Genomic DNA, 55,118 nt, shown 5'->3' on the forward strand with positions numbered 1-55,118 from the left:
GGCGTTGCGTCAACTGAGCCCGCCCCGCAGGCCGCAAGCCAGCGAAGGGCTGGAGCCGCTGTCGATTCGCTTGCAGATCCGCGACGCGGCAGGGGCCAGTGCCTCGGCCACGCTCACCCAGCGCTTTCTCGCCCCCGGCGTGAGCCGCCGGGAAATTCGCGACGAGGGGCTCAGCGCCAGCTTGTTCAGCCCCGCGGCTGCGGGCCCTCATCCTCTGGTCATCGTGCTCAACGGTTCGGGTGGCGGCACGCCGGAACAACGTGCAGCGCTGTATGCCGCACAGGGTTACACAGCATTGGCGCTGGCCTACTTCAAGGCGCCGGGGCTGCCTGAGCAAATTAGCGACACGCCACTGGAGTACTTCGAGCAGGCGCTGAACTGGGCGGCGCGCACGCTGCAGCCGCGACACGGTTTCATCGCCGTCGCCGGGCTGTCGCGCGGCGGTGAGCTGGCGTTGCTGCTGGGCGCCACCTTTCCCGAGCGGGTATCGGCGGTGATCGGCTACGTACCGAGTGCGGTGATTCACGGCACCTTGCGTGCCGGGCGCCCGGAGCAAGCCCGCGACGCCGATGCCTGGACCTGGCGTGGCCAGCCGCTGCGCAATGTCTGGCGGGACAACCCGGCAGCCGACTGGCGGGCCTTCGACCAGCCACCCGAGCCCGGCGCGGCGATTCGCCAGGCGCCGGCGTTCGTGGCGGTGGAGGCACATGCCGCCAGTGTCGAGGCGGCGCGTATCCCGGTTGAGCGTATCGAGGGGCCGGTGTTGCTCATCTCGGGCAGTGACGATGGCTTCTGGCCGTCCAGCGCCTACAGCGAGCGCATGCAGGCCGAACTGCAGGCGGCCGGCCATGCCTGGCCGGTCACCCATGTGCGCGGCGAAGGGGCGGGCCACGCCATCGGCTTTCCGTTTGTGCCGACCACCCAGATCGCTAAGGTTCATCCGGTTGCCGGGGTACTGATCAGCGGCGGCGGCACCCCTGTCGCCAATGCCCGGGCCAACCGCGAAAGCTGGCACGCCGTGCTGGCCTTCCTTGCCGATGCGCTGCGTGCCCGCGAGGCGCAGTCATGAGCGCGGCCCTGACCCTGCAGGACACAGGGCTGACCTACCAGACCCGACGTGGCGAGATCCAGGCCCTGGCCGAGGTGAACCTGCGCATCGAAGACGGCGAGTTCGTGGCCGTGCTCGGGCCTTCGGGCTGCGGCAAGTCCACCATCCTCAAGCTCGCGGCGGGCTTGCTCGAGGCCAGCGCCGGGCAGGTCAGCGTGGCCGGGCAGGGCATCGACGGCCCGAGCCGGCACACCGGCGTGGTATTCCAGAAGCCCAATCTGCTGCCCTGGAAAACCGTGCTGAACAACGTGATGCTGCCGGCACGTACCCTCGGCCTGCCGATCGCCGAGGCGCGTCAGCGGGCACTGGCATTGCTCGAGCTGGTCGGCCTCGCGCCGTTCGCCAACGATTACCCGTTCGAGCTGTCGGGCGGCATGCAGCAGCGGGTCGGCATCGCCCGCATGCTGCTGCACGACCCGCGCCTGCTGCTGATGGACGAGCCGTTCGCGGCCCTCGATGCGCTGTCCCGCGAAGCGCTGACCCTAGAGCTGCAGCACATCTGGAGCCAGCAGCGTAAATCGGTGCTGTTCATTACCCACAGCATTCAGGAGGCGGTGTTCCTGGCCGACCGGGTGCTGGTCATGTCGCCGCGACCTGGTCGCATCATCGACGATGTGGCAATCACGCTGCCGCGGCCCCGTAGCCTGGACACTCTGGTCGATCCAACTTTCACCGCATTTTGCCAACAGCTGAGAAGGCATTTCACCCATGCGTAGACTGCTGCCCGTGCTTTACCCCCTGACCAGCCTGGCGGTATTGATCCTGATCTGGGACCTGTCCGTACGCCTGCTGGACATTCCCGATTATCTGCTGCCCGCCCCAGTGACGGTCTACCAGGCGCTGGCCGGCGGTTTCGCCGATGGCAGCCTGTGGCCACACATCGGCGTCACCCTGGGCGAAACGCTCAGCGGCTATGCCATTGGTTGTCTGCTGGCCATCACCTTGGGCGCCTTGCTGGCCGAGTCAGAAACCTTCGAGCGCTTCGTTTACCCGCTGCTGATCGGCCTGCAGGCAACCCCAAAGGTCGCCCTGGGACCGATCATTCTGGTGTGGTTCGGCTTCGGCATGACCTCCAAGATCGTGCTGGTGGCGCTGGTCTGTTTCTTCCCGCTGTTCGTCAACACGGTAAACGGCATTCGGCGTACCGACCCGGAGCTGCTCGACGCCTGCCGGTCCTTTTCCGCCTCGCGGCTTTACCTGCTGGTTCACGTGAAGTTCCCGGCCGCGGCCGGCGAGGTATTCGCCGGCCTGCAGATCGGTGTGTCGCTGGCGTTGATCGGCGCGGTGGTCGGTGAATTCCTGTCGGCCCAGCGCGGTCTCGGTTACCTAATTGCCTCCAGCTCGGTGAGCATGAGCCTGGCGACCATGTTCGCCGGGGTCATCCTGCTGGCCTTCATCGGCCTGTGCGGGGCACAGGGCGTGCGCTGGCTACAGCGCCGCGTAATCTTCTGGGAGCCGGGCGCCGCCCGGCCCCGTAAACAGTGAAGGAGCGTTTCATGTCGTTCGATTGGCGCAACCCCTACCCGACAACCCGTATTCCGTTGTTCGCCCGCAATGTGGTGTCGACCTCCCATCCCATTGCGGCCCAGGCCGGACTGCGCCTGCTGCTGGCCGGCGGCAACGCCGTGGATGCAGCCATCGCCGCGGCTGCCACCCTGACCGTGGTCGAACCGGTTTCCTGCGGGTTGGGCAGTGATGCCTTCGCCCTGGTGTGGGACGGCGACTCGCTGCACGGGCTCAACGCTTCCGGTACCGCGCCCGGCGCCTGGACACCCGAGTATTTTCGTCGGCGCTATGGAGAGGACGGCCATGGCCATGCGAAACGGCCCGTGCGTGGTTGGGATTCGATCACCATACCCGGCGCGGTAGCCGGTTGGGCCGCGTTGCACGAGCGTTTCGGCAAGCGCCCCTTCGCCGAGGTGCTGGCGCCGGCGGTGGAGGTAGCCGAGCGCGGCATCACCATCGCCCCGATCGTGGCGCACAAGTGGGCGGCAGCGGTTCCCGAACTGCAGGGCCAGCCGGGTTTCGCCGATGCCTTCATGCCCCATGACCGGGCGCCGCAGACTGGCGAGAAATTCGTCTTCGCCGATGCCGCGCGCACCTTGCGGTTGCTGGGCGAGCAGGGCGCACGTGCGTTCTACGAGGGTGAGATCGCCGAGGCTATCATCGGCCACGCCCGGGCCACGGGTGGCAATCTCACCGCCGCTGATCTACAGGGGTATCGCCCTGAGTGGGTCGCACCGATTTCACAGCGTTACCGTGGTTGCGAGGTGCACGAGATCCCGCCGAATGGCCAGGGCATTGCGGCACTCATCGCGCTGGGCATTCTCGAACACTTCGACCTGGCGGCTCTGCCGGTCGACTCGGCGGCGTCCCAGCACCTGCAGATCGAAGCCATGAAGCTGGCCTTCGCCGACGTTTACCGCTACGTCGCCGACCCGCGCAGCATGGAGGTCACCCCCGAGCAGATGCTCGAGCCGGCGTACCTCGCGCAGCGCGCCAGGGCCATCGACCCGCGCAAGGCCAGCCACCCGGGCTTCGGCCTGCCCAGGTCGGGCGGTACCGTGTACCTCAGCGTCGCCGACGAGGACGGCATGATGGTGTCCTTTATCCAGTCCAACTACATGGGCTTCGGCTCCGGCATCGTGGTGCCGGGGTATGGCATCAGCCTGCAGAACCGCGGTGCCGGGTTTTCCAGTGACCCGGCTTCGGCCAACGTGGTGGCGCCCGGCAAGCGGCCGTTCCATACCATCATCCCGGCATTCCTCACCCGTGACGGTGTGGCGCAGATGAGTTTCGGCGTGATGGGTGGCGACATGCAGCCCCAGGGCCATGTACAGACCCTGGTGCGCATGCTTGATTACCAGCAGCAGCCCCAGGCGGCCTGCGATGCGCCACGCTGGAAGGTCAACCGGGATTTCTCGGTGGACCTGGAGGCCAGCATGGATGCCGATGCCATACGCGGGCTGGAGGAATTGGGCAACCGTCTGAAGTCCGTGGAGGACCCATACATGGACTTCGGTTCCGGGCAGTTCATCTGGCGGCTGTCGGATGATCCTGCCCATGGCTATGTGGCTGCCAGCGACAGCCGTCGGGACGGACAGGCAGTAGGTTTTTGAGGTGGGATGGGGCATCTAGCCGCCGAGGTCTTGACAGTTCTCGAATGTACCGGTTGACGGGTTGTAGAGCAGGTCGGCGGCGCCATCGAGCAGCATATCGGTGAAGCCGTCGGCATTTACATCGGCGAAGCGCACCTTCACTTTGGTGCTCAGTTGGCAGAGCGTTCTGCCGCCCATGGTCAGCACGTTGAAGTATTCACTGCCCGCGGACCAGAGCCCCTGCTCGCTGAGGGCATAGTGGTGCTTGTAATAGCTGTGCTGCAGCGTGGGAATTGCTTGCACCACCAGGCCCAGGCACGCCAGCAGGCCGACGAGCCGGTACTGGCGCGTCAGCCAGGTTGGCCCGGGGCTCGCGGCGTAGCATGCCGATCAGGAACAGCACCAGGGACGGCAGCAGCACCAGCAGCGTGCCGGCGACCAGTAGCGCCAGGTAAGCCAGTTCTTCGTTCTCCAGGTAAAAGGCCGAGCGGCTGTCAAGATAGAGAAACACGCTGATCAGCACGTACAGGCCAACCAGCAGCAGGTAATGCGAGCTCCGTTTGAACATGGCTTTCCTTGTCGCTGTCCGCTGCGTTGTCGGGGGAGTGCGGGCAGTTAACACCGGCCGGCGCTATTCACCAAATCTTGTTACCCGATTGCCGATCTGCCGCGACGCAGACAAGTGCGACGCATTGGCGCAGGTGAATCCACAGGCCCATATCGAGTAGCCTTGCGCTTCTGTTTTGCGGCGGTCGGTAGGAGTCGGGCATTGAGTCACAAGAGTAAAGCGATTCTCTGGGGCAGCATGGGGCTCAGCCTGTTGGTGCTGGTCGTTCTGCTGCGGCTGTTTTTCGTCTGGGCGACCACCTTGCCGCTCGATGCACCGGTGCGCCTCGATCAGGGCGAAACCGTCGAGTTTCCGGTCAAGACCCGGACCCTGGAGTTCGACACCCTGGCGGTGGTGTTCTCCACGGGCGAGCTGCCGCTGTTCACGGTGCGCAAGCTGTCCGGCGGGCCGATCTGGGAGAACGAGCAGTGGGTCGAGTACCCGCCGGCGCCGCTGACCCTGGCCTGGAAGCTGCTGACCCCGGCTGGCGACCTGGTGTCCGAAGGGCAGGGGTCGCTGGGCGCCGAGCTGACCAGCTATGGCAGCGACGAAATCACCCGCGCCGTGGCGCAGATTCCCATGCAGCCCGGTGATTACCGGCTGCAGGTGCGGGTGCTCGACCCGGATGCGCGCTTTGGCGAAGTGGCCACCCGCCTGGCGTTCGTGGCACCCGGCAAGGGGCAGACCTGGGAAACGGCGGTGGCCTGGTGGGGCTCGGTGCTTTCCGGCGTGCTGGTGATTCCGCTGGTGATCATCTGCGGGCTGCTGACCCTGCACCACTTCGTGCGCTGGCGTTACGGCGCGCCGGCTGCAGACTGAGCCTCTAGCGGGCGGCCCTGGTGCCGCTCGCCTCAGAACCTGTTGCGCACATCGGTTGCCAGCAGCGCCTGTTCGAAACGCTCTAGAAACACCGCCTCGGCATGGGTGCGTTTCTGGTCGCGGTTCCATAGCAGGTAGACGTTCACGTCGATCACCCCCTCCGCCGGCGGCAGGCGCCACACCTCGCCGGCCTGCACATCCTTGGCGACGATATGTTCCGGCAGGCAACCGATGCCATAGCCGGCGGCCACCAGGCGGCGGATCTCGTCGAGGCTCGACGAAGAGGCGACGATGCGCCCGGTGAAGCCCTGCTGGTCACGAAAGATGGTCAGCGGCGACAGGTTGCCGCCAATCTGGTCGCTGGTGAAACTCACGAAGTTCTCGCTTTTCAGATCCGCCAGCTTCAGGTCGTTGCGCCCGAACAGGGCGTGGCGCTTGCCGCAGAAGAACGCGTAGCGCTGCTTGAGCATCACCCGTTGCTCCAGCCGCGGTTGTGGCGAGCGGCACAGGCTGAGCCCGAAGGACGCGGTCTTCTGCAGCAGGGCACTGACCACGTCGGAGCTGCGCAGCACGTCGAATTCGAACTCCACCCGTGGGTAGTCGACGTGGAAGTTGGCCAGGAAGTCGTCGTAGAAGCGCGACTCGATGCGGCTGATCATCAGGATGCGGATCTTGCCGGCGACGGTTTCCTCCGGCGCGTCGAGTGCCGGGCCCAGGCGCGACACCGTGCCGTACAGTTCGGCGGCGATCTGCATGACTTCCTCGCCGGCCTTGGACAAGGCGATGCGCGGCCCGCTGCGAATCACCAGGGCGCTTTCCAGCTGTTCCTCGAGACGCTTGAGCGCCTGGCTCACGGCCGGCTGGCTGAGGTGCAGGCGCGCCGCAGCGCGGCTGATGCTGCCTTCCTGGCCGATCACCAGAAAGGTACGCAGCAGGTTCCAGTCCAGCCGGTCGTTGAGAAAGCGGCGCGCTTCGGCGTGGCGATAACCCGCGTTCATCGGCGTTCCAGTATCCGTTTTACTTATACTTGAGTATTGAAATTAGAAGCTTTGCTTAGCATAGGGGCGGGGGCATGATCTGGCAATGCACCGTCAGAGTGCGACCGATCCCACCCGGGATGTGCTTTTCCTCCTGCCTATAAAAACCAATCCGGGAGCCTGCGATGACCACCCCCACCTCCACGCCGCGTCGTGCTGCGGCGGCCGCCTTCATCGGCACCACCATCGAGTTCTACGACTTCTACATCTATGCCTTCGCCGCCGCGCTGGTGCTCGGGCAGCTGTTCTTTCCCAGTGACAACGCGGTGCTGAGCACCATGGCGGCGTTCGCCACCTTCGCCGTCGGCTTCATCGCCCGGCCCTTCGCCGGCGTGGTGTTCGGCCACCTGGGTGACCGCCTGGGGCGCAAGAAGATGCTGTTGTTCACCATGGTGCTGATGGGCGTGGCGACCACTTGCATCGGCCTGCTGCCGACCTATGCCCAGGCCGGCATCTGGGGGCCGGTGGGCCTGGTGGCGCTGCGTTTCCTGCAGGGCATCTCGGTGGGCGGCGAGTGGGGCGGGGCGGTGCTGATGGCCAGTGAGCACGCGCCCAAGGGCCGCAAGGTGTTCTTCGCCTCCTTCGCCCAGCTGGGCAGCCCGGCGGGCCTGCTGCTGGCGCTGATTGCCTTTCGCGCGATCAGCGAGATGGATCAGCAGGCGCTGATGACCTGGGGCTGGCGCGTGCCGTTTCTGCTCAGCGGCGTACTGATGCTGGTGGGCCTGGCGATCCGCTTCGGGGTGCCCGAGTCGCCGGAGTTCGCCAGGGTCAAGGAGCAGAAGCAGACCTCGAGGAGCCCGGTGAAGGACGTGCTGCGCCACAACTGGCGGCAGATCCTGTTCGCCGCGGCGGCGGTGACCATCGGTTCGGGCGGCTTCTTCTTCACCAACACCTTCATGATCACCTACGTGACCCAGTATCAGGGCATTTCCAAGTCGACCATTCTCGACTGCCTGTTCCTGGTCACCATCCTGCAGTTCCTCTCCCAGCCCTGCTCGGCACTGCTGGCCGAACGCTTCGGCGAGGGGCGCTTCCTGAAGGGGGTGGCGGCGCTGTGCATGCTGGTGCCGTACCCGATGTTCCTGCTCGTGCAGACCGGCAACCTGGTCTACATGACCGCTGGTATCGCCCTGGCCGTGTTGCTGCTGGCGGCGCTGTATTCGGCGATCGCCGGCTACATGGCCGAGGCCTTTGCCGCCCAGGTGCGCTACTCGGGCATTTCCATCGCCTATCAACTGGGCAGCGGCCTGACCGGCGGCCTCACGCCGCTGATCGGCACCTACCTGGCCGGGCAGTTCGCCGGGCAGTGGCTGCCGCTGGCGCTGTTCTTCAGCGTGCTCGCCCTGATGTCGCTGGTCGGCGTGATCGGCCTGTCGCGCCTGCGCGCCGAGCAGCGCGCTACCCCCAGCCTGTCCAACCCGGAGGTCGTGAGCCCATGAGCAAGCCCGAGATCATCAGCGATGCCGAATGGCAGGCGCGCTGCGAGCTGGCCGCCCTGTACCGGCTGGTCGCCTACTACCGCATGACCGATCTGATCGACACCCACATCACCCTGCGGGTACCGGGGCCGGAGCATCACTTCCTGATCAACCGCTATGGCGTGGCCTTCGAGAAGATGCGTGCCAGCGACCTGGTGCTGATCAACCTGCAGGGCAATGTGGTGGATCGCCTGGGCGGCGAGCGGCGGGTCAACGCTGCCGGTTTCGTCATCCATTCGGCGATCCACGAAGCCCGCCCGGACATGTGCTGCATCGTGCATACCCACACCGCCGCCGGCATGGCCGTGGCGGCCCAGCGCGACGGCCTGCTGCCACTGACCCAGCATGCGCTGAAGTTCCATGGCCACCTGGCCTATCACACCTATGAGGGCATCGCCCTGTCGCTGGAAGAGCGCGTGCGCCTGGTGGCGGACCTGGGCAGCCACAAGGCGATGATCCTGCGTAACCACGGCCTGCTGGCCGGCGGGCCGAGCGTGGCCCACGCCTTTCACGAGATCTATTTCCTGGAGCGCGCCTGCCAGGCGCAGGTCCAGGCGATGGCGGCGGGCGTGGCGCTGAACATTCCCAGCGAGGAAGTCTGTCGGCATACCGCGGCGCAGTTCGCCCGTGATGGTATCGACGGCATCATCGACCTGGCCTGGCAGGCCGCCCTCAGCCTGATCGAGGAGCAGCGCGATGACTGGTGCCGCTGACCCCCTGCCCAGCGTGGTGCTGCTGTGCCGCGAGCGGCCCCTCGAGGACTGGCTCGCCGAGGTGTTCGCCCGCCACGCGCCTGAGCTCAGGGTGCTGCGCCCCCATGAGCCGGGCGCCGAGCGGGCCGAGGTGGCGGCCTGCTGGTACCCCGCCGAGGGCAGCCTGGGTCGCTTGCCGGCGTTGCGGCTGATCCACTCGATCGGCTCGGGTGTCGACCACCTCGAGCATGACCGCTCCAGGCCTGCCGGGCTTCCCGTGTGCCGGGTGGTTGATCCCGATCACTCCCAGGGCATGGCCGAATACGTGCACTGGGGCGTGCTGCATTTTCACCGAGGTTTCGACCAGGTGGTAAATGGCCGCGCGGGCCAGCAATGGCAGCGGCCGCTGCAGCGCGCCGCGCGGGATTTCCGGGTCGGCGTCATGGGCCTGGGCGCCATCGGCACGCCGGTGGCCAGGCGGCTGGCCGAGGCCGGCTATGGGGTGCGTGGCTGGGCGCGTACATCCCGCGAGTTGGACGGCATCGCCACCTTTGCCGGTGCCGAGGCGTTGCCCGGCTTTCTCGACGGCCTGGACCTGCTGGTCAACCTGCTGCCGCTGACCGCCGCTACGCACGGCCTGCTCAACCGCGAGCTGTTCGCCCATATGGCCCCGGGCGCCACGCTGATCAACTGCGGCCGCGGCGAGCACCTGGTCGAGGCCGACCTGCTCGACGCGCTGGCCGGTGGGCAATTGCGCGGCGCCTTGCTCGACGTGTTCGCCAGCGAGCCTCTGCACCGCGACTCACCGCTCTGGCAGGCGCCCGGTGTGTGGGTCACCCCGCATATGGCGTCCGCGGCCTCCGACGCCTGCATCGCCCGGCAGATCGCCGACAACCTGCAGCGCCTGCAGGCCGGCCTGCCACTGAACCATCAAGTCGATCCCGAATTGGGTTACTGAATCGCCGACGCGCCCGCGCCCGTCGGCCACATGACTACGGATAATCGCCATGAAAACCTTCTTCCATCCTCAGCAACGCCTGCATCACCCGCGCAGTTACCTGTCCCGCGGGCAGATGCGTGAGCCCCAGGAAATCCCCGCGCGCATCGACCCGCTGCTGGCCATGGCCCGCCAGCTCGGCTTCACGGTCAGCGAGCCGGCGGACCATGGCCTGGCGCCGCTGCGCGCGGTGCACAGCGACGCCTACCTGGACTACCTGCAGAGCGCCTACGCCCAGTGGCACGAGGTCGACGAGGACTGGGGCGACGAGGTGATGTCGAACATCTTCATCCGCGAGAACAACCCGCTGCGCGGCATCCTTGGCAAGACCGCGCGCTACCTGGCCGACGGCAGCTGCCCGATCGGCGAGCACACCTGGACGGCCGCCTACTGGTCGGCCCAGGCCGCCGTCGCCGCGGCCCTGGCGGTACGTGATGGCGAGCCACAGGCCTATGCGCTGTGTCGCCCGCCGGGTCATCATGCGCGGGCCGAGGCGGCCGGCGGCTTCTGCTTTCTCAACAATGCGGCCATCGCTGCCCAGGTGCTGCGCGCCAGTTTCCAGCGGGTCACCATCCTCGACACCGACATGCACCACGGCCAGGGCATCCAGGAAATCTTCTACGAGCGCGATGACGTGCAGTACGTTTCCATCCATGGCGACCCGACCAACTTCTACCCGGTGGTGGCCGGCTTCGAGGACGAGCGCGGCGCGGGTGCCGGCCTGGGCTACAACCTCAATCTGCCGATGCCCCACGGTGCCAGCGAGGCGGACTTCTTCACCTACCTGAGCCAGGCCGAGCAGGCGATCATCGCCTTCGCGCCCCAGGTGCTGGTGCTGTCGCTGGGCTTCGATATCTACGAAAACGATCCGCAGGCCAAGGTGGCGGTCAGCCACGCCGGTTTCGAAGCGCTGGGCCGTCGCATCCGCGCCCTGGGCCTGCCGTGCGTGGTGGTGCAGGAGGGCGGTTACGACATCGCTACCCTCGACGAAAACGCCGCGCGGTTCTTCAAGGGCTTGCTGGGCTGAGCCGATTACCAGGCGTCTTGCCGCGGTTTCGTCGAGGGCTTGCGAGGCCGGCGGCGCTGCACACCCCGATGCGGCAGCCGCACGGGGGACGGCGCTGCGCCGCGAAAAGCGTCGACGGCGGATATTTCAAGATATTTCCGCCGGGAAATGGAGGTGAACTAACGCTCCGGCAGGGCAATCTTCCCCTATGCGCTGTCAGCGCGAGCCTGTGCACCGGCTTTAGCCCCAGGATCGCTCAACGATAAGGAGCCACCGTGACCGTTACCACTCACCCCGACTACCGATACAGGCCAGGGCCGCTGCATGCGATGCTGCTGGCCGGAACCGTTCCACTGTTTCTCGGCGCGCTGCTGAGCGATATCGCCTACCAGAACAGCTTCCAGATCCAGTGGGCCAACTTCGCCGCCTGGCTGATCGCTGGCGGGCTGTTGTTCGCCGGCCTGGCGCTGCTGTTCGCCCTCGCCAACCTGATCGGTGCCGAGCGCAAGGCCGGTCGCCCGGTGCTGTATTTCCTGCTGCTGCTGGTCACCTGGGTACTCGGGCTGATCAACGCCTTCGAACATGCCAAGGACGCCTGGGCGATGATGCCGACCGGCCTGGTGCTTTCGGCCATCGTCGCCGTGCTGGCGGTGATCACCGCCTGGCTGGGCCTGAGCAACCTGCGTTCGGGAGGTGCCCGATGAGAACTGCAGGCACACTGACCACCCTGAGCATGGCCCTGCTGCTCGGCGCCTGCGGCGGCGAGGCGGACACCACCATCGAGCGCGGTCCCGACCCCAAGCTGCCCGAGCCGCAACGCGGCCTGTTGCCGAGCATGAAGATCGCCGAACCGGCGGAGTGGGGCGATAAAGTACCTACCGTACCGGACGGTTTCAGCATCACCGCGATTGCCACCGACCTGAAGATTCCTCGCCAGACCCTGGTGCTGCCCAATGGCGACATTCTGGTGGCCGAAGGGCGTGGCGGCAACGCCGCCAAGCTCAAGCCCAAGGACGTGATCGCCAGTTACATCAAGGCTCAGGGCAATACCAAGGTCAAGGGCGGCAACCGCCTGACCCTGCTGCGCGACGCCGACGGCGACGGCACCTACGAAACCCAGACGGTATTCGCCGAGAACCTCAACGCGCCCTATGGCCTGGCCTTCCACGAGGGCAACCTGTACGTGGCCAACCAGGACGCCGTGGTGCGCTTCGACTACCAGGACGGCCAGACCCAGGCCAGCGCTGCGCCGACCAAGGTCACCGACCTGCCGAAAGAGATCAACCACCACTGGACCAAGGCGATGACCATCAGCCCCGATGGCCGTTACCTGTATGTCGGCATCGGCTCGAACAGCAACATCGGCGAGCGCGGCATGGAGGTCGAGGCCGACCGCGCGCTGGTCTGGCAGATCGACGCCGCGAGCGGTATGCACAAGCCCTATGCGACCGGCCTGCGCAACCCGACCGCGCTGACCATCCAGCCGGAAACCGGCCAGCTGTGGGCGGTGGTCAACGAGCGTGACGAGCTGGGCCCGGACCTGGTGCCGGACTACCTGACCTCGGTGCAGGAGGGCAAGTTCTACGGCTGGCCCTACGCCTACTGGGGCCCCAATGCCGACACCCGCGTGCAGCCGCACAAGCCGGAAATGGTCGACATCACCATCAAGCCGGACTACAGCCTCGGCTCCCACGTGGCGGCACTGGGCGTCGACTTCTCCATCCCGGAGATGGGCGAGCAGTTCGCCAACGGCGTGTTCGTCGGTGAGCACGGCAGCTGGAACCGCGACAACCCGGTGGGCTACAAGGTGATCTTCGTGCCGTTCGCCAATGGCCGCCCGGCCGGCGAGCCCGTCGATTTCGCCACCGGTTTCCGTGGCGAGGATGGCAAGACCCGCGGCCGTCCGGTGGGCGTGACGGTCGACCCGAAAGGTGCGTTGATCATCGCTGATGACCTGTCCAACACGGTCTGGCGGGTGACGCGTAACCCGTGAGCAGGCGGTCCCGGGGCGCTCGGCCGCCCCGGGATGCTGCGGTTGTCGGGCGCCGATCATCCTGGCCGGCGCCCGGTAACGGCTCCATCGTTGCAAGCCCGGTGCCGGCGCAATGTCAGTGCTTTTGCCGTCATGCATTCCCCTCGATCACGGAGCCGGCAAAGCGCCTTTCGCTGCCTGAAAATCAGCCAAACGTACAACCGCCGGGCGCGCGAAAGCGCTAGGCTCGACGAACAGATTGGCGATCATTCAGGGAGTATCAAATGGCGGAAAAGCAGCATCACTACGACGTGCGCGTGACCTGGACCGGCAACGAGGGCAGCGGCACGGCGTCCCACCGCGGCTACAGCCGGGCGCACCGTATCGAAGCGCCGGGCAAGGTGCCCATCGAGGGTTCGTCCGACCCGAGCTTTCGCGGTGATCCGACACGCTGGAATCCGGAAGAGTTGCTGGTCGCCTCGCTTTCCGCCTGCCACAAGCTCTGGTACCTGGGCCTGTGTGCCGGGGCTGGGGTGGTGGTGACCGCCTACGAGGACAATGCCGAGGGCGCGATGCTCGAGCAGGCCGATGGTGCCGGGCAATTCACCTCGGTGGTTTTGCGGCCAAAGGTCACGCTGGCAGCCGGCTCTGATTTGCAGAAGGCCAAAGCCTTGCACCATGAGGCCCACGCCATGTGCTTTATCGCCCGCTCGATGAATTTCCCGGTCAGCCATGAACCCGAACTGCTGATCGGCACGGCTGGCTGAACGGCGCGGGCCGCCCCGATACCGAGGCGGCCCGCATTCCGCTAGCGGCGGCGGAAGATCATGCCACCGTGGTGCAGCGTATCCTGGTCGACGAACTCGCCGTCGGCGGTGAAGCCGGTGTCGTCCCAGTAATCGATATGCGTGCCGTTGATCTCGTAGCGACCCTGATAGGCGCTTTCCCTGGTGCCGCGCGCTTCGTCGTAGCGGTTGTCTGGCAGCAGTTCGTGGCGGATCTGGCCGTCGTCGGTGACCCACATACCCACGTAGGGATGGTTGGCCATGGCGTTCTCCTGGTTTGGCGGTGTGGCCGCCGTGGTCGGCTGGGAGGCGAGCACCGCACAGGGGGCCGCCAGAAGGAGCGCGCTCAGCAGCAGGGCGCGCAGGCAGGTTGCTCGGTAGCTCATGGCCGTCATGCCGGGTCGGGGATGCGCTGCAGCACATCGTCATAGGCCGGCAGGTCGAGGTAGGCCGACACCTCGTAGGCCTTGCCGTCGCGCATGCGGAAGATCCACGCGTAGCTGTTGCGATAGGGCTGGCCATCGCCGGCCATGCCGGTGCCGTCCCACTGGATGATCACGTGGTCGCCATCGGCCCACACCTGCTTGCTGACTGGGCGGACCGGCGTGGACAGGCGAGCGGCGAACGGCTGTACCGCCTTGCTCACGAATTCGTCCACGCCGCGATAGACCCCGGCGCTGGGGCCCGAGCCCTTGATGGTCCACACCACGTCGGGCGTCAGGATGTCGCGAAAGAAGGTGTTGCCGCCGGCCGCCCAGTGGTCGAAGGCCTGGCTGACCGCCTGCTTGTTGCGAGCCTCGACATTCGCGTCGGCCTGGGCCAGGCCCGGCACCAGGGCGCCGAGCAACAGGGCTCCGTACAGGGCGGCGACGCGGGTGTTACCAGAGGTGGTGATACGCATGGCTGAACTCCTCTTCATTGTTTGATCCATCTGATCGGCGTGCCTGATCTATGCTGGCCGGTGTCTGCGTCTCGCCTGCCTGATCGTCCGAGCCCCTGGGGCTGTCGAGCGCGACTCAGGTGAGGCAAGATGGGCGTTGCACAGGCCTGCCCGCCGATCCGTCATGAACGAGTCTGCCCGTGCAGCCTGCTGTGGCCGTAGCTGGATCGTCCCGGATACTTACCTGATCATCCGCTTGAAAAACCTTGTAAAACCTTGGGTGTGCAAAGGAGAAGCCATGGATTCGCTGCACAAGCTGGTACAGATCATCGGCCGCCATACGCCCGGTGACGGCATTCAGCCGACGCCGATTCCCGGCGTCAGCCTGGTGCGTTCCGCCACGCCCACGGTGCCGATGCCGGTGGTCTACGAGCCGACCCTTTGCCTGATCGTCCAGGGCCGCAAGCGGGTAACGGCCGGCACCACCACCTACGTCTACGATGCGGCCAATTACCTGATCGCCTCCGTGGACGTGCCGGTGATGGGTTCGGTGATCGAGGCGAGCGAGGAGCGGCCCTACCTGTGCCTGGTGGTCGATCTGGACATGACCGTGCTGAGCGATTTGGCCCTGCGTTATCCGGCGGATGACAAGGATGGCGCGCCCGCTGCCGGTATCCAGCTCGGCGAAACCACGCCTGAGCTGCTCGATGCCGCCGCCCGGCTCGCCAGCCTGCTGGACGCGCCCGGCGATATCGCCGAGCTGGCGCCGCTGACGGTGCGCGAAATCCTCTACCGCCTGCTGATCGGCAGTGGCGGGGCCATGGTGCGGCAGATGGTCAGGGCCGACAGCCGCCTCAGCCAGATCGCCAAGGCCATCGTCTGGTTGCGCAGCCATTACGCCGAGGCCTGCCGAATCGACGAGATGGCCGATATCGCCGGCATGAGCCGCTCCACCTTCCACGCCCACTTCAAGGCCGTCACGGCCATGAGCCCGCTGGAATTTCGCACCCATTTGCGCCTGCAGGAGGCGCGTCGCCTGATGGTCGCCGAAGCGCTGGATGCCGCGGGCGCCGGCTACCGTGTGGGCTACGAGAGCCCTTCGCAGTTCAGCCGCGATTACGCACGGCTGTTCGGCCTGCCGCCAGCCCGGGATGCCAGCCGGCTGCGGGATAGTGCCTGGGCACCTGCCCAGCCGGCGGAGGCCGTCGCGGCTGAGATGTGAAGTAATTTTTCCTGGTTGGAACCGGAACTTTTCCGCGAACTTACAATTGATTTACCGGCTTTTCGACTCGTTATAATTTGCAACGAGTCGCCACTTGAGAACCGCACAGCGCCTGCTAGATTGGCGCTGCGACGCCGGGCCCCTCTGACAGCTACCAGGCTGCCATGTCGGAGTTGCAGTTTGTACAACTCTGACTTAGGAGGGGCTCATGAGCACCCTAGTACCGTTCCTCACCGCCGACTTCCTCGGCACGCCAGCCTGGTTCTGGCTGATCTTCATCACCATCGTTGTCAGCCTGCTGGTCTTCGACCTCGGGGTGCTGCACCGCGAGCACCGCGAAATCGGCGTCAAGGAAAGCCTGCTGCTATCCGGCGGCTACATCACCGCAGGCCTGCTGTTCGGCCTGTGGGTCTGGCACATGAAAGGCGCCGCCTCCGGTATGGATTTCTATACCGGTTTTCTGATCGAGAAATCGCTGTCCATGGACAACGTGTTCCTGATGGCGATGATCTTCAGCTTCCTGGCCATCCCGCGTAAGTACCAGCACGAGGTGCTGTTCTGGGGCATCCTCGGGGTCATCGTGCTGCGCGCGATCATGATCGGCCTGGGCGCCGCCCTGATCTCCGAGTTCAGCTGGATTCTCTACGTGTTCGGCGCCTTCCTGCTGCTGACCGGCGTGAAGATGCTGTTCAGCAAGGTCGACGACCACCCGGACCTGTCCGAGAACAAGCTGATCAAGTTCGTGCGCCGGCACATGCGTGTCACCGACCGCCTGCACGAGGGCCGCTTCTTCGTGCGTCAGCCGGATGCCAACGGCAACATGGTGCGCTGGGCCACGCCGCTGTTCCTGGCGCTGGTGCTGATCGAGTGTGCCGACCTGGTGTTCGCCATCGACAGCGTGCCGGCTATCTTCGCCATCACCCAGGATCCGTTCATCGTCTACACCTCGAACATCTTCGCGATCCTCGGTCTGCGCGCGCTGTACTTCGCCCTGGCGGCGATGATCCACCGCTTCGCCTACCTCAAGTACGCCCTGGCCCTGGTGCTGGTGTTCATCGGCGGCAAGATCTTCCTGGTCGGCATCATCGGCAAGACCCCGCCGGTGATCTCCCTGAGCGTGACCCTGGGCCTGCTGATCGGTGGCGTGCTGCTGTCGCTGTGGAAGACCCGCAACGACCCGCCGGCCCTCGACGCTGAAAAGACCCCTCACTGACGATCCAACGCCCCGGCGCGGCCGGGGCTCACCACAGGAGATGAGCCATGAATCCATCCCCCCTTTCCGCGCTGGCACTGGTCGCCGTGATCGGCCTGACCCTGGCCGGCTGCGAGATGGCCGAAGAATCGGCGCAGAAGTTCACCGAAAAGGCCGAGCAGGCCGTGCAGGACATTGCCCGCGAAGCGGTCAGCGATACGGTCACTGCCTTCAACAAGCAGATCGACGAGGTGCAGAAAACCACCAACGAAATGCTCGGCAAACCGGAGAAGGAGGGCGCCAAGGAAGACGTCGAGAGCGATGCACAGCCAAAGGCCGAGGATGAGCAACCGCGCACGCCTGGCACCGGTGGCGTAGAAACCTGAGCCGGCGGCCCAGGATTATGAACCGCGGGCAGGGAAGGGATGCCCTATCAGCCAACGCGGCGTTTTTCATAGCGGACATCGCGCTCGTCTACCCTGGCAACCTGCGCCCAGCCGTGGCGACGGTAAAAGCCGTTGGCACGAACGGCCGCGTGGCCATCGGTCAGCAGATAAATGACCTCATGGTTGGCGAACAATGCCTGCTCGGCAGCCTCCAGCAACATCGCGCCAAGCCCCCTGCCTTCGCACTGCGGGCGAACGAACAGCGCGAACAGCTCGCCGGCCTCGGCATCGATCATCGCAAAGCCCGCTGCAGCGCCTTCTAACTCCGCCACCCATACGCACGCTGATTCTTCTATCGCCTGTTGCAGAGCGGCAGCCGTGATACCCATTTCTCTTAGTTGCTCACGGGATAGGTGGTTCTCGACGACGCTGGTACGGATCTCGAATAGCGTCTCGATATCCGCGCATGTGGCCAGGCGGATGGTTGCGGTCATGATGAAGCTCCTTATTTTACGTCTGCCGCACCAACCTATGGCGCGGCGATGGCGGTCCCTTCGGGTGAATAGCTGCGCTAAGCTCGGCCAATGTTATCGAAGCCCATCACCATTCGCCCAGCAGAGCCTGCCGACGCGCCTGCCATTGCCGAGGTTCAGGTGCTCAGTTGGCAGCAGGCCTACGCCGGCCTGATCCCGGATCAATACCTTGGCGCTCTGCACACCTCGCTCGTTCGACGAGAGGCTTTCTGGCGCGAGTCCATCGCCGCGGGGCGAACCCAGGTGAGCCTCGCCTGCGCGACCGAGCAAGTCGTCGGCTTCATTGCCATCGGCCCCTGTCGTGACGATGGCGTCAGCGCAGTCGAGACGGGTGAAGTCACTGCTTTCTACCTGTTGCCACAGTACTGGCGAAGCGGCGTAGGGCGCTTGCTGTGGGCCGCTGGCGTGCAGTGCCTGGCCGAGCACGATTATCGCCGCGTTACCCTGTGGGTGCTGAGCGAGAATCAGCGGGCGAGGCGTTTTTACCGCAAGGTGGGCTGGATACCGGAGCCGGAAACTGAGCGCAGCCTGCTTATCGGCGGGGCGAGCCTGCAGGAAGTCCGCTATCGCTCTCCTGGGACCGAATGAAAGCCTTGCGGCTCTACGCTCAGCTAATGATTGGCTGAGCGGGTGGGCGCGGACGTGTCAGCTGCCAGGGTTTTCCTGCGGTTGCACAGCCGGAATTTCGCTCAGGTGGTGGTAGATCGGCAGCCCTTTTTGCTGCGCCAGTTCGACCAGTCGATCCGCGCGGCGGCACGCGCCGCCGATGCGCAATAGGGCATCGCAACGGCTGAGCAGGCGTTGTGCGTAGGTATCGACATCGGCCTGTGAGCCTGAGCCCGGCTGTTCGGCCAGCATCGGCAGATGACCGGCCTGCAGCAACTGCGTGGCACACGCCTGAATGTCGTTGCTGCCCGGGCCTGCCAGCACAATCATCAGCGGCGAGACGGGCATCAGCTGCTTGAGGTACTGCAGCAGAATGATGGTCTTGCCATCCATGATGCGGCCGTCTTCGGTCATCGCCAGAGCCTGTTCGAAGGGCAGTTCCAGCACCTCGATATCCTCGCCTTCCTCGGCCAGGCCGCCGCCGTCGGCAACGCGATCCTCGGGCTGATACTCGCCGATGAAGAAGTGCACCCGTTCGGTCACCGAGGCCGGGCTCATAAAGGCCTCGAAGATCTTGCGCACCGATCTCACCCGGTAGCCGGTTTCTTCCTCGGCTTCCAGGCGGATGCGTTCCTCGGGGCTGGCATTGTCCAGTAGCCCGGCAGCCGCTTCGATCAGGTAGCCGTGGTGCTCGTTGACGAACGCCGGGATGCGAAATTGCCGGGTCAGAATCACCGTGCGCCGGGCGCGGTTGTAGAGGCCGATGGTGGCGCCATTGCCGCGGTCGTAGACCTCGCGGGTCTGTGGTTGCCAGCTGCCGTCGCGGCGCTGCAGTTCGAAGTCGATCTTCTTCAGTACGTACCAATTGTCCGAAAGCAGGTGCTGCTTGAGGATGCGAACGTTGGGGCTGCTCACTGGCAGTGTCCTCGCGGGTCATCAGAGCGCTGCAGTGTTCCACAATCAAATGAACGCCCCAAGTCCGCCGTCAGCTGCCACAATCGGCCGGACGTGAGCGGGCTGCAGAGAGGGGCGGGCGATGGCGGACAGGCGCAGTTTCAGCGAGACGCTGCAGGGGCAGAACCTGCGCTTCGTGGCGGCTAAGAAGGATGCCGCGCGGCAGACCCGCGTGGGCTTTCTGCTGCAGGAGCACTTTTCCCTGCCGGCCTTCACCCAGGCGCTGGACGTGCTGGTCACCGCCAACCTGATCGAGCGCGGCCTGTTCGTCACCCGCACCTTCAGCCTCGACGGCCAGGCGGTGACCAGCGACCTGGGCATCGTCATCTGCCCGGACGCCGGACTGACCGCCAGGGATCTCGCCGAGCTGGATCTGCTGGTGATCTGCGCCGGCCTGCGCACCCCGCTGCGACCGCTTCCCGCGCTCAGGCAACTGCTGCGCACGGCGGCCGACAAGCAGGTGGCGCTGGCCGGTTTGTGGAGCGGCGCCTGGTTTATCGGCCAGGCCGGGCTACTGGATGGCTACCGCTGCGCGATCCATCCCGAGCACCGCGCGGCATTGGCGGAGATCGCCCGGCACAGCCAGGTGACCGCGGAAAGCTTCGTGGTCGACCGCGACCGGCTGACCGCGGCCAGCCCGACCGGGGCCTTCCATATGGTGCTGGAGTGGATCGGTACGCTGCACGGCAACGACCTGGCCGAGGGCATCGTCGGCATCCTGGCCTTCGAGGAGTCGCGCTACAAACGGGTCAAACCGACCCTGCACGCGAAGATGAGCGAGCCGCTGCGCACCGTCATCAACCTGATGAGCGCGAACATCGAAGAACCGTTGAGCACCGACCAGTTGGCCGCCTACTCGGGCCGCTCGCGGCGGCAGATCGAACGGCTGTTTCAGCAACAGCTGGGCACCACGCCCGCCCGTTATTACCTGGAACTGCGGATCACCGAAGGTCGCCGGCTGCTGCAGCACTCGGACCTGCCGGTGCTGGACGTCAGCGTGGCCTGCGGCTTCGTTTCGCCGAGCCATTTCAGCAAGTGCTACACGGCATATTTCGGCAACTCGCCTTCCAAGGAAATCCGCCACGGCAACGTGAAGTCGCGTTAGGGCGCTGCTTTAGTTGCCCTGAAACAACATCGAAAGGGTCGTGCGTAACCAGCGGTTGCCCGGGTCCTGGTGGTAGCGGGCGTGCCAGTGCTGCTTGACCAGAAAGGTGTCGATCGGAAAAGGGCAGGCGTGCACCCTCAGGCCGTGGGCGCCGGCGAGCGTTTCGCCGATATGGCGGGGCAGGGTGGCGATCAGGTCGGTGCTGCCGACGACGGCGCCCAGGCCGAGGAAGCCCGGCAGCTCCAGGACGATCTGCCGTTCGATGGCGTTACGCGCCAGTGCCGCTTCCAACAGTTTCTGGCCGGTGCCGGCGCTGACGAACACATGGCTTTCGCCCACGTATTCATCGAGCTGCATTACATCGCCAATGCGCGGGTGATTGGGGCTGACCAGGCACACCCAGTCCTGGGGGAACAGCACCTGCTGGTAGATGCCGCCGCCCAGCCAGGGCACGAAGCCGATGGCCAGATCGGCCTCACCGGTTTCCAGGGCGCGTTCGGTGTTGCCGTCGATACGCGCAACTTCCAGGCGGATGCCCGGCGCGTCCCGGCGCAGCAATTCGAGAATCTTCGGCAGCAGGGTGATATGGCTGGCGTCGCTCATGCACAGGCGAAAGCGCCGCTTGGCGCTGGCCGGGTCGAAGCCGATTTCCCAGGCGGTCAGCCGGCGCAGTGACTCGAGTACCTCGCGGCACGGGGTGATCAGCGCTTCGGCCTGAGGCGTGGGCGCCATGCCGGTGGGCGTGCGCACGAACAGCGGATCGCCCAGTTGCTCACGCAGCTTGCCGAGCCACAGGCTGATGGTTGGCTGGCTCTGGCCCAGCTGTTCGGCCGTTCGAGTGACGCTGCGGGTGTCGTAGAGCACGTCGAACAGGTGCAGCAGCTTGGGTTCGGGCAAGGCGTCTGTTGGGATCATTATTTAATTTTCTGATAGCGCTATTGATTCCATTGTATAGCTCAACAATGGGGGCGTGTTTAAGGTGAGGGAAAAAGCAGGAGCGCCTCACCTTGAAAATCTGCATCCTCGGATCCGGTGCGCTGGGCAGCACCTTTGGCGCCGCGCTCAGCGAGGCGGGCCATGAAACCTGGCTGCTCAACCGCGCCGGTGCACATATCGACGCCATCCAGCATAACGGCCTGACGGTGATCGAAGACGACATCGAGCGCAGCGTGCGCATCAATGCCACCTCGCGTGCCGAAGAGGTCGGCCCCGTCGACCTGCTCATCGTGCTGGTCAAGTCGTTCGCCACCGCCCGCGCCATCGCCGATGCCGGCGCGCTGGTCGGCCCGCAGACCGTGGTGCTGTCGCTGCAAAATGGTCTGGGGCACGAGGACCTGCTCGCCGAGGCGGTCGGCCGCGACAAGGTGATCGCCGGCAAGACCTATGTAGGCGGCGTGCTGCTGGCGCCGGGGCGCATCCGTTGTGGCGTGGACGGTAAGCGGACCTTTATCGGCGAGCTCGACGGTCAGGTCAGCGCGCGGGTCAGCCAGATCGCCGAGGTGTTCCGCGGCGCCGGCCTGGATACCAGGGTCAGCGAGAACATCCTCGGCACCATGTGGGACAAGCTGTTGGTCAACGTCGCCACCGGCGCGCTGACCGGCATCACCATGCTCACCTACGGCCAGCTCTACAGCGAGCTGCTGCTGCGCGAAACCGCCCTGGCTGCGGTGGCCGAAGCCATCGCCGTGGCACAGGCGGCGGGCGTCACCCTCAGCCTCACCGAGCCGGAACAGGCCTGGAACCTGGCCAGCGCCGGGCTGCCGGCCTCGTTCAAGACCTCCATGCTGCAGAGCCTGGAAAAGGGCTCGATCACCGAAATCGATTTCATCAACGGCGCCGTGGTGCGGCTCGGCCAGCGCCATGGCATCGCCACGCCCGTCAACGCCACGCTGGTGGCCTGCATCAAGGGCATCGAACGGGCCATGGCCGATCAACAACAAGAGGAAACCAAGCGATGAGTATTCCCAAAGCCTATCTGGAGCACGTGGCCTTCCCGGTCAGTGATATCCACTGGTACATCAAGTTCTTCCACGACGTGTTCGGCATGACTATGCGTGAAGTGCACGGCACCCTCGAGGAGCCGACCCAGTACTGGACCCTCGGCGGCATGCAGTTCATCAGCCAGCCAGGTTTTGCCGGGCCGGAAGGGCGCATGGGCCACCTGGGCATGATGTGCGAAGACATGGAAGCGGCGCTGGCCGCTGCCCTGGGTTTCGAGGGCGTGACCGTGATGCCCCAGGGCAGCAACTGGCTGCGCCTGCCCGATGGCCTGGCCGTGGAGTTCATCCAGGCTTCGCCGGCCAGTGCGGTGGCCCAAGCCCTGGCGGTGAATGCCCGGGTGGAGGTGTCGGCATGAGCATTGTCGAGAAATACTGGGACGATGCCCAGGAGGGCGACGAAGCCATCACCCCCAGCTACAGGGTGACCAAGGAGCGCATCCTGGCCTACGCCGACCTGACCGGCGACCACACGCCGGTGCATGTCGACGAGGAATACGCCAAGGCCAGCCATTTCGGCGGCCTGGTCGCCCATGGGCTGATGGGACTGTCCATCGCCGACGGCCTGAAGACCCAGTGCGAGTACCGCTTCCTGCCCGGCATGTCGCTGGGCTGGACCTGGGATTTCCTGCTGCCGATCCGCGTCGATGACGTGCTGCACGTGAAGATGCGCGTCGGCGCCATGCGTGCCAGCAAGAGCAAGCCGGGCTGGGGCATCGTGGTGCTGCCGTCGGAATTGATCAACCAGAAGGGCGAAGTGGTGCAGCGCGGTGAACACCGCCTGATGGTGCCGCGCCGGGAGGCCAGCGTATGAGCCAGCCACTGCCGCTCAAAGGCATCCGCGTCATCGATTACAGCCATTTTCTCGCCGGCCCCTATGTGGGCCGTTGCCTGGCGGCCCTGGGCGCCGAGGTGATCAAGGTCGAGCGGCCGGGCAGCGGCGACGCCGGCCGGCAACACGCCTTCATCCTCGACGACCAGCAGAGCGGCTACTTCCTGCAGCTCAACATGGGCAAGCAGGGCGTCAGCGTGAACATGAAGGACCCGCGCGGCAAAGCCTTCATGCACAAGCTCTGCGACAGCGCCGACGTGTTCATCGAGAACTACCGCCCCGGCGCGCTGGACAAGCTTGGCCTGGGCTACAAGGAGCTTGCCGAGCGCAACCCGAAGCTGGTGTATTGCTCGATTTCCGCCTACGGCCACACCGGCCCGGATGCGCACCGCGCCGGCTTCGGGCTGATCGCCGAAGCCAAGAGCGGCATCATGCAGATGGTCGGCACACCCGGTGAGGCGCCGCCGCTGCTGCGCATTTCCCTGGGCGACATGTACACCGGCATCCACGCGGTGGCGGCCATCAACGCCGCGTTGCTGGGCCGCGTGAACAGCGGCAAGGGCCAGCACATCGACATGGCGCTGTACGACACCCTGGTGTCGATGCACGAGTACGCGGTGCAGTGCTACACCCTGTCCGGCGGGGAAATCCTGCCGCAACAGACCGGCCATGACATGCCGACCTCGACGCTCTACGGCGTATTCCGCGCCGCCGACGGCGACCTGGTGATCGCCGCCCAGGTCGACGATTCCTGGAAGCGCTTCGCCGCCCTGGTCGAGGCCGACGCTGGCGTTGCCGGGTTCAGCAGCGACACGCGCTTCCATACCCTCAACGGGCGCAACGAGCACCGCGAAGAAATCCTCACCATCGTACGTCGCTGGGTCGGCGCCAACCCGGTGGCCCGCCTGCTGTCGCTGCTCGACGAGGTGGATGTGCCGAGCGCCAAGGTGCAGCGCATCGATGAAGTGGTCAACGACCCGCAGATCCAGGCGCGCGGCATGATCATGGAGCAGCAGCATCCGCGTTACGGCACCCTGAAATTGCCGAACCTGCCGTTCCGCTTTTCCGATTGCGATACCACGGTCACCCGCGTCGCGCCGGACCTGGGTGAACACAACGCACAGGTCGCCGCGCAACTGGGCTTCAGCCTCGAGGAAATCACCCAACTGCAGGCCGACGGTGTGCTGTACAGCCATGGAGACAAAGCATGACAGACCAATATGCCGTGATCGGTAACCCCATCGGTCACACCAAGTCGCCGCTGATTCACGGGCTGTTCGCCGAGAGTTGCGGGCAGCAGATCGAGTACACCGCCATCGAAGGTTCGACCAGCGACTTCGCCGGTGACGTGGCACTTTTCAGGGCCAAGGGCGGGCTGGGCATGAACATCACCGCGCCGTTCAAGCTGCAGGCCTTCGAGCTGGCCACCCAGCCCAGCGAGCGGGCGCGCCTGGCGCGGGCGGCCAACGCCTTCAAATTCGAGGGCGATGCGGTGCTGGCCGAGAACTTCGATGGCGTTGGCCTGCTGCGCGATATCGAGCACAACCTTGGCCAGCCGCTGGCTGGGCGCCGGGTGCTGCTGCTCGGCGCTGGCGGTGCGGTGCGCGGCGCCTTGCTGCCGTTTTTGGGCGCCGGCCCGGCGCGCCTGGTGCTGGCCAACCGCGACATGGCCAAGGCACGGGTGCTGGAGAGCGAAGTCAGTGACCCGCGCCTACAGCTGAGCACCTACGACGAGCTGGCCGGGGAGTCGTTCGACCTGGTGATCAACGCCACCTCGGCCAGCCTTACCGGCGAGCTGCCGCCCGTGCCGGAGTCGGTGTTCGCCAACGCGGCGCTGGCCTATGAGCTCGCCTACGGCAAGGGGCTGACACCGTTTCTGCAGGTGGCCAAAAAGGCCGGCGTAAGCACTCTGGCGGACGGCGTCGGCATGCTCGTCGAGCAGGCGGCCGAAGCCTTCGAATGGTGGCGCGGCGTGCGCCCGCAAACCGGGCCGGTAATCAAGCGACTCACCGTGCCGCTGGTTTGAGGGGGTAGACGATGAAAGTACTCATGCTGCACGGCATCAACCACAACATGTTCGGCAAGCGCGACCCGGTGCAGTACGGCACCATCACCCTGGACGAAATCGACGCGCGCCTGGGCGAGCTGGCCGCGTCCCTCGGTGTGCAGATCGACAGCTTCCAGAGCAACTACGAAGGCGCCATGTGCGAACGCATCCACCAGGCCTTCCTGGAAGGCACCGACGCGGTGCTGATCAACGCCGGCGCCTGGACCCACTACAGCTACGGCATCCGCGATGCGCTGGCGATCCTCACCGTGCCGGTGGTGGAAATCCACATGTCCAACATCCATGCCCGTGAAGCCTTCCGCCATCACTCGGTATTCGCCGAAGTGGTGCGCGGGCAGATCAGCGGTTTTGGCGTGGACAGCTACCTGCTCGGCCTGCGTACAGCCGTGACGGCGGTGCGCGGCGAACAGGCTTGAGCGAGCTGGCCGCTCGGAACCTGTTCACGATCTTTTTAGGCGACATTAAAGAGGCTGCTACAAGGCAGAAGCAGACATCGGGCGACCTCGTAGGACGGGCTTTAGCCCCGAGCTTTTTATCAAGGCAAACAAGAGCTCGGGGCTGAAGCCCCTCCTACAAAAGCCGCGCATTTACCGACCGCTCCTGCCACTTAGCTGCCAAAATCGTGAACGATTATGAACAGGTTCTCAGGGGCGAGCGGGCCACGCTTCATTACGCTGACGCTATCTGCTGGCCCCAGCGCGCCATCGCGAAATCGACGAAGCGGCGCAGCTTGGGCAACTGATAACGGTCTGGCGAGTAGATCAGGTGCATCGGTCTGCTCGGCAGTTTGTAGTCCGGCAGCAGGGCGACCATACGACCCTCACGCAGATCTGGTTCGGCATAGGCATCGGGCAGCATGACGATGCCGCCGCCCACCGTGGCGCTTCGGTACAGCGCGGCCGAGCTGTTCATCACCATGGTGCCGCTGATCTCCACGGTGACTTCACCTTCCGGCCCCATCAGCCGCCAGTGCTTGTCCACGCCACTCCAGTCATCGCCGGCGGGGTAGGCGAAGGTCAGGCAATTGTGCGCTTGCAGGTCTTGGGGCGTCAGGGGCACGCCACGGCGCGCCAAGTACTGCGGCGAGGCGCAGAGGGTCATGGTGTAGTCCTGCAGGGGGCGTGCGATCAGGCGGCTGTTTTCCTGCATGTTGCCCATGCGGATGGCCGCATCGAAGCCGCTGTCGAGCAAATCCACCCGCAGGTTACTGAGCACCAGGTCGAGCTTGACCTTGGGGTACTGCAGCGAGAATTCACACAGCGCAGGGGCCAGCACTTCCGAGCCGAAGGTCAGCGGTGCGGTGATGCGCAAGGTGCCCGAGGGCTCTTCCTGAGCCTGCTCGGCCAGGCGTTCGGAGGCAGCCACCAGCCCGAGCACCTCCAGACAGCGCTGGTAATAGGCCGTGCCGAACTCCGTCAGGCGCTGGCGCCGCGTGGTGCGCTTGAGCAGGCTGACGCCCAGGCGTTGCTCCAGTGCGCGCAGGTGGTTGCCGACCATGGTGGTGGAAATCTCACACTCCTGGGCGGCGGCCGTCATGCTGCCGGTTTCCACGACCTTCACGTACACCGACATTGCCTGGAATAAGTCCATTATCAAGCCCTGGTTGAAGATGATTGAAGTTTCGCGATGTTTATCCAGTTCGGGTGGCTAACGATACTGCAAACACCACCCGATGACTGCTGGAGCGTTACGTCATGACCACCGACTGCCTGATGTCCACTTACAAACCCCTGGCCCTGAGCTTCGTCCGTGGTCTGGGCGCGCGACTCTGGGATCAGGCCGGTCGCGAGTACCTGGATGCCGTGGCTGGCGTTGCCGTAACCAACGTCGGCCACTCCCATCCGTTGCTCGTCGCCGCCATCAGTGAACAGGCCGGCCTGCTGCTGCATACCTCCAACCTGTACAGCATCGATTGGCAGCAACGCCTGGCCCACAAGCTCACCCGCCTGTCCGGTCTGGACCGGGCGTTTTTCAACAACTCCGGGGCGGAGGCCAACGAGACGGCGCTCAAGCTGGCGCGCCTGCATGGCTGGCGCAAAGGTATCGAGCAACCGCTGGTAGTGGTGATGGAAAACGCCTTCCACGGCCGCACCCTGGGCACCCTGGCCGCCAGCGATGGCCCTGCCGTGCGGTCGGCGTACGGCGCCTTGCCGGGGGATTTCGTCAAGGCGCCATTCGGCGACCTGCTGGCCTTCGAGCGCCTCTGTGCACAGCATGGTCATCGCATCGCTGCCGTGCTGGTCGAGCCGGTGCAGGGCGAGGGCGGCGTACAGGTGGCGCCGGCCGGCTATTTGCAAGCGCTGCGCAAGCATTGCACGCGGCGCAACTGGTTGCTCATGCTCGACGAAATTCAGACCGGCATGGGCCGCACCGGGCAATGGTTCGCTTTTCAGCACGAAGGCATCGTGCCGGACGTCATCTCCCTGGCCAAAGGCCTGGGCAACGGCGTGCCCATCGGTGCCTGCCTGGCGAAAGCCGGCGCTGCCGACCTGTTCACTCCGGGCAGCCACGGCAGCACCTTTGGCGGCAACCCGCTGGCCTGCCGCGCAGCCTGTACGGTGGTGGACATCATCGAGCAGCAAGGCCTGGTGCAGAACGCACGTGAGCAAGGGCAGTACCTGCTCGAGCGGCTGCGCGAGGTGCTGAACGGCCATCCGCAAGTCGTGGCCGTTCGCGGCCTGGGTCTGATGATCGGCATCGAGTTACGCAAGCCCATGCCCGATCTGGTCGCGCTGACCGCGCGTAATCACGGCTTGCTAATCAACGTGACACGGGGCCAGACCATCCGGCTTTTGCCGCCCTTGATCGTCGGCACTGCAGATATAGAGGCGATCGTGCAGGGCATCGTCAGCGCGCTGAACGGCGCTGAGGGGGCTCGTAAATAAGTGCCTTAGAACCTGTTCACGATCTTTATGCGCATTAGGCGGCAGCTACAAGACAGAAGCGGCCATCGATGCAGAGCGTAGGATGGGTGAAACCCATCAAATTGCGATGGGTTTCACCCATCCTACGGCCTGTGGGAACGGGCGGGGACGCCCAGTCCATGCCCGTGATTTTTCGCGGGCATGGCCCGCTCCCACAGGTACTGTGCGATGGCCGCTCCCGCCACTTAGCAGCCAAAATCGCCGAGCCTGGGCTGAAAGCAGGTTCTTAGAACAGAGGCCGCGAGGCCAACTCGACACCGAGCAGAATCAGAAACGCCATAAAGCACTGCCGAAAGCGCACGGGGCTGATCCGTGCGCGCAGCCGCTGGCCCAGCCACATGCCGAGCAACGCCGGGACGATGGCCGCGGTTGATGTGCCGAGCTGGCTGACTTGAAACGCACCATGCCAGTAGAGGCCGATGGCGAGCGCCAGGGTGGACACGCTGAAGGATAGGCCCAGCGCCTGCACCAGCTCGTCGCGGCTCAGGTTCAGCGAGCCCAGGTAGGGCACCGCCGGCATCACGAATACGCCGGTCGCGCCGGTTACCGCACCCGTCGCCAACCCCACCACTGGCGATAACCAGCGCTCCAGCCGCGCCGCCACGCGCAAGGTCGGTGCGAGCAGGGCGTAGAGCGCGTAGACGACCAGCGCGATGCCCAGCCAGAACCCCGACCAGAGCGGATCGGCCACCACCAGCAAGGCCGAAGCGGCCAGCGTGCCGAGCACGATGCACAGCATCATCGGCCACAGCCGGCGTAGCAGCGGCGCCAGTGCAGGGCCGCTGAACAGTTGCCAGAGGTTGGTCACCAAGGACGGCACGATCAGGATCGCCGCGGCCGCCGCAGGCGCCATCAGCGTGCCCAGCAGGCCCATGGCCACGGTCGGCAGGCCCATGCCGGTGACGCCCTTGACCAGCCCCGCCGCCAGGAAGGTGGCAAACAGAAACAGCAGGTAGAACGTGGCGTCGTGCATGGGCGAGGGCTCGATTGAGTGGTCGGTGCAATTGAAGCCCTTCAGGGGACTCGGCACAATGCGGAAAACTCAGTGCAGCCTTCGGAAAAACCGGAGGCAGAGAGGCCCCGATGCGACTCGACCTGGCGGATCTTCAGCTGTTTCTGTGCATCGCCGATGCCGGCAGCATCACCGCGGGCGCGGCGCGGGCCAACCTCGCCCTGGCGTCCGCCAGCGAACGGCTGCGCAAGATGGAAGAGGCCGTCGGGGTGACCTTGCTGGAGCGGCGCCCGCGAGGCGTGATCACCACCGAGGCCGGTGAGGCGCTGGCCCATCACGCCCGCCTGATGATGCGCCAGCAGCAGGCCTTGAACGACGAGCTGCAGGACTATGCAGCCGGGGCGCGAGGCGCCCTCGATCTGTATGCCAATACCGCCGCGCTGACGCTGTTCCTGCCGGGCCGGCTGGCGCCCTGGCTGGCCGAGCGGCCGCGCCTGCGCATCGAGCTCAAGGAGCGCACCAGCGTGGATATCGTGCGCAACGTGGCCTGCGGGCTGGCCGAGGCGGGCATCGTGTCCAGCGCGGTCGGCGCCGAGGGCGTGCAGCTGCAACCGGTGGCCAGGGATCATCTGGTGCTGGTCGCCGCTCAGGGGCATCCCCTCGCGCCACGCCGCAACCTGGCGTTCGCCGACGTGCTGGGCGAGGCGTTCGTCGGACTGGCCCAGGGCAGCGCCCTGCAGGAGCACATCAACGAGCATGCGCGAGTGGCCGGTCGGCCATTGGATCTGCGCATCCGCATGCACAGCTTCGAGGCGCTCTGCCAGATGGTCGCCCATGGCATCGGCCTCGGCATCCTGCCCCACGGCATCGCCCGGCTGCACAGGCGCCGCCACGGCCTCAGGATGATCGCCCTCGACGATGCCTGGGCCCGGCGCGAACTATGCCTGTGTTTCAGGGACTGGAACCAGCTGTCGAGGCCGATGCGCAGCCTGCTCGCCCATCTGGGGGGTGTGCCCGAGGCCGGCTAACGTGCCGCGCCTTGCGCAAGAAGGCCTGCACGCTCGCGTAGAGAGCCACTTCAGTTGCAGCGCTCTGCTGATTCTTCTCGTCTGAGACGAACCTTCGCATCCGTAATCGGGATGTCTGTCAGCCGGGGCAACGTCCAGAAATTACGCTTTTTTTACGCGCCTGATGATTGTCCGCGCTCGATAATTCGCCGACATCCAGACGAGTTTTCACACCTCGGGATTCCCGGTATCCGAGGCGCGCCAAATGAACCTTTTTCCTGCCGCATCGCTGCATCTGCTCTTGGCCCGCAATGCCGGGATGGCGGGAGGCGCCGATGAATGAGTCGCCGCGCATCCTGGTGATCGACGACGAGAAGCAGATCCGCAAGCTGCTGCGCATCAGCCTCGCCAGCCAGTCGTTCACCGTGCTGGAGGCCGCCACGGGCGCCAAGGGCCTGACGCTGGCGGCGATCCAGGCACCGCACCTGGTCATTCTCGACCTCGGCCTGCCGGACATGGACGGCAGCCAGGTGCTGCTCGAGCTGCGCGCCTGGTCGGCGGTGCCGGTGCTGGTGCTGTCGGTGCGCAACAGCCAGGAGGAGAAGGTGCGCCTGCTGGACCTGGGTGCCAACGACTACGTCACCAAGCCCTTCGGCATCCAGGCGTTCATGGCCCGCATCCGTGGGCTGCTGCGCGCCTCGTCGGACGAGTTGGTGCTGCAGCCGGCCATCCGTGCGGGGCAGCTGTACGTCGACCTGTCCCAGCGCCTGGTGACCCTGCGCGGCGTGGCGATCAGCCTGAGCAGGAGGGAGTACGGCGTGCTGGAGATTCTCGCCCGCAATCACGGCCGCGGCGTCACCGCCGAACAGTTGATCCGCCTGGTCTGGGGTGCCAGCCACCTGGGCGACAGCCGCAGCCTGCGCACGGTGGTCGGCCGGCTGCGCCAGAAGTTCGGGGACGACCCGGGTGCCCCGCGAGTGATCCAGACCATCGTGGGCGTCGGTTACCGCTTGATCGATGAGGAGCACTGAGTGGCGAAGGCATCAACAACCAACGGCCCGGCGCCGGCAGCCGGGCGCGTGATCGGCTACGCCCGCCCCAGCCGCGAAGAGACCGATGCGCAGGCGCAGATCCTGGCGCTGCGAGCGGCCGGTTGTGGCCAGCTGGTCGAGGAGAAAGGCCAGCACGTCTGGCGCAACCGGCCGGAGCTGGCGCGCCTGCTTGGCGACATCCAGGCAGGCGACACCCTGATGGTCACCCGGCTCGATCGCCTGGCGCGCAGCACCCGCGACCTGCTGGAGATCGCCGAGCATGTTCACCTCACTGGCGCCCGGCTGGCCAGCCTCGCTGAGCCCTGGGTCAGCGGCGATGCCGGGGGCCAGCCGGTGCTGGCGGTGTTCGCCGGCATCGTCGCCTTCGAACGCTCGCTGATCGTCGAGCGTACCAGCCTCGGCCGCGCAGCCGCCAAGGCGCGCGGCGTGCAATTCGGCGCCAAGCCGTGCCTGTCCGCAGAGCAGATCGTGCTCGCCAAGCAGATGATCGGGCAGGGCAGCTCGGTCAGCGAAGCCGCCAGCACGCTCGGCGTACATCGCTCGACGCTGTACCGGGCGCTGGGGCGGGTGAAGCAGCCCGCGGGCTGAGCGGGCTGCCGCTGTCAAGAAGGGTGCGAGTCGGCCATCTCGGGCGAGGCGACGAGTCGGTCGAGCGCCTGCCGGTCCATCTGGTAGGCCACCCATTTGTCGTCGGGCTTGCCGCCCAGGCGGGCGTAGAAGGCTTGCGCGCGCGCGTTGCCGCGCAGCACATCCCATTTCAGCCGCCCCGCACCCTTGCGCTGCGCCAGCAGGGCGATCCCCTGCATCAGCGCCTGGCCCAGCCCTGCGCGGCGATATCCTTCGCGGACGTACAGTTCCTTGAGCAGCAGGGTGGGGCGCAGATCGAAGGTGAAGGGGATTGCCAGCACCACGGCATAACCGGCCAGGTGGCCCCCGCCGTCGGCCACCAGCACCTCGCACCGGGCATCCGGGCCAAAGGCGCGGCTCAACAATGCCTGCTCATCGACCCTGAAGTCATCGAGGTAGTCCTCGAACCCGGCCAGCTCGCGCATCATCGCGAGCAGCGCGGGTACGTCGCTCTGCTCGGCCGCTCGAACGGCATCGCAGGGGCTCAGCATGCGCAGGAAATGGCGCAGGCGGGCGCCGGTTGCGTACCGCCGTCGCCAACCAGCGCCAAGCCCTCGTCGAGCCAGCCGGTCACCCCGCCGAGCATTTCCTTTACCCCGTAGCCAAGGCCGGCCAGGCGCAGGGCCGCGCGGTGGACGCCATTGCAGTGCGGGCCGGCGCAGTAGACGACGAACAGCGTCGAAGGGTCGAACGCTGCCAGCCGCTCGGCCGTGATGGTTCGCGTGGGGATATTGATGGCGCCCGGAACATGGCCGGCGGCATAGGCCTCGGGGCCACGCACGTCCACCAGCAGGTAGTCGACATCACCGGTTTGCTGGCTGCGGTGGACATCCGAGCAGTCGGTTTCGAAACGCAGCCGATTGCCGAAGTGCGCCTGCGCTTCGGCACGGGAGGCGGCGGGGATTTCGCTGACAAGGCTTGGCATGGTGGTAGCTCCTGGTTGACGGAGCGCCCACTTTAGTTGGCGCCCCTGGCGCGCTACAGTGGCGAAATCGACGTTGACCGGTAGTTTTCCGCCAAATGAACCGCGACCCAGGCCTGGTGGCCGTGCTGGCCTATGACGGCTTGTGCACCTTCGAATTCGGCATCGCCGTGGAGATCTTCGGCCTGCCGCGGCCGGAATTCGATTTCCCCTGGTACCGGCACCGCATCGTCGCCGTGGACCCGGGGCCGATGCGTGCGCTGGGCGGCATTCAGGTAAGCGCCGATGCCGGTCTCGAGGCGCTGCGCGAGGCGCGCACGATCATCGTGCCGGGTTGGCGTGACCGCAACGAGCGGCCGCCGCAGCCACTGATCGATGGGCTGCGCAGCGCCCACGGCAGAGGCGCGCGGCTGCTGTCGATCTGCTCGGGGGTGTTCGTGCTGGCGGCTGCCGGCCTGCTGGATGGCCAGCGCGCCACGACCCATTGGCGCTACACGGATGAACTGACAGCCCGCTTCCCCACGATCGATGTCGACCCGGCGGTGCTCTACGTCGACAGTGGCCAGGTCATCACCTCGGCCGGTAGCGCAGCCGGCATCGATGCCTGCCTGCATCTGGTGGAGCGTGACTTCGGCGCCCATGTCGCCAATAGCGTGGCACGCCGCCTGGTGATGGCCCCGCAACGCTCCGGTGGGCAGGCCCAGTTCATCCCGGCACCGGTTGCCCAGGCGCCCAGGGACGATCTGTCCGCGGTGCTGGAGTGGGCACGCCAGCACCTCGGTGAGCCCCTGACCGTGAGCCAACTGGCGGCCAGGGCCTTGATGAGCGAGCGCACCTTCCTGCGGCGTTTCAGCGAGGCCACCGGCATGACGCCCAAACGCTGGCTGCAGCATGCGCGCATGGCCCAGGCCCGCTCGCTGCTGGAAAGCACGGGCCTGAACAGCGAACAGATCGCCGAGCGCTGTGGGTTCGCCTCGGTGGAAAGCTTTCGCGTGGCATTTCGCAAACTGGTCGGCCTGGCACCGTCGTTTTACCGCGAGCGCTTCGGGCAGCGATAGGCGCAGGTTGGGCGTTGGCTGGCATCCCGCCGCGCTGCCAGCCTTGGCTTTGCCGGTATCGGGAGCTGTCAGGGGGGCGAGATCGTCCGGACGGCATCTGCATAGGCCGGGTTGCTCCAGGCTCAGCCCCGACTATCGAACAGCCGGGCTGCGCTCTTCAGTTGTAGAAGCTTGAAGGCGCAACACCGAACTGCCGTCGGAACGCTGCGGCATAGGCGCTCTGACTGTCGTAACCGTGCTGCAGGGCCACTTGCAGCACGGGCCTGCCTTCGGCCAGGGCTTCCAGGGAGAGCAGCAGGCGTGCCTGTTGGCGCCAGCGGCCGAAGGTGATGCCGGTGCTGCCGAGAAAGCGGCGGTGAAAGGTTTTCGGGCTCATGGCCAATCGACCGGCCCAATGCTCGGCACCCTCGGCCTGCGCCGGGTTCTGGGTCAAGGCCAGGCAGACGCGGGCGATGCGCTCGTCATCCGGCCAGGGCAGGTGAAAGGGCAGCACCGGCAGGCTGCGCAGTTCGTCGAGGAGAAAACGCATCAGGCGGCCGTCCCGGCTGTCCGCACGGTACTGGGGCGGCACCAGGGTGGCGGCCAGGATCAGTTCGCGCAGCAGGGGCGATACATCAATCACGCAGTTGCCCGTGGGCAATCCTTCGATGGCATCCGGGTTGACGAACAGGCTGCGCATGCAGGCCTTGCCGCGGATGCGCAGGGCATGCTCGACGCCTGCCTGTACCCACACGGCACGGGTCGGCGGTATCACCCAGCGGCCCGCCGGCGTTTCAACCACCAGTACCCCGGAAATGGCATAGATCAGCTGTGCACGCGGATGGTGGTGGGCGGGCACCTGATGGCCGCTGGGGTAATCGACAGCGACGCCGGTGACCGGCATCGCCCGGGATTCGTGGGGCAGTTGGCTGTGGTCGACCATGGGCGCGTCCAGGCTAGGCGGCTGACCAGCTTAGCTGTGGTGATGACCATTTGGCGATAACGACGGACCATTTGTCGTGAGTAGCCAGGCTTCTGCCGGCCTATGCTGGGCGCCTGTCTTATCGGATTCGCGCCATGAACCTGCTGCTGCCCCCGCTAACGCTACCAGCCCTGAGCTTCGGCCGGGGTCTGTCGCCGCGTGTGCGGCGCCGACTTGCGATCTCCTCCAGATCCCGGCCTTGAACAGCCCGCCATGGCGGGCAGGGGAGATCGGCACCGCCCGTTCACCCGTTCGAGGTTCACCCCATGTTGCGCAATCCGCAAACCAAGTACCGCGCCTTTCCCCCTGTCGATCTGCCTGATCGTCGCTGGCCTTCCCGGCGTATCGCTCAAGCGCCGGTGTGGCTTTCCACCGACCTGCGTGACGGCAACCAGGCACTGTTCGAGCCGATGAACCGGCAGCGCAAGCTGCAGCTGTTCGGCGAGCTGGTGCGCCTGGGTTTCAAGGAGATCGAGGTGGGCTTTCCGGCCGCCTCGCGTACCGACTTCGCGATCATCCGCCAACTGATCGATGAGGGCGGCATTCCCGATGATGTCACGCCGATGGTCATGACCCAGTTGCGCGAGGATCTGATCGACGAGACCGTGCGCGCCGTGGCTGGCGCGCGGCGGGTGATCGTGCACCTGTACAACGCCATCGCACCGGTGTGGCGGCGCGTGGTGTTCGGCCTTTCGGTGGACGAGGTGGAGCAGTTGGTGGTGCGCCACGTGCAACTGCTCAGGGACAAGGTGGCAGCGCACCCCGAGACCGAGTGGGTACTGCAATACTCCCCGGAAACCTTCTGCATGGCCGAGCTGGAGGTCTCCCTGCGCCTGTGCAACGCCGCCATCCGCACCTGGGATGCCGGCCCCGCTCGGCCGATCATCGTCAACCTGCCGACCACGGTGGAAGTGGCGACGCCGAACGTCTTCGCCGACCAGGTCGAGTGGATACACGAGCGCCTGGAGCGCCGCGCGCATGTGGTGCTCTCGGTGCACCCGCACAACGACCGCGGCACCGGCGTGGCCTGTGCCGAGCAGGCGCTGCTGGCCGGTGCCCAACGGGTCGAAGGCTGCCTGTTCGGCAATGGCGAGCGCAGTGGCAACCTCGACCTGGTTACCCTGGCGTTGAACCTCTACACCCAGGGCATCGACCCGGGCCTGGATTTCTCCGATATCGCCGGTGTGGCGCGGGTCGCCGAGACCTGCACGGGGCTGCCGATCCACCCGCGTCATCCCTATGTCGGCGACCTGGTATTCACCGCTTTCTCCGGCTCGCACCAGGATGCCATCGCCAAGGGTTTCGCCGCGCAGGATCCGAATGGCATCTGGGAGGTGCCGTACCTGCCGATCGACCCGAAGGATCTGGGGCGCACCTACGACAGCATCGTGCGGGTCAACAGCCAGTCGGGCAAAGGCGGTATCGCCTACCTGCTGCAGCGCGACCACGGCGTGTCGATGCCGCGGCGCATGCAGGTGGAATTCAGCGCCATCGTGCAGAAGCGGGCGGACAGCAGCGAAACGGAACTGACCAGCGCCGAGCTCTGGGAGCTGTTCCAGCGCCACTATCTGGCGCCCGCGCGCACGGGTGGCGAACTGGTCTATCTGGGCCACCAGCTGTTCGAGGCCGAGGCCGGTCAGGGCGTGCGGCTGGAGATCGCCCGGCCCGATGGTCGCCGACAGGCGCTGCAGGGCGTGGGTAATGGCCCCATCGACGCCGCCGTGGCTGCGCTCGGCCTGCCGATCCGCGTCGACAGCTACGAGGAACGCAGCCTGGGTGGCGGCGCTGGCGCCCAGGCTCTGGCCATGATCGAAGTGGCGTGGCCGGGTGTGCCTGGCTCGCGCTTCGGTGCCGGCAGCCATGGGAACATCGTCGTCGCCTCGATCCAGGCGTTGCTGGTCGCGGTGGCACGTTTCGACGACGGCGTGGAGCGGTTGGCCGCAGACTGATCGCGTATTGGTTGCCAACAGGCCTCCGACGGTGGCGAGCAATTGGTATCGGGCGTTCCATGCTCCATACTTCGCCATCGTCTTGGAGGTGGAGTTGATCATGCAAAAGCCTGGGGCTGGTACCCGAGCTGCTCAGGCAGACCGTACCCGAACGGCCATTCTCAAGGCGGCGGTCAAGGTGTTCAGCCGCCAGGGTTACGCCGGGGCGCGCACCGAGCAGATCGCCAGCCAGGCGCAGTGCAACGAGCGGATGATCTACTACTACTTCGGCAGCAAGGACGAGCTGTTCGTCAGCGTGCTGGAGCATATCTACGCCCAGTTCAACCGCGCCGAGGCGCGCCAGCGCTTCGACCTGGCGGATCCCCGGCAGGCGATCCGCGATCTGGTGGCCTTCACCTGGAACCATTACCTCAAGCACCCCGAGTTCATCACCATCCTGGGCACGGAAAACCTGTTGCAGGGCGTCCACGCCCGCAAGTCGAGCAACCTGCGGGCGCTATCGGGCACGGCGGTGGGGATGCTCGAACCCATCGTCAGGGCGGGCCAGCAGCAGGGGCTGTTTCGTGAGGACATCGATATCCGCCACGTGTACCTGATGATCGCCTCGCTCTGCTACTTCTATAACTCGAACCTGCACACCCTCAGCTGCTTTCTCGACGATGCGCTGGCCTCGCCGAAGGAGAAGCAGCACTGGCTGGCATTCATCTGCGACCTGGTGCTGCGCGGCCTGGCCCGAGCGGGCGAGGGCGTCTAGGCTGCGTCGTCAGTGGCTGCCCGGGTTGGCGCGCACGTGGGCGACCTTCTCCTGCAGGTTCTTCCAGGCCGGTTGGTCGCCGGCGAAACGCTGGCGCAGGTAGCCGGCCAGGTCCGCCACCTGGCGGTCGCTGAGGTTGTCCTTGAATGCCGGCATGTAGCCCAGATCGGGCGTGGCCGGCTTGTCGATACCATGCAGGATGACGTTCAGCAGGTTGTCCGGGACGGCGCTGTGGACGTTGCTGTTGACCGCCATCGACGGGCTGACGCCGAACAGCTGCGGCCCGTTGCCGTCGCTGTGACAGGCCTGGCAGGCACCCTCGAAGACGCGCTGGCCACGGTTGAGGGAGAGGGGGTCGATGCCCGTGGCGGCGGTCGCTGTGGTGCTCGCCTTGGCGCCGCTATCCAGTGACACCAGATAGTGGGCGATGGCCTCCACATCGCTTTTCGGCAAGGTTGCCAGTTCACTGACCACCGGCCCCATGGGCCCGGCGGCCACACCATGCTGACTGGAGAAGCCGCTGCTCAGGTATTCGCTCAGCTCGGCCTCCGTCCAGGGCACGCCGCTGCTGCTCAGGGCATTCAGGGCCGGCGCCTCCCAGCCATCGACCATGCCACCAGCGAGAAAGGCCTTGCCGGTCTTTTCCGCACCCAGCAGGTTGCGTGGAGAGTGGCAGGCGGCGCAGTGGCCCAAACCGTTGACCAGGTAGGCGCCGCGGTTCCACTGCTCGGTGCGGCTGGGGTCGGCCTGGTATTCGCCACGGCCGAGAAACAGGGCGTTCCAGCCGGCCATCAGCGGGCGGATATTGAACGGAAAGCTCATCTGGTTGGCGGGGGCGGATTGCGTCACCGGCGCCTGGGACATCAGGTAGGCATAGAGCGCCTGCATGTCGGTGTCGCTGATGCTGCGAAACGCGGTGTAAGGGAAGGCCGGGTAGAGGTGGCGGCCGTCGCGGCTGATGCCTTCGCGCATGGCGCGCTCGAAGGCGCCGAACGACCAGGTGCCGATGCCGGTTTCCCGGTCCGGGGTGATATTGGTGCTGTACAGGGTGCCGAACGGCGTCTGCATGGCCAGGCCGCCAGCGTTGGTCGCGCCGTCCGGTGCGGTGTGGCACACCGCGCAATCACCGGCCGCTGCCAGCAAACGGCCGCGCTCCAGGGTCGCCGTGGACCAGGTGCCCGGCGCGGCCGGTGCCACCGGGGCGATTTCGGCGCGCCAGGGCATGGCGGTGGCGAGCAGGCCCAGGGCGGTGCCGAACACGCCGGCCAGGCCGCCAAGCCACCATTTGCTGCGTTTCTTGCCGGTTGTCGTGGGGGGCGCGTCTTCGCCGGGCGCGCCGCCATTGAGGGCGGCGCGCACTCGCTCGGCGGTGATCGGCAGTTCCCGAAAGCGCAGGCCGGTGGCGTCATAGATGGCATTGGCGATGGCCGCGGCGCTGGGCACCGAGGCCGACTCGCCGCTGCCCATGGGCGGCTCGCTCTGGCGCGGCATCATCATCACGTCGATGGCCGGCACTTCCGGGAAGGTGAGGATCGGGTAGGTGCCCCATTCGCTGCTGGCGACCCTGGACTCCTCGAACTGCACCTGCTCCTTGAGCACCCGGCTGGTGGACTGCACCACGTTGCCGTGGATCTGGTGGCGCACGCCGTCGGGGTTGATCATCATGCCGGCGTCGTGGCCGATCACCACCCGCGTTACCGCCACTTCACCGGTGCGCTTGTCCACCGCCACGTCGGCGACCCAGGCGGCCCAGGCCGCGCCGAAGCCGGGGAACTTGCTGTGGATGTAGCGCGCATAGGCGAAGCCGCGACCACGCAACACGTCACCCTCGGCCGGTGTCTGCTGCGGCTGGGTATGGGGTTGCCAGTCGGCGCGCTTGGCCGTGGCTTCGATCAGCTCGCGGGCCCTGGGATCATCCTTCAGATGCTGCAACCGGTACTGCACGGGATCGACGCCGGCAGCAAAGGCCAGCTCGTCGATGTAGGACTCATGGGCGAAGCTGTTGGGCAGCGCCGAGACGCCACGCATCCACGAGGCGCGCACCAGCGGCGCCATGTCGTTGATGGTCACGCGCATGTGCTCGTAGTCGTAGGGCGGTATCGAGGTGCGGTCGCCCATCTCGAACATCATCGGCAGCGGCTCGACCCGGCCGGTCAGCAGCAGAGCCAGGGTCGGCGCGCCGTTGGACGGGTAGCTGGTCTGGAAGTCGTAGGCGCTGATGCTGCCATCGGCGTTCAGGCCGCCGTCCACCTCCATCAGCTGCGCGGTGCCCTTGGGCTCCCACACGTGTTCCTGCTCGCGGGTCAGCTGCACGCGCACCGGCTTGCCCACGGCGCGGGACAGCAGCAGTGCATCGGCGCATACGTCGTCGGCGCAGTTGCGGCCGTAGCAGCCCGAGGCCTCCATGCGGATGATCTCGATGCAGCGCTCGTCGCACTCCAGCAGCCAGGCCAGGTCGGCGCGCAGCAGGTGCGGGTTCTGCGTGCCGGACCACACTCGCGAATGTTGCTCGCCGTAGTCGGCCACGGCGCAGGACGGGCCGATGGAGGCGTGCAGCTGGTAGGGCCACAGGTAGGTGCGGGTCAGGCGTTGGTCGGCGTCCTGCAAGGCCTGCTCGACATCACCCTTGTCCAGCACGGTGCGGGCGATACGCGGGTTGTCGCGAATGGCCTGGGCGACATCACGCATGTCAGGCAGCTTTTGCTGCCAGGGTTTCCACTCGATGCGCAGTTGCTGGGCGGCGCGGATGGCCTGTTCCTCGCGCTCGGCGACCACGCCGACGAAGTCGCGGATCACCACCACGGCGACGATGCCGGGAAGGTCGGCGATGGAGCTTTCATCCACCGCCAGCAGGCTGTTGCCGACGAAATCGCCGCTGTCGTAACCGGCATACGGCGGGCGGATGACGCGGCCGTGCAGCATGCCGGGCAGGCGCATGTCGTGCACGTAGGTGAGCTCGCCGGTGGCCTTGGCGGGGATATCCACCCGGGCCGCGCCCTGGCCGACCAGGCGGTACTCGCTGGCCGCCTTGAGCGGCGCCTCGCCGCTGATTTCCAGGCGAATATGCCCGCCGGTGATCAGCTCACCGAAACCCAGCTGGCGGCCATCGGGATGGGTGAACACGCCGTCCTCGAGGGTCAGCTGTTCGCCTGGTGTCTGCCAGCGTTCGCTGGCCAGCTGCAGCAGGTGACGGCGGGCTTCGGCAGCGGCGTTGCGCAAGGGCACGGCGCTGATCTGGATGGTCGCGCTGGCGATGGTGGCGCCCTGGTTGGGCGCGCGCTCGGTATCGCCCAGCACCATCTCGACCTGATCCAGCTGCAGGTACAGCTCTTCGGCGACGATCTGCGCCAGGGAGGTGCGAATACCGGTGCCCAGATCCACGTGCCCGTTGAAGGCGTACACCTTGCCGGCCCCGGTGATGGCCAGGAACAGCCCCAGCTCCTTGGGCTTGAGCGTGGCGCTCTGGCCCTTGGGCATCGGGCCGGACGGCGGCTGGATGGTATCGACGACCAGCAATACGTCGGGCTGGGCCAGCCATTGCTCGAGGGTCAGTTGCATGGGGTGTCTCCGTGCGGGGCGGCCGGGCGGCCGGCGGCGCGCAGGACGGCGCGCATGATTTCGACGTGGGTGCCGCAGCGGCACAGGTTGGCGGACAGCTCGCGGCGCAGCTGTTCGTCACTGGGGTTGGGGTCGCGCAGCAGCAGGGCCTTGATGGTCATGATCATGCCGTTGAGGCAGTAGCCGCATTGCGCGGCCTGCTCGGTGATGAAGGCCTGCTGCACCGGATCAGGGCACTGGCGACTGCCGAGGCCTTCCAGGGTGGTCACGCTGCGGCCTACGGCGCCGCCGACGGGAAATACGCAGGAGCGGGTGGCGCGGCCATCGACAATCACCGTGCAGGCGCCGCATTCACCCAGGCCGCAGCCGTACTTGGGGCCATTGAGGGCCAGATCATTGCGCAGAATATAGAGCAGTGGGGTCTGCGGTTCAGCGTCGAGCTGCACCGCCTGCCCATTCACCTGCAGGGTCAGGGTCTTTTTCATGGATGCCTTGCTGCCTCGTGTGCCCGATCCCGGCGTTACCGCTCTACTCAGGAAATGGGCTTTTTGTTCGTTAAGTGTTTACTTCATGAAAAGTGTCTTGTGCTACGCAAGGAATGGGCCAGGGAGTGGTTGCGGGTAAATCAGGAGAGGGCGCCAGCTAGCTACCTGCGATTCCCGTAGGAAATCTTGAATGCTATGCCTGCAAGTTGGAGGTAGCCGCGACTGACCGGCGTTTGTGGGAGTGCGCCATGCGCACGAATCGCGGGTATGGACCGGCGTTCCGGTCCGTCCTACGGGCTGCTAGTTGATTGTCACGGTTGCGGGGCGACGGTGCGCCAATTGGTGGGCTGAAGCCCACCCTACCCCCGAAGGTGCGCGGCTATAGGGTGGGGCGGGCGGCGATCCGCTTCAGCCTACCAGAATCGAACGGCCGCTATCGACGCACTGTTTGTCGCAAGTAAACAGCTTGCGGCTTACTCGCCGCTGTCGTTCATCTTGCGCAGCAGGTAGAGGATGGCGATGCGTTCGCCAGGGTTGAGGCTGCCCATGGTCAGTTCGCTGATCTGCTGGGCGCAGGGGATCATGGCGGCGAGCAGCGCGCTGCCGGCGCTGGTGAGTTCGACGATGACCTTGCGCTTGTCGCTGGGGTCCGGCGACAGGGCGACCAGGTCGCGGGCCTTGAGGCGATCGACGATACCGCGAATGGTGGCCTGGTCCACCGCCGTGGCCTTGATCAGCTCGGCTTGCGAGCTGGGGCCATGGTCGCGCAGGGCGCACAGGGTGACGAACTGGATGGAGGTGAGCTGGGCGTCGCAGGCGTTCTGCTGGAAGATCGCGGTATGGCGCTGGTAGGCCTTGCGCAGCAAGTGACCGATCTGTTCGGTGACCTGATAGGTAGTGGCGGACGAATCGTCGATCGACATGGGGGAAATTTCGCTTACTGGCGCAGGGCGCCGAGTATAACCGCGCAAGCCGGCAAGGTGTGCGCCTCGCTGGCTTGCCGGTAATGGAGGATCGGCAGCTGGCGCGTTGTCAGCTGGCCTTGGATTCCTCTGGGTAGACCACGTCGCCGGCCAGCACCACGGCCCTGTCATCGAGGTAGATATCGCAGCCGCGCAGCGGGATATCCAGGTGGCACGGCGTCTTGCGGGTACCGCCGACCTCGGTGTTCGGGCCGGTGGAGAACAGGAAGTTGCCGTAGAAGGCGCGGGCGTCCATGCACATGCCGTCGTTGCGGTCGTGCAGGCCCATGGCGGTCCACTGGGCGCGTGGCTGCAGGCCCCAGCCGATGTGGGAAATGCCGTAGACCTCGGGGTCCTTGAAGTACTTCAGGTAATCGCGCAGGTACTCGGCTTCGAAGCCGCCGTGGATGCCGGTGATAAAGCCCTTGTCGATCTCCAGGGTGATGCGCTCGCGGCAGTAGTTCTTGAACGGCAGCACGATATCGCCGACATCCAGCACCAGGGTGCCCTGGGCGGTTTCCTCGTTGGGCCAGCTGAACAGAAAGCCGCTGGGCCAGTGATCCCAGCGCCCCGGCTCGTCGGCGAAACCGTATTCGGTCACCGCCGGGTACTGCCCCAGCTCGGCATGGAAATCGCTGCCCGCTGCCGAGCGCACATGCAGGCTGCGCGCCTGCTTGAGCAGCGCCTCGCTGGCCAGCACGCGGCGCTTGTCGTCTTCGGTCGGCAGCATGCGCGCCAGCACTTCGGGCGGTTCCACGGCCAGCAGGATGCGGGTGCCGGTCTTGAGGATCTGCTCCTGCTCGGGCGAGTGCAGCAGCATCATGGTGTCGACCACCAGGTCGGCGGCCTCCAGCGCACGTTGCGCCGCCAGGTTGCCGGTCAGGGCGGTGTCGCCGCAGTAGGCGGTCATGTCATTGCCCATGGCCCGCGGGTGATTGAAGGACGGCAGCTCCACGGCATACACCTTGGCTTTCAGGCGCTGCGCGGCATCCATCGCCGCACGCACGGTGCGCGGGTTCGAGTAATGGCTCTTGAGAATGGCCACGCTCTGGGTCTCGTCGACCCGCGAGAGGGTCAGCACCTGTTCGAACATCTGGGTCAGTTCACTATCGCTTACCGGCATGGCAGGTCTCCTGATTGCGTTGCTCGCTGTGTGCACCATCGTGGATCGGGCTGCTGAGTGTTGGTGCATTTTTATAGAGTGTTCACTCTATTTGTTTTCAATAGAACCTCATGCGCAAGCGCTTGGCAATCTTTCTCTCGAACGTTACCAATCTACACAAATGCCGTTTTATTGGGGTTTTATCGGCTTTTTAGTTCTTTTATGCAATTTAAAAAAATACTTTCAGAACCCTCTTCCCATTCGAAAAATATAGTGCATACACTGTAATTGTCTTGCGGGCACCGTCCCGCTCAGTAGCCAAGAAGAGGAGAGATGCCCATGGGCGCTCAGCAGAAAATCGCCATCGTCGGTGCCGGTCTCGGCGGTGCGGCCGCCGCCACCTTGCTGCAGCAGGCTGGCTTCGACGTGACCGTCTACGAGCAGTCGCCGGAGTTCTCACGCCTGGGTGCCGGTATCCATGTCGGCCCGAACGTGATGAAGATCTTCCGCCGCATGGGGCTGGAGCAGCCGCTGGAGCAGATGGGCTCGCACCCGGATTTCTGGCACAGCCGCGATGGCATCAGCGGCGACTACCTGTCGCGCATTCCCCTGGGTGAATTCGCCCGTCGCGAGTACGGCGCGGCCTACGTCACCGTGCACCGTGGCGACATGCACGACCTGCAGATCAACAGCATCGCGCCGGGCACGCTGCAGTTCGGCAAGAAGCTGGAGACCATCGTCGACGAGGGCGACCAGGTGCGCCTGACCTTTACCGACGGCAGCCAGGCCACGGCCGATATCGTGATCGGTGCCGACGGCATTCACTCGAAGATCCGCGAAGAACTATTGGGCGTCGAAGCACCGATCTACAGCGGCTGGGTCGCGCACCGGGCGCTGATTCGCGGCGAGAACCTGGTACGCCATGCCGACGTGTTCGAACCCTGCGTGAAGTGGTGGACCGATGACCGCCACATGATGGTCTACCACACCACCGCCAGGCGCGATGAGTACTACTTCGTCACCGGCGTGCCCCACGAGGCCTGGGACTTCCAGGGCAACTACGTGGACAGCAGCCAGGAGGAGATGCTGGCGGCGTTCGAGGGCTATCACCCGACGGTGCAGAAGCTGATCCGCTCCACCGAAGACATCACCAAGTGGCCGCTGCGCAACCGCAACCCCTTGCCGCTGTGGAGCCGTGGCCGGCTGGTGCTGCTGGGCGACGCCTGCCACCCGATGAAGCCGCACATGGCCCAGGGCGCCGGCATGGCCATCGAGGACGCGGCTATGCTCACCCGCTGCCTGCAGGAAACCGGGCTGACGGACTACCGCACCGCGTTCGAACTCTACGAGGTCAACCGCAAGGAGCGCGCGTCACGGGTACAGGCGGTATCCAACGCCAACACCTTCCTGCGTACCCAGGAAGACCCGGCCTGGGTCTACGGTTATGACGTCTATGCCCAGCCGCTGAAAAGCGGGGTCGCGGCATGAGCACCCTGATCGGCGGCGGCAACGTGCAGGCCAACGGCATCCGCCAGCACTACCTGCGCTACGGCGGCAAGGGGCCGGTGCTGCTGCTGGTGCCCGGCATCACCAGCCCGGCGATCACCTGGGGCTTCGTCGGCGAGGTGCTGGGTCGCCAGTTCGATACCTACATCCTCGATGTGCGCGGCCGTGGCCTGTCGTCCACCGGGCCGCAGCTGGCCTACGACACCGACACCTGCGCGGCGGACATCATCGCCTTCGCCGCTGCCCTGGGCTTCGAGCGCTACAGCCTGCTCGGCCACTCGATGGGCGCACGCTTCGCCATTCGCGCCGCGGCGATGGGCGCCGACGGCCTGGAGCGCCTGGTGCTGATCGACCCACCGGTGTCCGGCCCGGGCCGCCGCGCTTACCCGAGCAAGCTGCCCTGGTACGTCGACTCCATCCGCCAGGCGGAGCAGGGCATGGATGCCGAGGCGATGAAGGCCTTCTGCCCGAGCTGGACCCCCGAGCAGCTGCAGTTGCGCGCCGAATGGCTGCACACCTGCTACGAGCCGGCCATCGTGCAGGCCTTCGAGGAGTTTCACAGCGTGGATATCCACCAGTACCTGCCGGCCGTGCAGCAGCCAGCGCTGCTGATGGTGGCCGGGCGCGGCGGGGTGATCGAGGCGGTCGACGAGGCCGAGCTGCGCGCGCTCAAGCCGGACCTGCAGATCGCCCGCGTCAGCGATGCCGGGCACATGATTCCCTGGGACGACCTGGGCGGGTTCTTTGCCGCCTTCGGCGATTTCCTCGGCCAACCCATTCACCACGAGGTGCTGCCATGAACAGGCTCTATCGCATCGGCCAGATCGTGCCGAGCTCCAACACCACCATGGAAACCGAGATCCCGGCGATGCTCACCGCGCGCCAGGCCATCCGCCCGGAGCGCTTCACCTTTCACTCGGCGCGCATGCGCATGAAGCAGGTGAAGAAGGAAGAGCTGGCGGCCATGGATGCCGAGTCCGATCGCTGCGCGCTGGAGCTGTCCGACGCCAAGGTCGACGTGCTCGGCTATGCCTGCCTGGTGGCGATCATGGCCATGGGCCTGGGCTACCATCGCCAGTCCGAAAAACGCCTGCGCCAGGTGACCGCCGACAACGACGCCAACTCGCCGGTGATCACCAGTGCCGGTGCCCTGGTCGAGGCGCTCAAGGTGATGAAGGCCAAGCGCATCGCCATCGTCGCGCCCTACATGAAGCCGCTCACCGAGCTGGTGGTCGACTACATCCGCGAAGAAGGCTTCGAGGTGGTCGACTGGCGGGCCCTGGAAATACCCGACAACCTGCAGGTGGCGCGCCACGACCCGGCCAACCTGCCGGATATCGTCGCCGGCATGAACCTGGAGGGCGTCGATGTGGTGGTGCTGTCGGCCTGCGTGCAGATGCAGTCGCTGCCAGCGGTGGCCAAGGTCGAGGCACTGACCGGCAAGCCGGTGGTCACGGCGGCCATCGCCACCACCTACTGCATGCTCAAGGCCCTGGACCTGGAGCCGATCGTGCCCGGCGCCGGCGCGCTGTTGTCCGGCGCCTACTGAGGGGATCGCCATGAGCGGGCAGAGCCTTAGCGACAACTATCAGGGCGTGTGGGGGCAGCGCATCGGCTTCGGCGCGCGGCCGGCATTGCTGATGATCGACTTCATGCAGGGCTACACCACGCCGGGCGCGCCGCTGTACGCGCCAGGCGTGGTCAGCGCGGTGGAGCAGTCGGTGGCCTTGCTGGAGGCAGCGCGCCGGCTGGGTATCACCCTGGTGCACAGCAATATCCGCTACCAGGCCGCCGATTGTGCCGACGGCGGCATGTGGGTGCGCAAGGCGCCGGTGATGAAGGACATGGTCGAGGGCAACCCGCTGGCCGATTTCTGCGCAGCGGTCGCACCGCTGCCGGGAGAGCAGGTGGTGACCAAGCAGTACGCCAGTGTATTTTTCGGCACCAGCCTGGCTGCACAGTTGCATGCCCAGGGTATCGACACCCTGATCCTGGCGGGCTGCTCGACCAGCGGCTGCATTCGCACCAGTGCGGTGGATGGGGTGCAGCATGGTTTTCGCACCATGGTCGTGCGCGAGTGCGTCGGTGATCGCCACCAGGCGCCCCACGAGGCCAACCTGTTCGACATCGACAGCAAGTACGGCGATGTCGTGAGCCTGCAGGAAACCCTGAGCTATCTGCAGGAGGTCACCCGCTGATTCACCCATAAGGAGCTGGCGGTACGCTGCCTGCTCCACTGGTCGCCCCTCGGAGGGCGATCGCCATGCATGCATGGCACTGACGCTGCCTTGGGAAGTCGCCGTTGCGACGCTCAACGCGTCGACGACTGCTGGCTTCAACAAAAATCACAAGTCACCGCCAGGAGACAACGCAATGCCTTACGTACCCGCTACCAGCACCGCCATGGGCAGTGCTGCCGACAGCTCGAGGGAGCTGTACCGCAAAGTGACTTGGAAGCTCATCCCCTTCCTGTGCTTCTGCTACCTCGCCGCCTATCTGGATCGCATCAACGTCGGCTTCGCCAAGCTGCAGATGCTCAGCGACCTGCAGTTCAGCGAGGCGGCCTACGGCCTCGGTGCCGGGCTGTTCTTCGTCGGCTACATCCTCTTCGAGGTGCCCAGCAACCTGGTGCTGCAGAAGGTCGGCGCCAAGGTGTGGATCGCCCGCATCATGATCACCTGGGGGCTGTTGTCGGCCTGCACCATGTTCGTGACCACCACCACGCAGTTCTACATCATCCGCTTCCTGCTCGGCGCCGCCGAAGCCGGCTTCCTGCCGGGCGTGCTGTACTACCTGACCACCTGGTACCCGACCTACCGACGCGGGCGCATCATCGCGCTGTTCATGATCGGCCTGCCGCTGTCCAGCGTGATCGGCGGGCCCCTTTCCGGCTGGATCATGAACCACTTCGACCAGGTCAATGGCCTGCGCGGCTGGCAGTGGCTGTTCCTGCTCGAGGCGATCCCCAGCGTGCTGCTCGGCATCCTCACCTTCTGGGCCTTGCCCAATCACTTCAATCAGGCGAAGTGGCTGAGTGCCGAGGAAAAGGCGCAGCTGGCCAGTGACCTGGCGGCCGACGACGCGGAAGGCAAGGACAGCAAGCACAGCTTTCGCGACGGCTTCTTCAACCTCAAGGTGTGGATGCTCGGCGGTATCGACTTCTCCATCCTGCTCAGCGCCTACGCCATGGGCTTCTGGATGCCGACCTTCATCCGCAACACCGGGGTGACCGACACCTTTCACATCGGCCTGCTGACCGCCATTCCCAGCCTGGCGGCCCTGGCCGGCATGCTGCTGATCGGCGCCAGCTCGGACCGTCACCGTGAGCGGCGCTGGCACATCATCGTGCCCTTCATCGTCGGTGCCGCGGCCATGGCCAGCAGCACGCTGTTCAGCCACAACTTGGTGATGACCGTGACGCTGTTCGCCATCGCCTCGGCGGCGATCATTGGCGCCGTGCCGGTGTTCTTCAGCCTGCCGGCGACCTTTCTCAAGGGCACGGCCGCAGCGACCGGCTTCGCCCTGGCCTGCTCGCTGGCCAATATCGCCGGGCTGGTGAGCAACTCGCTGATGGGCCTGGTCACCGACCTGACCGGCACCAGCCACGCGGCGCTGTGGTTCTTCGCCGGTTGCCTGATCCTAAGCTGCCTGTTGGTCATCGCCCTGCCGGCCAAGCTGGTCAACCGCTAGCCGGAGCGGCTTCCTGGCACTGCCGGGGCGTGACTCCTCACGCTCCGGCCCTTTACAGCTCTCATCCTTTGGTTTGCCACGTTGATTGGTGGCAGGGCGCGTTCGTGCCCGTGTTATGGGGAATCGACATGATCTATCTGCGTCGTGTGTTCGGCAGCTGCCTGGCGGCTGGTTTGAGTGTTTCCGCCCAGGCCGAAGAGGGCGGCTTCATCGAGGGGGCTCACGCCGACCTGCAACTGCGTAATTACTTCTTCAGCCGCGACTACTCCGGCATCGTGGGCAGCAACCCGCAGTCCCGCACCCAGGAGTGGGCACAAGGCTTCATCTTCGATTTTCGCTCCGGCTACACCCAGGGCCCGCTGGGCTTCGGGGTCGATGTGCTGGGCCTGTATGGCATCAAGCTCGACAGCGGCCGTGGCCGGACCAGCAGCGGCCTGCTGCCGGTACACGATGGCCGCGCCGCCGATGAGTACGGGCGCCTGGGCGCGGCGCTCAAGGTCAAGCTGTCAGAGACCGAGCTGAAGGTCGGCGAGTTGCGGCCCCATCTGCCAGTGCTGGTGCACAGCGATCTGCGCCTGCTGCCGCCGACCTATCAGGGCGCCGCCCTGGTTTCCAACGAGATTCAGGGGCTGACCCTGCAGGCCGGGCAGATGCGTTCCACCAGCCTGCGCGACTCCACCGACCGCCAGGAGCTGTACGGGTTGATCAACGACCCCATCAACCCGGCGCGTATCGCCCGTTTCACCAGCGACCGTTTCAACTACCTGGGTGCCGATTACGCCTTCAATGCCAAGCGCACCAGCGTCGGTATCTGGCAGGCCCAGCTGGAGGATATCTACGCCCAGCGCTTCTACAGCCTCAAGCACGCCGAGCCGCTGGGCGACTGGACCCTGGGCGCCAACCTCGGCTACTTCGACACCCGCGACGAGGGGCGCAGCATCGCCGGCAAGCTGGATAACCAGTCGACCTATGCCTTGCTGTCGGCCAAACATGGCGGGCATACCTTCTACCTGGGCCACCAGCGTATCGACGGCGATGACGGTTTCATCCAGGTGGGCGCCAATACCAATCCCATGGGCAATACCTTGCCCACCTACGAGTTTTCCGCGCCCGGCGAACGCTCCTGGCAGGTCCGTCACGACTACGACTTCGCCGCGCTCGGCATCCCCGGCCTGACCAGTACCCTGCGCTACGTGAAGGGTGACAGTGTGGAGACGGGAAGGGGGTTCGAGGGCAAGGACTGGGAGCGCGACCTGGACCTGGCGTACGTGGTGCAAAGTGGTGTGCTCAAGGGCGTGGGCCTGCGTTGGCGCAACGTCACCGCGCGCTCCAACTACCGCACCGACATCGACGAGAACCGGCTGATCGTCAGCTACACGCTGAGTCTTTTCTAGCCGCTCGAGCTGGCAGGAACGGCCGTTCGGCAGACCCGCAGCGGCCGGTCGCCATCACGGCCAATGCGCCGCTGCCGGTGCAGCCGTTGGTTCGGCGCTGGCCGGCGCCTGGCTCGGTGCCAGGCGCCCTTGGCCAGGCAACGCCAGGATCAGCAGCGCCTCGGCAGCCACGCCACCGGGCTGCGCCCGTTCACAGGCGGGCGACGTCGCCGTCCTGAGCGATCTCGGTCTCCTGCGCCCGTTCTTCCTGCCGCTGATCCGCGGCTTTCGGCGCGAAGCGCAGGATCAGGCACGCCACGATGGCCGAAAGCAGCGAGCCGAGCATGATGCCGATCTTCGACTCCTCGACGAACGCCGGATAGCCCGGAAAGGCCAGGCCGCTGATGAACAGGCTCATGGTGAAGCCGATGCCGCAGAGCATCGATATCGCATAGATCTGCAGCCAGGTGCAGCCGCGAGGTTTCGCCGCCAGCCCGGATTTCACCGCCAGCACTACACCGCCGAAAACCCCGAGCTGCTTGCCGAGGAACAGGCCGGCGGCGATGCCCAGCGGCAGGGGGGCCAGCACGTCCGCCAGCGACAGGCCAGCGAAGGACACCCCGGCATTGGCGAAGCCGAAGGCCGGTACGATCAGCAACCCTACCCAGGGCGCGATCCCATGTTCCAGGCGGTGCAGGGGCGACTCGGCCGCATCCGGCTGGCCAGGCGTCGGAACGTAGGGGATCAGAAAGGCGCCCACGACACCGGCGATGGTGGCATGCACACCGGAAAGCAGGGTCACGTACCACAGCAGGACCAGGCCGATCAGGTAGGGCCAGAGCACCATCACGCGCCTGCGGTTGAGCACCAGCAGGACGGCGATGATCAGGGCAGCGGCAAGCAGTGCACCGAGCTTGATCGACGAGGTATAGAAGATCGCGATGATGGCCACGGCGCCCATGTCGTCGATGATCGCCACGGAGACCAGCATCAGCTTGAGCGACAGCGGCGCGTGTCGGCCCAGCAGGGCCAGGGCGCCAACGGCAAACGCGATATCGGTGGCGGCCGGAATGGCCCAGCCGTTGGTCAGCAGCGGATCACCGCGGGTGATCGCCAGGTAGATCAGTGCCGGCACCGCCATGCCCATCAAGGCGGGCAGGGCAGGCAAGCGGCGCTGCTCCCAGGACGAGAGCCGACCGTCCACCAGCTCACGCTTGATCTCCAGGCCGACCAGCAGAAAGAAGATCGCCATGAGGCCGTCGTTGATCCACAGGTGCAGCGTCATGGGCCCCAGCTTCTCGCTGAGTGCCGGGCCGGTTTCGGCATGCAGCAGGTGAAAGTACGCGCTTGCCAACGGGCTGTTGGCGACCATCACGGCAGCGGCGGCGGCGATCATCAGCAGCACGCCACCGGCGGCCTCGCTGGCGAGAAAACGCTTGAGCGCTGACGGCCCTGGGATTGATGACGATTGGGTCATGCAGGGTTCTCCTTTGACGAACGAAAGCGGGCGCCGTGCGGCCGTGAGCAGGCGGCATCGGCTGGACGACGGACACAGCGAAGCACCGGCCAGCTGCAGTGCTGCCAGGTGCGCAAGATGAGGGAGAGCAGGTTGGCGGGGTGTGCCCGGAGAGGCTTCTCGGAAGCGGGGCATTGCCAAGGAAAACGGGACTGCTGCATGGTCTGGAAGCCTTACGGAAAACGACGGGTCGTTCTCCGTATACGGGGCAGGCCCCGGGCGCACGCAGCACACGCCTTTGGAGTGGGATACTACCGCCGGTGTGGTGGGTGTTTCAACCCGGCAGGATTGCAGGCTGTTTCAGTTGGCCCGGCACTGGCGCCTGGCGAGCCCTGGCCATGGCCGGTGACGACACGCCACGCCCGGTGCCGAGGGCGCGAAGCGTGTGGCCCATGACCGAAGGCGCGACTGCCACATTCGAGCACACGAAGTGCATGCATGGCGATCCGCGTGGGCCAGGTTGCTTGCCGGTCGCAGGCGGGCGTTGGCCACCTGCCATGCCTCGCCAACGCTTGTCACGACCAGGCGTGATGGCCAGCTTTCCGAGACGCTGAAATCCGACCATACTGAGACGAGAAGACCCGCACCCTAACGCGTTCCCCACCTTCAACTTGAACGAGCCCGCAGACAGAGATGCTGCAGCCGTCGGGAGATCCATTTGCTGACCGTTCCGATGGATCTGATGGGTGACGACCGCCTCGTTCATGTGTTGCGTGCCAGCGAGCGGCTGGCCAGGGCGGCATCGGTCGACCAGGTCGTCGCCATCCTGCGCGACACGGCGCGCGCCACGGTGGGCGCCGAGGGTATTGCAGTGGTCATCGAAAACGAAGGCTGCTGTTCCTACGTGGCCGAAGATGCGGTCTCGCCGCTCTGGCAGGGCCAGAGCTTCCCGTCCGAGCAGTGTATTTCCGGCTGGGCGATGCATAACTGCCAGACGGTCGTGATCCGCGACGTTCGCCTCGACCCGCGCATCCCCCAGGCGGCCTATGCGGCGACCTTCGTGCGTAGCCTGGTGATGGTGCCCATCGGCAGGCCGGTGCCCATCGCAGCGCTTGGTGCGTACTGGTCCGACGTCCACGATCCTCCCGCCGAGACCATCAGGCGCCTGGAAAGCCTGGCGCAATTGGCAACCATCGCCATCGAGAACGCCCGCCTGACCCAGGCGCGCAATCGTGAGGTCGCCATCGGTGCCGCGCAGAAACGCATCCTCGAGCTGGCGGTGGAAGAAACGCCGTTGAACGTCACGCTGGAGGCGATCGTCCGCGAGGTGGAGGGGCTGTCCGTGTCCGGTTTCCTGGGCGGCATCCTGCTGCTCGATGAGGGGGGCGGGCATCTGGCCCATTGCGCGGGGCCGAGCCTGCCCAGCGCCTACAAGGAAGCCAGCGACCGCATCGCCATCGACCCGGGCGCCGTGACCGCACTGGCCGACATCGGCAATGACCCGAACTGGGCCGCTTTGCGGGATCTGGCCCGCGGCCAGGGTCTGCACCTTTGCTGCTCGATCCCGATCCGTTCGGCACAAGCCGCGCTGCTCGGTGCCTTCGTTCTCTACCACCACGAGCGCCGCGAGCCGTTGCCGGCGGATATCGAAATCATCGACTTCGTGGTTCACACCGTGGGGCTGACCGTGCACCGTGCGCGTACGGATTCGGCGATTCGTATCAGCGAAGCCAGGCTGCGCCTGGCGGTCGACCACGCCGATGTCGGTTTCTGGGATGTGGATTTCGTTCGCAACACGCTGGTCTGGCCGGCCCAGACCAAGGCGATGTTCGGCATCTCGGCTGACGTGGAGGTCACCCTGCAGGACTTCTACGACGGTCTGCACCCCGAGGATCGCGACGCGACGATCAGTGCCTTCGTGGCGGCCGCCGACCCTGAACGACGCGCCCTCTACGAAGTCGACTACCGCACCATCGGCCGCGAGGACGGCGTGGTGCGCTGGGTCGCGGCCAAGGGGCGAGGGGTGTTCGACGCCGCCGGCGTCTGCCTGCGCGTGACCGGTACGGCCATCGAAATCACTGCCCGCAAGGTTGCCGAGGAGGAGTTGCGCGAGCTCAACGACACCCTGGAAAGACGAATCGCCGAGGCGATTGCCGAACGGGAGGAGGTCCAGAAAGCGTTGCGCCAGAGCCAGAAGATGGAAGCGATGGGGCAGCTGACCGGCGGCGTCGCCCATGACTTCAACAACCTGCTCACCCCGATCGTCGGCACCCTGGACATGCTGCAGCGGCATGGCGTGGGGGGCGAACGGGAGCAGCGGCTCATTTCCGGCGCCATGCAGTCGGCCGAGCGCGCCACCACCCTGGTGCAGCGGTTGCTGGCCTTCGCGCGCCGTCAGCCGTTGCAGACGGTGCCGGTCGATGTGGCCAAGCTGGTCAGTGACATGGGCGACCTGCTGGCCAGCACCACCGGGCCGCAAATCAAGGTGGTCATCGATGCGCCGGAAAACCTGCCCGCCGCCATCGCCGATCAGAACCAGCTCGAGATGGCGTTGCTCAATCTCTCCGTAAACGCCCGTGACGCCATGCTCGAGGGCGGCACGATTCGTATCTCGGTCGGTATGGAGTCGGTCGCCGAGGGCCACCGTTCCAAACTCCCTGCCGGTCACTACCTGTGCCTGTCCGTTGCCGATACCGGCACCGGCATGGACGCGGCAACCCTGGCCCGCGCGGTGGAGCCGTTCTTTTCCACCAAGGGCGTGGGCAAGGGGACGGGGCTCGGTCTTTCCATGGTGCACGGGCTGGCATCCCAGCTGAACGGCGCGCTGACCATCCAGAGCGCGCCCGGCCTCGGCACGAGCGTCGAGCTGTGGTTGCCGCGCAGCGCCGCCGAGCCGGCCGCCGGGTTGCGCATCGTCGAGGCCGCCGAGCCTCGCCAGACGCGCGGTACGGCGCTGCTGGTCGATGATGAGGACCTGGTACGGGCCAGCACCTCGTACATGCTGGCCGAACTGGGCTATCGCGTGGTCGAGGCGGCCTGTGGCGAAGAGGCCATGCAGCGGGTGGCCAGCGGCGAGCCCTTCGACCTGCTGGTCACCGATCACCTGATGCCGGGCATCAATGGCACCGATCTGGCGCGCATGGTGCGCACCTCCCGGCCTGGAATCGCGATCCTGCTGGTGTCCGGCTATGCGGAGCGTGAGGGCCTGGACCCGGAGCTGCCACGCCTGACCAAGCCGTTTCGCAAGAGCGAACTCGCCGCAAGCCTCGCTCAGCTTCGCGGCGAATCCTGGGACGAAGCGCCCGCGGCCGTGGTCTCGGCGCCCTGAATTCTCCGCGGACGGCGCCTCGTGCACTGCCGCGGGCGGGGCCCATGGCGCTGCCGGTCAACTGTCCGGAGCGCGTGC

The 55,118-nt window shown here is 66.0% G+C and carries 55 protein-coding genes (1 of these 55 running past the window's edge); 37 read left to right on the top strand and 18 right to left on the bottom strand.

Annotated elements, in window-relative coordinates; all coding sequences use genetic code 11:
• The 4 genes in view from K8U54_RS17135 to K8U54_RS17150 are tightly spaced (at most 11 nt apart) and all read left to right on the top strand, a layout consistent with a single transcriptional unit that may run on beyond the window.
• Positions 1–1,069 carry the 3' portion of an acyl-CoA thioesterase/bile acid-CoA:amino acid N-acyltransferase family protein gene (locus K8U54_RS17135; RefSeq protein ID WP_249906944.1) on the top strand. 239 nt of this gene lie to the left of the window's left edge, so only the last 1,069 of its 1,308 coding nucleotides appear in the window; its start codon lies beyond the left edge, outside the window; the stop codon is at positions 1,067–1,069.
• Positions 1,066–1,824: an ABC transporter ATP-binding protein gene (locus K8U54_RS17140; RefSeq protein ID WP_249906945.1), complete on the top strand. Its 759-nt coding sequence runs from the start codon at positions 1,066–1,068 to the stop codon at positions 1,822–1,824. The genes K8U54_RS17135 and K8U54_RS17140 overlap by 4 nt, the downstream gene beginning before the upstream one ends.
• Positions 1,817–2,593, top strand: coding sequence for an ABC transporter permease (locus tag K8U54_RS17145; RefSeq protein WP_249906946.1), 777 nt, complete (start codon positions 1,817–1,819; stop codon positions 2,591–2,593). The genes K8U54_RS17140 and K8U54_RS17145 overlap by 8 nt, the downstream gene beginning before the upstream one ends.
• A gap of 11 nt (positions 2,594–2,604) precedes the next feature.
• A complete protein-coding gene (locus K8U54_RS17150; RefSeq protein WP_249906947.1) occupies positions 2,605–4,227 on the top strand; it encodes a gamma-glutamyltransferase family protein in 1,623 nt (540 codons plus the stop codon).
• A 15-nt stretch (positions 4,228–4,242) separates the two neighbouring features.
• Here the strand turns inward: K8U54_RS17150 and K8U54_RS17155 are convergent, their stop codons facing one another.
• Both K8U54_RS17155 and K8U54_RS17160 read right to left on the bottom strand, forming a co-directional pair.
• Positions 4,243–4,404, bottom strand: coding sequence for a hypothetical protein (locus K8U54_RS17155; protein ID WP_249906948.1), 162 nt, complete (start codon positions 4,402–4,404; stop codon positions 4,243–4,245).
• 19 nt (positions 4,405–4,423) lie between these two features.
• On the bottom strand, positions 4,424–4,774 hold the full coding sequence (locus tag K8U54_RS17160; protein WP_249906949.1) for a hypothetical protein: 351 nt from the start codon (positions 4,772–4,774) through the stop codon (positions 4,424–4,426).
• A 201-nt stretch (positions 4,775–4,975) separates the two neighbouring features.
• On the opposite strand from K8U54_RS17160, the gene K8U54_RS17165 reads away from it, so the two are divergent.
• Complete coding sequence (locus K8U54_RS17165; RefSeq protein ID WP_249906950.1) at positions 4,976–5,632, top strand: hypothetical protein; 657 nt, start codon at positions 4,976–4,978, stop codon at positions 5,630–5,632.
• Positions 5,633–5,664: 32 nt separating this feature from the next.
• Here K8U54_RS17165 and K8U54_RS17170 read toward each other — a convergent pair whose 3' ends face one another.
• Positions 5,665–6,630, bottom strand: coding sequence for a LysR family transcriptional regulator (locus K8U54_RS17170; protein ID WP_249906951.1), 966 nt, complete (start codon positions 6,628–6,630; stop codon positions 5,665–5,667).
• Between the two features lie 164 nt (positions 6,631–6,794).
• On the opposite strand from K8U54_RS17170, the gene K8U54_RS17175 reads away from it, so the two are divergent.
• From K8U54_RS17175 to K8U54_RS17205, 7 genes are all read left to right on the top strand, one after another.
• The gene (locus K8U54_RS17175; RefSeq protein WP_249906952.1) at positions 6,795–8,108 is read left to right on the top strand and encodes an MFS transporter; all 1,314 of its coding nucleotides are present in this window, start codon (positions 6,795–6,797) and stop codon (positions 8,106–8,108) included.
• On the top strand, positions 8,105–8,860 hold the full coding sequence (locus tag K8U54_RS17180; RefSeq protein ID WP_249906953.1) for a class II aldolase/adducin family protein: 756 nt from the start codon (positions 8,105–8,107) through the stop codon (positions 8,858–8,860). The genes K8U54_RS17175 and K8U54_RS17180 overlap by 4 nt, the downstream gene beginning before the upstream one ends.
• The gene (locus K8U54_RS17185) at positions 8,844–9,797 is read left to right on the top strand and encodes a 2-hydroxyacid dehydrogenase (RefSeq protein WP_249906954.1); all 954 of its coding nucleotides are present in this window, start codon (positions 8,844–8,846) and stop codon (positions 9,795–9,797) included. The genes K8U54_RS17180 and K8U54_RS17185 overlap by 17 nt, the downstream gene beginning before the upstream one ends.
• Before the next feature lie 49 nt (positions 9,798–9,846).
• Positions 9,847–10,863: a histone deacetylase family protein gene (locus K8U54_RS17190; protein WP_249906955.1), complete on the top strand. Its 1,017-nt coding sequence runs from the start codon at positions 9,847–9,849 to the stop codon at positions 10,861–10,863.
• A gap of 254 nt (positions 10,864–11,117) precedes the next feature.
• Positions 11,118–11,546, top strand: coding sequence for a DUF2231 domain-containing protein (locus K8U54_RS17195; protein WP_249906956.1), 429 nt, complete (start codon positions 11,118–11,120; stop codon positions 11,544–11,546).
• Positions 11,543–12,835 (top strand): PQQ-dependent sugar dehydrogenase, encoded by a 1,293-nt coding sequence (locus K8U54_RS17200; protein WP_249906957.1) that lies wholly within the window; start codon positions 11,543–11,545, stop codon positions 12,833–12,835. Before K8U54_RS17195 ends, K8U54_RS17200 begins: the two co-directional genes overlap by 4 nt.
• A 263-nt stretch (positions 12,836–13,098) precedes the next feature.
• Positions 13,099–13,581, top strand: coding sequence for an OsmC family protein (locus K8U54_RS17205; protein ID WP_249906958.1), 483 nt, complete (start codon positions 13,099–13,101; stop codon positions 13,579–13,581).
• Positions 13,582–13,622: 41 nt separating this feature from the next.
• Here the strand turns inward: K8U54_RS17205 and K8U54_RS17210 are convergent, their stop codons facing one another.
• A complete protein-coding gene (locus K8U54_RS17210; protein WP_249910462.1) occupies positions 13,623–13,862 on the bottom strand; it encodes an Atu4866 domain-containing protein in 240 nt (79 codons plus the stop codon).
• Positions 13,863–13,990: 128 nt separating this feature from the next.
• Positions 13,991–14,500, bottom strand: coding sequence for a nuclear transport factor 2 family protein (locus tag K8U54_RS17215; protein ID WP_249906959.1), 510 nt, complete (start codon positions 14,498–14,500; stop codon positions 13,991–13,993).
• A gap of 277 nt (positions 14,501–14,777) precedes the next feature.
• Between K8U54_RS17215 and K8U54_RS17220 the strand changes: the two genes are divergently transcribed.
• From K8U54_RS17220 to K8U54_RS17230, 3 genes are all read left to right on the top strand, one after another.
• A complete protein-coding gene (locus tag K8U54_RS17220) occupies positions 14,778–15,701 on the top strand; it encodes an AraC family transcriptional regulator (protein ID WP_249906960.1) in 924 nt (307 codons plus the stop codon).
• 208 nt (positions 15,702–15,909) lie between these two features.
• Entirely contained in the window at positions 15,910–16,914 is a 1,005-nt protein-coding gene (locus K8U54_RS17225) for a TerC family protein (RefSeq protein ID WP_249906961.1), read from the top strand.
• A gap of 47 nt (positions 16,915–16,961) precedes the next feature.
• A complete protein-coding gene (locus tag K8U54_RS17230) occupies positions 16,962–17,279 on the top strand; it encodes a hypothetical protein (RefSeq protein ID WP_249906962.1) in 318 nt (105 codons plus the stop codon).
• A gap of 47 nt (positions 17,280–17,326) precedes the next feature.
• Here the strand turns inward: K8U54_RS17230 and K8U54_RS17235 are convergent, their stop codons facing one another.
• On the bottom strand, positions 17,327–17,773 hold the full coding sequence (locus K8U54_RS17235) for a GNAT family N-acetyltransferase (protein ID WP_249906963.1): 447 nt from the start codon (positions 17,771–17,773) through the stop codon (positions 17,327–17,329).
• Positions 17,774–17,932: 159 nt separating this feature from the next.
• Between K8U54_RS17235 and K8U54_RS17240 the strand changes: the two genes are divergently transcribed.
• Entirely contained in the window at positions 17,933–18,400 is a 468-nt protein-coding gene (locus K8U54_RS17240; RefSeq protein ID WP_249906964.1) for a GNAT family N-acetyltransferase, read from the top strand.
• A 57-nt stretch (positions 18,401–18,457) separates the two neighbouring features.
• Here the strand turns inward: K8U54_RS17240 and K8U54_RS17245 are convergent, their stop codons facing one another.
• Entirely contained in the window at positions 18,458–19,333 is an 876-nt protein-coding gene (locus K8U54_RS17245; RefSeq protein WP_249906965.1) for an NUDIX domain-containing protein, read from the bottom strand.
• A gap of 121 nt (positions 19,334–19,454) precedes the next feature.
• Here K8U54_RS17245 and K8U54_RS17250 point away from each other — a divergent pair, with 121 nt between their 5' ends.
• On the top strand, positions 19,455–20,477 hold the full coding sequence (locus K8U54_RS17250) for a GlxA family transcriptional regulator (protein WP_249906966.1): 1,023 nt from the start codon (positions 19,455–19,457) through the stop codon (positions 20,475–20,477).
• A gap of 9 nt (positions 20,478–20,486) precedes the next feature.
• Here the strand turns inward: K8U54_RS17250 and K8U54_RS17255 are convergent, their stop codons facing one another.
• The gene (locus tag K8U54_RS17255) at positions 20,487–21,392 is read right to left on the bottom strand and encodes a LysR family transcriptional regulator (RefSeq protein WP_249906967.1); all 906 of its coding nucleotides are present in this window, start codon (positions 21,390–21,392) and stop codon (positions 20,487–20,489) included.
• Positions 21,393–21,484: 92 nt separating this feature from the next.
• Here K8U54_RS17255 and K8U54_RS17260 point away from each other — a divergent pair, with 92 nt between their 5' ends.
• Genes K8U54_RS17260 through aroQ form a run of 6 tightly spaced genes read left to right on the top strand, consistent with a single transcriptional unit; the run spans position 21,485 to position 25,790 of the window.
• Positions 21,485–22,435, top strand: a complete 951-nt coding sequence (locus tag K8U54_RS17260) for a ketopantoate reductase family protein (RefSeq protein WP_249906968.1) — start codon at positions 21,485–21,487, stop codon at positions 22,433–22,435.
• Positions 22,432–22,833 carry a VOC family protein gene (locus K8U54_RS17265; protein WP_249906969.1) on the top strand — a complete coding sequence of 134 codons (402 nt, stop codon included), beginning with the start codon at positions 22,432–22,434 and terminating at the stop codon, positions 22,831–22,833. The genes K8U54_RS17260 and K8U54_RS17265 overlap by 4 nt, the downstream gene beginning before the upstream one ends.
• Positions 22,830–23,288 carry a MaoC family dehydratase gene (locus tag K8U54_RS17270; protein WP_249906970.1) on the top strand — a complete coding sequence of 153 codons (459 nt, stop codon included), beginning with the start codon at positions 22,830–22,832 and terminating at the stop codon, positions 23,286–23,288. Before K8U54_RS17265 ends, K8U54_RS17270 begins: the two co-directional genes overlap by 4 nt.
• Entirely contained in the window at positions 23,285–24,517 is a 1,233-nt protein-coding gene (locus tag K8U54_RS17275) for a CaiB/BaiF CoA transferase family protein (protein WP_249906971.1), read from the top strand. Before K8U54_RS17270 ends, K8U54_RS17275 begins: the two co-directional genes overlap by 4 nt.
• Positions 24,514–25,332 (top strand): shikimate dehydrogenase, encoded by an 819-nt coding sequence (gene aroE, locus K8U54_RS17280; protein WP_249906972.1) that lies wholly within the window; start codon positions 24,514–24,516, stop codon positions 25,330–25,332. Before K8U54_RS17275 ends, aroE begins: the two co-directional genes overlap by 4 nt.
• A gap of 11 nt (positions 25,333–25,343) precedes the next feature.
• Positions 25,344–25,790: a type II 3-dehydroquinate dehydratase gene (gene aroQ / locus K8U54_RS17285; protein ID WP_249906973.1), complete on the top strand. Its 447-nt coding sequence runs from the start codon at positions 25,344–25,346 to the stop codon at positions 25,788–25,790.
• A gap of 253 nt (positions 25,791–26,043) precedes the next feature.
• Here the strand turns inward: aroQ and K8U54_RS17290 are convergent, their stop codons facing one another.
• A complete protein-coding gene (locus K8U54_RS17290; protein WP_249906974.1) occupies positions 26,044–26,964 on the bottom strand; it encodes a LysR family transcriptional regulator in 921 nt (306 codons plus the stop codon).
• A 104-nt stretch (positions 26,965–27,068) separates the two neighbouring features.
• Here K8U54_RS17290 and K8U54_RS17295 point away from each other — a divergent pair, with 104 nt between their 5' ends.
• A complete protein-coding gene (locus K8U54_RS17295) occupies positions 27,069–28,259 on the top strand; it encodes an aspartate aminotransferase family protein (protein ID WP_249906975.1) in 1,191 nt (396 codons plus the stop codon).
• Between the two features lie 265 nt (positions 28,260–28,524).
• Here K8U54_RS17295 and K8U54_RS17300 read toward each other — a convergent pair whose 3' ends face one another.
• Positions 28,525–29,271, bottom strand: a complete 747-nt coding sequence (locus K8U54_RS17300; protein WP_249906976.1) for a sulfite exporter TauE/SafE family protein — start codon at positions 29,269–29,271, stop codon at positions 28,525–28,527.
• A 110-nt stretch (positions 29,272–29,381) separates the two neighbouring features.
• Between K8U54_RS17300 and K8U54_RS17305 the strand changes: the two genes are divergently transcribed.
• From K8U54_RS17305 to K8U54_RS17315, 3 genes are all read left to right on the top strand, one after another.
• A complete protein-coding gene (locus tag K8U54_RS17305) occupies positions 29,382–30,278 on the top strand; it encodes a LysR family transcriptional regulator (RefSeq protein ID WP_249906977.1) in 897 nt (298 codons plus the stop codon).
• A gap of 314 nt (positions 30,279–30,592) precedes the next feature.
• Entirely contained in the window at positions 30,593–31,288 is a 696-nt protein-coding gene (locus K8U54_RS17310) for a response regulator transcription factor (protein WP_249906978.1), read from the top strand.
• A complete protein-coding gene (locus K8U54_RS17315) occupies positions 31,289–31,897 on the top strand; it encodes a recombinase family protein (RefSeq protein WP_249906979.1) in 609 nt (202 codons plus the stop codon). It abuts the gene before it with no gap.
• A 14-nt stretch (positions 31,898–31,911) separates the two neighbouring features.
• On the opposite strand, the gene K8U54_RS17320 is transcribed toward K8U54_RS17315, so the two are convergent.
• Together K8U54_RS17320 and K8U54_RS17325 are read right to left on the bottom strand one after the other, a co-directional pair.
• Positions 31,912–32,427 carry a GNAT family N-acetyltransferase gene (locus K8U54_RS17320; protein ID WP_249906980.1) on the bottom strand — a complete coding sequence of 172 codons (516 nt, stop codon included), beginning with the start codon at positions 32,425–32,427 and terminating at the stop codon, positions 31,912–31,914.
• The gene (locus tag K8U54_RS17325; protein ID WP_249906981.1) at positions 32,421–32,861 is read right to left on the bottom strand and encodes a rhodanese-like domain-containing protein; all 441 of its coding nucleotides are present in this window, start codon (positions 32,859–32,861) and stop codon (positions 32,421–32,423) included. The genes K8U54_RS17320 and K8U54_RS17325 overlap by 7 nt, the downstream gene beginning before the upstream one ends.
• A 95-nt stretch (positions 32,862–32,956) precedes the next feature.
• On the opposite strand from K8U54_RS17325, the gene ftrA reads away from it, so the two are divergent.
• On the top strand, positions 32,957–33,916 hold the full coding sequence (gene ftrA / locus K8U54_RS17330) for a transcriptional regulator FtrA (RefSeq protein ID WP_249906982.1): 960 nt from the start codon (positions 32,957–32,959) through the stop codon (positions 33,914–33,916).
• 157 nt (positions 33,917–34,073) lie between these two features.
• On the opposite strand, the gene K8U54_RS17335 is transcribed toward ftrA, so the two are convergent.
• Positions 34,074–34,838 (bottom strand): AraC family transcriptional regulator, encoded by a 765-nt coding sequence (locus tag K8U54_RS17335; protein WP_249906983.1) that lies wholly within the window; start codon positions 34,836–34,838, stop codon positions 34,074–34,076.
• A gap of 305 nt (positions 34,839–35,143) precedes the next feature.
• Here K8U54_RS17335 and K8U54_RS17340 point away from each other — a divergent pair, with 305 nt between their 5' ends.
• Together K8U54_RS17340 and K8U54_RS17345 are read left to right on the top strand one after the other, a co-directional pair.
• Positions 35,144–36,826, top strand: coding sequence for a 2-isopropylmalate synthase (locus K8U54_RS17340; RefSeq protein WP_249906984.1), 1,683 nt, complete (start codon positions 35,144–35,146; stop codon positions 36,824–36,826).
• Positions 36,827–36,926: 100 nt separating this feature from the next.
• On the top strand, positions 36,927–37,580 hold the full coding sequence (locus K8U54_RS17345) for a TetR family transcriptional regulator (protein ID WP_249906985.1): 654 nt from the start codon (positions 36,927–36,929) through the stop codon (positions 37,578–37,580).
• Positions 37,581–37,589: 9 nt separating this feature from the next.
• Here K8U54_RS17345 and K8U54_RS17350 read toward each other — a convergent pair whose 3' ends face one another.
• The 4 genes from K8U54_RS17350 to K8U54_RS17365 all read right to left on the bottom strand — a co-directional run bounded on the left by K8U54_RS17350 (position 37,590) and on the right by K8U54_RS17365 (position 43,708).
• The gene (locus K8U54_RS17350) at positions 37,590–41,138 is read right to left on the bottom strand and encodes a molybdopterin cofactor-binding domain-containing protein (protein WP_249906986.1); all 3,549 of its coding nucleotides are present in this window, start codon (positions 41,136–41,138) and stop codon (positions 37,590–37,592) included.
• The gene (locus K8U54_RS17355; RefSeq protein ID WP_249906987.1) at positions 41,129–41,623 is read right to left on the bottom strand and encodes a (2Fe-2S)-binding protein; all 495 of its coding nucleotides are present in this window, start codon (positions 41,621–41,623) and stop codon (positions 41,129–41,131) included. The genes K8U54_RS17350 and K8U54_RS17355 overlap by 10 nt, the downstream gene beginning before the upstream one ends.
• 473 nt (positions 41,624–42,096) lie before the next feature.
• Entirely contained in the window at positions 42,097–42,546 is a 450-nt protein-coding gene (locus K8U54_RS17360) for a MarR family winged helix-turn-helix transcriptional regulator (RefSeq protein WP_249906988.1), read from the bottom strand.
• Between the two features lie 109 nt (positions 42,547–42,655).
• Positions 42,656–43,708 (bottom strand): 2,5-dihydroxypyridine 5,6-dioxygenase, encoded by a 1,053-nt coding sequence (locus tag K8U54_RS17365; RefSeq protein WP_249906989.1) that lies wholly within the window; start codon positions 43,706–43,708, stop codon positions 42,656–42,658.
• 318 nt (positions 43,709–44,026) lie between these two features.
• Between K8U54_RS17365 and K8U54_RS17370 the strand changes: the two genes are divergently transcribed.
• The 6 genes from K8U54_RS17370 (at position 44,027) to K8U54_RS17395 (ending at position 50,277) form a co-directional block, all read left to right on the top strand.
• The gene (locus K8U54_RS17370) at positions 44,027–45,175 is read left to right on the top strand and encodes an FAD-dependent monooxygenase (protein WP_249906990.1); all 1,149 of its coding nucleotides are present in this window, start codon (positions 44,027–44,029) and stop codon (positions 45,173–45,175) included.
• Positions 45,172–45,993 carry an alpha/beta fold hydrolase gene (locus K8U54_RS17375; protein WP_249906991.1) on the top strand — a complete coding sequence of 274 codons (822 nt, stop codon included), beginning with the start codon at positions 45,172–45,174 and terminating at the stop codon, positions 45,991–45,993. Before K8U54_RS17370 ends, K8U54_RS17375 begins: the two co-directional genes overlap by 4 nt.
• Complete coding sequence (locus tag K8U54_RS17380) at positions 45,990–46,742, top strand: maleate cis-trans isomerase family protein (RefSeq protein WP_147177233.1); 753 nt, start codon at positions 45,990–45,992, stop codon at positions 46,740–46,742. Before K8U54_RS17375 ends, K8U54_RS17380 begins: the two co-directional genes overlap by 4 nt.
• Positions 46,743–46,752: 10 nt before the next feature.
• Positions 46,753–47,391 (top strand): N-carbamoylsarcosine amidohydrolase, encoded by a 639-nt coding sequence (locus K8U54_RS17385; protein ID WP_249906992.1) that lies wholly within the window; start codon positions 46,753–46,755, stop codon positions 47,389–47,391.
• Positions 47,392–47,566: 175 nt separating this feature from the next.
• Positions 47,567–48,883 (top strand): MFS transporter, encoded by a 1,317-nt coding sequence (locus K8U54_RS17390; RefSeq protein WP_070885652.1) that lies wholly within the window; start codon positions 47,567–47,569, stop codon positions 48,881–48,883.
• 128 nt (positions 48,884–49,011) lie between these two features.
• Entirely contained in the window at positions 49,012–50,277 is a 1,266-nt protein-coding gene (locus K8U54_RS17395; RefSeq protein ID WP_249906993.1) for an OprD family porin, read from the top strand.
• A gap of 190 nt (positions 50,278–50,467) precedes the next feature.
• Here the strand turns inward: K8U54_RS17395 and nhaA are convergent, their stop codons facing one another.
• A complete protein-coding gene (gene nhaA / locus K8U54_RS17400; RefSeq protein ID WP_249906994.1) occupies positions 50,468–51,733 on the bottom strand; it encodes a Na+/H+ antiporter NhaA in 1,266 nt (421 codons plus the stop codon).
• Positions 51,734–52,430: 697 nt separating this feature from the next.
• Between nhaA and K8U54_RS17405 the strand changes: the two genes are divergently transcribed.
• Entirely contained in the window at positions 52,431–55,040 is a 2,610-nt protein-coding gene (locus K8U54_RS17405; RefSeq protein ID WP_249906995.1) for a GAF domain-containing hybrid sensor histidine kinase/response regulator, read from the top strand.
• Positions 55,041–55,118: the final 78 nt, after the last annotated feature.

It is taken from the genome of Pseudomonas fulva (assembly GCF_023517795.1).
Classification (GTDB): domain Bacteria; phylum Pseudomonadota; class Gammaproteobacteria; order Pseudomonadales; family Pseudomonadaceae; genus Aquipseudomonas; species Aquipseudomonas fulva_D.

Bases quoted from the DNA above. Each gene is read 5' to 3' on its own strand.
- K8U54_RS17265 (WP_249906969.1), top strand. From the start codon at position 22,432: ATGAGTATTCCCAAAGCCTATCTGGAGCACGTGGCCTTCCCGGTCAGT.
- K8U54_RS17235 (WP_249906963.1), bottom strand. From the start codon at position 17,773: ATGACCGCAACCATCCGCCTGGCCACATGCGCGGATATCGAGACGCTA.
- K8U54_RS17300 (WP_249906976.1), bottom strand. From the start codon at position 29,271: ATGCACGACGCCACGTTCTACCTGCTGTTTCTGTTTGCCACCTTCCTG.
- K8U54_RS17320 (WP_249906980.1), bottom strand. From the start codon at position 32,427: ATGCTGAGCCCCTGCGATGCCGTTCGAGCGGCCGAGCAGAGCGACGTA.
- K8U54_RS17375 (WP_249906991.1), top strand. From the start codon at position 45,172: ATGAGCACCCTGATCGGCGGCGGCAACGTGCAGGCCAACGGCATCCGC.
- K8U54_RS17335 (WP_249906983.1), bottom strand. From the start codon at position 34,838: ATGGTCGACCACAGCCAACTGCCCCACGAATCCCGGGCGATGCCGGTC.
- K8U54_RS17305 (WP_249906977.1), top strand. From the start codon at position 29,382: ATGCGACTCGACCTGGCGGATCTTCAGCTGTTTCTGTGCATCGCCGAT.
- K8U54_RS17210 (WP_249910462.1), bottom strand. From the start codon at position 13,862: ATGGCCAACCATCCCTACGTGGGTATGTGGGTCACCGACGACGGCCAG.
- nhaA (WP_249906994.1), bottom strand. From the start codon at position 51,733: ATGACCCAATCGTCATCAATCCCAGGGCCGTCAGCGCTCAAGCGTTTT.
- K8U54_RS17350 (WP_249906986.1), bottom strand. From the start codon at position 41,138: ATGCAACTGACCCTCGAGCAATGGCTGGCCCAGCCCGACGTATTGCTG.
- K8U54_RS17345 (WP_249906985.1), top strand. From the start codon at position 36,927: ATGCAAAAGCCTGGGGCTGGTACCCGAGCTGCTCAGGCAGACCGTACC.
- aroE (WP_249906972.1), top strand. From the start codon at position 24,514: ATGACAGACCAATATGCCGTGATCGGTAACCCCATCGGTCACACCAAG.
- K8U54_RS17170 (WP_249906951.1), bottom strand. From the start codon at position 6,630: ATGAACGCGGGTTATCGCCACGCCGAAGCGCGCCGCTTTCTCAACGAC.
- K8U54_RS17340 (WP_249906984.1), top strand. From the start codon at position 35,144: ATGTTGCGCAATCCGCAAACCAAGTACCGCGCCTTTCCCCCTGTCGAT.
- K8U54_RS17220 (WP_249906960.1), top strand. From the start codon at position 14,778: ATGGATTCGCTGCACAAGCTGGTACAGATCATCGGCCGCCATACGCCC.
- K8U54_RS17380 (WP_147177233.1), top strand. From the start codon at position 45,990: ATGAACAGGCTCTATCGCATCGGCCAGATCGTGCCGAGCTCCAACACC.
- K8U54_RS17360 (WP_249906988.1), bottom strand. From the start codon at position 42,546: ATGTCGATCGACGATTCGTCCGCCACTACCTATCAGGTCACCGAACAG.
- K8U54_RS17395 (WP_249906993.1), top strand. From the start codon at position 49,012: ATGATCTATCTGCGTCGTGTGTTCGGCAGCTGCCTGGCGGCTGGTTTG.
- K8U54_RS17200 (WP_249906957.1), top strand. From the start codon at position 11,543: ATGAGAACTGCAGGCACACTGACCACCCTGAGCATGGCCCTGCTGCTC.
- K8U54_RS17250 (WP_249906966.1), top strand. From the start codon at position 19,455: ATGGCGGACAGGCGCAGTTTCAGCGAGACGCTGCAGGGGCAGAACCTG.
- K8U54_RS17365 (WP_249906989.1), bottom strand. From the start codon at position 43,708: ATGCCGGTAAGCGATAGTGAACTGACCCAGATGTTCGAACAGGTGCTG.
- K8U54_RS17140 (WP_249906945.1), top strand. From the start codon at position 1,066: ATGAGCGCGGCCCTGACCCTGCAGGACACAGGGCTGACCTACCAGACC.
- K8U54_RS17160 (WP_249906949.1), bottom strand. From the start codon at position 4,774: ATGTTCAAACGGAGCTCGCATTACCTGCTGCTGGTTGGCCTGTACGTG.
- K8U54_RS17295 (WP_249906975.1), top strand. From the start codon at position 27,069: ATGACCACCGACTGCCTGATGTCCACTTACAAACCCCTGGCCCTGAGC.
- K8U54_RS17145 (WP_249906946.1), top strand. From the start codon at position 1,817: ATGCGTAGACTGCTGCCCGTGCTTTACCCCCTGACCAGCCTGGCGGTA.
- K8U54_RS17215 (WP_249906959.1), bottom strand. From the start codon at position 14,500: ATGCGTATCACCACCTCTGGTAACACCCGCGTCGCCGCCCTGTACGGA.
- K8U54_RS17225 (WP_249906961.1), top strand. From the start codon at position 15,910: ATGAGCACCCTAGTACCGTTCCTCACCGCCGACTTCCTCGGCACGCCA.
- K8U54_RS17255 (WP_249906967.1), bottom strand. From the start codon at position 21,392: ATGATCCCAACAGACGCCTTGCCCGAACCCAAGCTGCTGCACCTGTTC.
- K8U54_RS17385 (WP_249906992.1), top strand. From the start codon at position 46,753: ATGAGCGGGCAGAGCCTTAGCGACAACTATCAGGGCGTGTGGGGGCAG.
- K8U54_RS17185 (WP_249906954.1), top strand. From the start codon at position 8,844: ATGACTGGTGCCGCTGACCCCCTGCCCAGCGTGGTGCTGCTGTGCCGC.
- K8U54_RS17205 (WP_249906958.1), top strand. From the start codon at position 13,099: ATGGCGGAAAAGCAGCATCACTACGACGTGCGCGTGACCTGGACCGGC.
- K8U54_RS17355 (WP_249906987.1), bottom strand. From the start codon at position 41,623: ATGAAAAAGACCCTGACCCTGCAGGTGAATGGGCAGGCGGTGCAGCTC.
- K8U54_RS17310 (WP_249906978.1), top strand. From the start codon at position 30,593: ATGAATGAGTCGCCGCGCATCCTGGTGATCGACGACGAGAAGCAGATC.
- K8U54_RS17275 (WP_249906971.1), top strand. From the start codon at position 23,285: ATGAGCCAGCCACTGCCGCTCAAAGGCATCCGCGTCATCGATTACAGC.
- K8U54_RS17325 (WP_249906981.1), bottom strand. From the start codon at position 32,861: ATGCCAAGCCTTGTCAGCGAAATCCCCGCCGCCTCCCGTGCCGAAGCG.
- K8U54_RS17390 (WP_070885652.1), top strand. From the start codon at position 47,567: ATGCCTTACGTACCCGCTACCAGCACCGCCATGGGCAGTGCTGCCGAC.
- K8U54_RS17370 (WP_249906990.1), top strand. From the start codon at position 44,027: ATGGGCGCTCAGCAGAAAATCGCCATCGTCGGTGCCGGTCTCGGCGGT.
- K8U54_RS17270 (WP_249906970.1), top strand. From the start codon at position 22,830: ATGAGCATTGTCGAGAAATACTGGGACGATGCCCAGGAGGGCGACGAA.
- aroQ (WP_249906973.1), top strand. From the start codon at position 25,344: ATGAAAGTACTCATGCTGCACGGCATCAACCACAACATGTTCGGCAAG.
- K8U54_RS17230 (WP_249906962.1), top strand. From the start codon at position 16,962: ATGAATCCATCCCCCCTTTCCGCGCTGGCACTGGTCGCCGTGATCGGC.
- ftrA (WP_249906982.1), top strand. From the start codon at position 32,957: ATGAACCGCGACCCAGGCCTGGTGGCCGTGCTGGCCTATGACGGCTTG.
- K8U54_RS17180 (WP_249906953.1), top strand. From the start codon at position 8,105: ATGAGCAAGCCCGAGATCATCAGCGATGCCGAATGGCAGGCGCGCTGC.
- K8U54_RS17175 (WP_249906952.1), top strand. From the start codon at position 6,795: ATGACCACCCCCACCTCCACGCCGCGTCGTGCTGCGGCGGCCGCCTTC.
- K8U54_RS17290 (WP_249906974.1), bottom strand. From the start codon at position 26,964: ATGGACTTATTCCAGGCAATGTCGGTGTACGTGAAGGTCGTGGAAACC.
- K8U54_RS17155 (WP_249906948.1), bottom strand. From the start codon at position 4,404: ATGGGCGGCAGAACGCTCTGCCAACTGAGCACCAAAGTGAAGGTGCGC.
- K8U54_RS17150 (WP_249906947.1), top strand. From the start codon at position 2,605: ATGTCGTTCGATTGGCGCAACCCCTACCCGACAACCCGTATTCCGTTG.
- K8U54_RS17190 (WP_249906955.1), top strand. From the start codon at position 9,847: ATGAAAACCTTCTTCCATCCTCAGCAACGCCTGCATCACCCGCGCAGT.